The organism is Streptomyces sp. NPDC089915, from assembly GCF_040684675.1.
In the GTDB taxonomy this organism is placed as follows: Bacteria; Actinomycetota; Actinomycetes; order Streptomycetales; family Streptomycetaceae; genus Streptomyces.
In genome coordinates this window covers 1-55,547 of sequence record NZ_JBFBGN010000007.1, presented here as the reverse complement: position 1 = coordinate 55,547, position 55,547 = coordinate 1, and the positions used below count along the sequence as shown (strand labels likewise).

Annotated in this window: 54 protein-coding genes (1 of these 54 running past the window's edge); 22 read left to right on the top strand and 32 right to left on the bottom strand. The window is 73.4% G+C overall.

Annotated elements, in window-relative coordinates:
- From AB0O29_RS04040 to AB0O29_RS04025, 4 genes are all read right to left on the bottom strand, one after another.
- A protein-coding gene (locus AB0O29_RS04040) for a sortase (protein WP_365145677.1) crosses the window boundary here: on the bottom strand, positions 1-92 show its 5' portion. The gene continues 526 nt to the left of window position 1, outside the view; 92 of the gene's 618 nt are visible here — the first part of the coding sequence; the start codon lies at positions 90-92; its stop codon lies off the left edge, out of view.
- 118 nt (positions 93-210) lie between these two features.
- On the bottom strand, positions 211-432 hold the full coding sequence (locus AB0O29_RS04035) for a hypothetical protein (RefSeq protein WP_365145674.1): 222 nt from the start codon (positions 430-432) through the stop codon (positions 211-213).
- Between the two features lie 109 nt (positions 433-541).
- Entirely contained in the window at positions 542-2,284 is a 1,743-nt protein-coding gene (locus tag AB0O29_RS04030; RefSeq protein WP_365145807.1) for an MFS transporter, read from the bottom strand.
- A gap of 198 nt (positions 2,285-2,482) precedes the next feature.
- Positions 2,483-5,326 (bottom strand): hypothetical protein, encoded by a 2,844-nt coding sequence (locus tag AB0O29_RS04025; protein ID WP_365145671.1) that lies wholly within the window; start codon positions 5,324-5,326, stop codon positions 2,483-2,485.
- 279 nt (positions 5,327-5,605) lie between these two features.
- On the opposite strand from AB0O29_RS04025, the gene AB0O29_RS04020 reads away from it, so the two are divergent.
- The 3 genes from AB0O29_RS04020 (at position 5,606) to AB0O29_RS04010 (ending at position 7,887) form a co-directional block, all read left to right on the top strand.
- Positions 5,606-6,346 (top strand): GPP34 family phosphoprotein, encoded by a 741-nt coding sequence (locus AB0O29_RS04020; RefSeq protein WP_079427798.1) that lies wholly within the window; start codon positions 5,606-5,608, stop codon positions 6,344-6,346.
- A gap of 254 nt (positions 6,347-6,600) precedes the next feature.
- Positions 6,601-7,485: a helix-turn-helix transcriptional regulator gene (locus tag AB0O29_RS04015; protein ID WP_365145668.1), complete on the top strand. Its 885-nt coding sequence runs from the start codon at positions 6,601-6,603 to the stop codon at positions 7,483-7,485.
- 198 nt (positions 7,486-7,683) lie between these two features.
- The gene (locus tag AB0O29_RS04010) at positions 7,684-7,887 is read left to right on the top strand and encodes a DUF397 domain-containing protein (RefSeq protein WP_362062718.1); all 204 of its coding nucleotides are present in this window, start codon (positions 7,684-7,686) and stop codon (positions 7,885-7,887) included.
- A 121-nt stretch (positions 7,888-8,008) separates the two neighbouring features.
- Here AB0O29_RS04010 and AB0O29_RS04005 read toward each other — a convergent pair whose 3' ends face one another.
- Complete coding sequence (locus AB0O29_RS04005) at positions 8,009-8,866, bottom strand: hypothetical protein (protein WP_365145665.1); 858 nt, start codon at positions 8,864-8,866, stop codon at positions 8,009-8,011.
- A gap of 127 nt (positions 8,867-8,993) precedes the next feature.
- On the opposite strand from AB0O29_RS04005, the gene AB0O29_RS04000 reads away from it, so the two are divergent.
- The gene (locus AB0O29_RS04000) at positions 8,994-10,193 is read left to right on the top strand and encodes a PLP-dependent aminotransferase family protein (RefSeq protein ID WP_365145662.1); all 1,200 of its coding nucleotides are present in this window, start codon (positions 8,994-8,996) and stop codon (positions 10,191-10,193) included.
- A gap of 67 nt (positions 10,194-10,260) precedes the next feature.
- On the opposite strand, the gene AB0O29_RS03995 is transcribed toward AB0O29_RS04000, so the two are convergent.
- The gene (locus AB0O29_RS03995) at positions 10,261-11,985 is read right to left on the bottom strand and encodes an AMP-dependent synthetase/ligase (protein WP_365145659.1); all 1,725 of its coding nucleotides are present in this window, start codon (positions 11,983-11,985) and stop codon (positions 10,261-10,263) included.
- 116 nt (positions 11,986-12,101) lie between these two features.
- On the opposite strand from AB0O29_RS03995, the gene AB0O29_RS03990 reads away from it, so the two are divergent.
- Positions 12,102-13,112 (top strand): AraC family transcriptional regulator, encoded by a 1,011-nt coding sequence (locus AB0O29_RS03990; protein WP_365145656.1) that lies wholly within the window; start codon positions 12,102-12,104, stop codon positions 13,110-13,112.
- A gap of 243 nt (positions 13,113-13,355) precedes the next feature.
- Positions 13,356-14,519 (top strand): lipase family protein, encoded by a 1,164-nt coding sequence (locus AB0O29_RS03985; RefSeq protein ID WP_365145653.1) that lies wholly within the window; start codon positions 13,356-13,358, stop codon positions 14,517-14,519.
- 23 nt (positions 14,520-14,542) lie between these two features.
- On the opposite strand, the gene AB0O29_RS03980 is transcribed toward AB0O29_RS03985, so the two are convergent.
- Together AB0O29_RS03980 and AB0O29_RS03975 are read right to left on the bottom strand one after the other, a co-directional pair.
- Positions 14,543-16,066, bottom strand: coding sequence for an alpha/beta hydrolase (locus tag AB0O29_RS03980; RefSeq protein WP_365145650.1), 1,524 nt, complete (start codon positions 16,064-16,066; stop codon positions 14,543-14,545).
- Between the two features lie 247 nt (positions 16,067-16,313).
- A complete protein-coding gene (locus AB0O29_RS03975; RefSeq protein WP_365145647.1) occupies positions 16,314-18,182 on the bottom strand; it encodes an AMP-dependent synthetase/ligase in 1,869 nt (622 codons plus the stop codon).
- A 238-nt stretch (positions 18,183-18,420) separates the two neighbouring features.
- Between AB0O29_RS03975 and AB0O29_RS03970 the strand changes: the two genes are divergently transcribed.
- A complete protein-coding gene (locus tag AB0O29_RS03970; protein WP_365145644.1) occupies positions 18,421-19,209 on the top strand; it encodes a hypothetical protein in 789 nt (262 codons plus the stop codon).
- Positions 19,210-19,267: 58 nt separating this feature from the next.
- On the opposite strand, the gene AB0O29_RS03965 is transcribed toward AB0O29_RS03970, so the two are convergent.
- On the bottom strand, positions 19,268-19,753 hold the full coding sequence (locus tag AB0O29_RS03965) for a DUF1648 domain-containing protein (protein ID WP_365145642.1): 486 nt from the start codon (positions 19,751-19,753) through the stop codon (positions 19,268-19,270).
- 230 nt (positions 19,754-19,983) lie between these two features.
- On the opposite strand from AB0O29_RS03965, the gene AB0O29_RS03960 reads away from it, so the two are divergent.
- Positions 19,984-21,906: a serine/threonine-protein kinase gene (locus tag AB0O29_RS03960; RefSeq protein WP_365145639.1), complete on the top strand. Its 1,923-nt coding sequence runs from the start codon at positions 19,984-19,986 to the stop codon at positions 21,904-21,906.
- A 28-nt stretch (positions 21,907-21,934) separates the two neighbouring features.
- Positions 21,935-22,273: a hypothetical protein gene (locus AB0O29_RS03955; protein ID WP_365145636.1), complete on the top strand. Its 339-nt coding sequence runs from the start codon at positions 21,935-21,937 to the stop codon at positions 22,271-22,273.
- Between the two features lie 19 nt (positions 22,274-22,292).
- Here the strand turns inward: AB0O29_RS03955 and AB0O29_RS03950 are convergent, their stop codons facing one another.
- Positions 22,293-22,727: a MarR family transcriptional regulator gene (locus AB0O29_RS03950; protein ID WP_365145633.1), complete on the bottom strand. Its 435-nt coding sequence runs from the start codon at positions 22,725-22,727 to the stop codon at positions 22,293-22,295.
- 114 nt (positions 22,728-22,841) lie between these two features.
- Here AB0O29_RS03950 and AB0O29_RS03945 point away from each other — a divergent pair, with 114 nt between their 5' ends.
- Entirely contained in the window at positions 22,842-23,702 is an 861-nt protein-coding gene (locus AB0O29_RS03945) for an MBL fold metallo-hydrolase (RefSeq protein WP_365145630.1), read from the top strand.
- Between the two features lie 16 nt (positions 23,703-23,718).
- Here the strand turns inward: AB0O29_RS03945 and AB0O29_RS03940 are convergent, their stop codons facing one another.
- Positions 23,719-24,558, bottom strand: a complete 840-nt coding sequence (locus tag AB0O29_RS03940; RefSeq protein WP_365145627.1) for a helix-turn-helix domain-containing protein — start codon at positions 24,556-24,558, stop codon at positions 23,719-23,721.
- Between the two features lie 493 nt (positions 24,559-25,051).
- Between AB0O29_RS03940 and AB0O29_RS03935 the strand changes: the two genes are divergently transcribed.
- Positions 25,052-26,263, top strand: a complete 1,212-nt coding sequence (locus AB0O29_RS03935; protein ID WP_365145624.1) for a hypothetical protein — start codon at positions 25,052-25,054, stop codon at positions 26,261-26,263.
- 15 nt (positions 26,264-26,278) lie between these two features.
- Here AB0O29_RS03935 and AB0O29_RS03930 read toward each other — a convergent pair whose 3' ends face one another.
- The 6 genes from AB0O29_RS03930 to AB0O29_RS03905 form a co-directional block, all read right to left on the bottom strand.
- Positions 26,279-27,247, bottom strand: a complete 969-nt coding sequence (locus tag AB0O29_RS03930; protein ID WP_365145804.1) for a glycosyltransferase family 2 protein — start codon at positions 27,245-27,247, stop codon at positions 26,279-26,281.
- Positions 27,248-27,352: 105 nt separating this feature from the next.
- Positions 27,353-28,681 (bottom strand): dicarboxylate/amino acid:cation symporter, encoded by a 1,329-nt coding sequence (locus tag AB0O29_RS03925; RefSeq protein WP_365145801.1) that lies wholly within the window; start codon positions 28,679-28,681, stop codon positions 27,353-27,355.
- 409 nt (positions 28,682-29,090) lie between these two features.
- The gene (locus AB0O29_RS03920) at positions 29,091-29,396 is read right to left on the bottom strand and encodes a DUF4229 domain-containing protein (protein WP_365145621.1); all 306 of its coding nucleotides are present in this window, start codon (positions 29,394-29,396) and stop codon (positions 29,091-29,093) included.
- 96 nt (positions 29,397-29,492) lie between these two features.
- On the bottom strand, positions 29,493-30,017 hold the full coding sequence (locus AB0O29_RS03915) for a GNAT family N-acetyltransferase (protein ID WP_365145618.1): 525 nt from the start codon (positions 30,015-30,017) through the stop codon (positions 29,493-29,495).
- 115 nt (positions 30,018-30,132) lie between these two features.
- Complete coding sequence (gene mqnE, locus AB0O29_RS03910; protein ID WP_365145615.1) at positions 30,133-31,296, bottom strand: aminofutalosine synthase MqnE; 1,164 nt, start codon at positions 31,294-31,296, stop codon at positions 30,133-30,135.
- Between the two features lie 60 nt (positions 31,297-31,356).
- The gene (locus tag AB0O29_RS03905) at positions 31,357-31,812 is read right to left on the bottom strand and encodes an Lrp/AsnC family transcriptional regulator (RefSeq protein WP_042811055.1); all 456 of its coding nucleotides are present in this window, start codon (positions 31,810-31,812) and stop codon (positions 31,357-31,359) included.
- 121 nt (positions 31,813-31,933) lie between these two features.
- Between AB0O29_RS03905 and AB0O29_RS03900 the strand changes: the two genes are divergently transcribed.
- On the top strand, positions 31,934-32,068 hold the full coding sequence (locus AB0O29_RS03900; protein ID WP_281187172.1) for a hypothetical protein: 135 nt from the start codon (positions 31,934-31,936) through the stop codon (positions 32,066-32,068).
- Here AB0O29_RS03900 and AB0O29_RS03895 read toward each other — a convergent pair.
- On the bottom strand, positions 32,065-32,736 hold the full coding sequence (locus AB0O29_RS03895) for a UbiX family flavin prenyltransferase (RefSeq protein ID WP_365145611.1): 672 nt from the start codon (positions 32,734-32,736) through the stop codon (positions 32,065-32,067). The two genes, AB0O29_RS03900 and AB0O29_RS03895, sit on opposite strands and share 4 nt — an antisense overlap.
- A gap of 82 nt (positions 32,737-32,818) precedes the next feature.
- Between AB0O29_RS03895 and AB0O29_RS03890 the strand changes: the two genes are divergently transcribed.
- The gene (locus tag AB0O29_RS03890) at positions 32,819-33,424 is read left to right on the top strand and encodes a rhomboid family intramembrane serine protease (protein WP_365145608.1); all 606 of its coding nucleotides are present in this window, start codon (positions 32,819-32,821) and stop codon (positions 33,422-33,424) included.
- On the opposite strand, the gene mqnP is transcribed toward AB0O29_RS03890, so the two are convergent.
- From mqnP to AB0O29_RS03875, 3 genes are read right to left on the bottom strand one after another with little or no spacing between them, the layout of a single operon-like run.
- Entirely contained in the window at positions 33,421-34,341 is a 921-nt protein-coding gene (mqnP, locus tag AB0O29_RS03885; protein WP_365145605.1) for a menaquinone biosynthesis prenyltransferase MqnP, read from the bottom strand. The two genes, AB0O29_RS03890 and mqnP, sit on opposite strands and share 4 nt — an antisense overlap.
- On the bottom strand, positions 34,338-34,808 hold the full coding sequence (locus AB0O29_RS03880) for a hypothetical protein (protein WP_365145602.1): 471 nt from the start codon (positions 34,806-34,808) through the stop codon (positions 34,338-34,340). Before AB0O29_RS03880 ends, mqnP begins: the two co-directional genes overlap by 4 nt.
- A complete protein-coding gene (locus AB0O29_RS03875) occupies positions 34,805-36,262 on the bottom strand; it encodes a menaquinone biosynthesis decarboxylase (RefSeq protein ID WP_365145599.1) in 1,458 nt (485 codons plus the stop codon). Before AB0O29_RS03875 ends, AB0O29_RS03880 begins: the two co-directional genes overlap by 4 nt.
- A gap of 90 nt (positions 36,263-36,352) precedes the next feature.
- On the opposite strand from AB0O29_RS03875, the gene AB0O29_RS03870 reads away from it, so the two are divergent.
- On the top strand, positions 36,353-36,685 hold the full coding sequence (locus AB0O29_RS03870; RefSeq protein WP_365145596.1) for a PLD nuclease N-terminal domain-containing protein: 333 nt from the start codon (positions 36,353-36,355) through the stop codon (positions 36,683-36,685).
- Positions 36,686-36,717: 32 nt separating this feature from the next.
- Here the strand turns inward: AB0O29_RS03870 and AB0O29_RS03865 are convergent, their stop codons facing one another.
- From AB0O29_RS03865 to hemL, 7 genes are all read right to left on the bottom strand, one after another.
- On the bottom strand, positions 36,718-37,209 hold the full coding sequence (locus tag AB0O29_RS03865) for an SRPBCC domain-containing protein (protein WP_365145593.1): 492 nt from the start codon (positions 37,207-37,209) through the stop codon (positions 36,718-36,720).
- Between the two features lie 25 nt (positions 37,210-37,234).
- The gene (gene ccsB / locus AB0O29_RS03860) at positions 37,235-38,320 is read right to left on the bottom strand and encodes a c-type cytochrome biogenesis protein CcsB (RefSeq protein ID WP_365145590.1); all 1,086 of its coding nucleotides are present in this window, start codon (positions 38,318-38,320) and stop codon (positions 37,235-37,237) included.
- Positions 38,317-40,017, bottom strand: a complete 1,701-nt coding sequence (locus AB0O29_RS03855; RefSeq protein WP_365145587.1) for a cytochrome c biogenesis protein ResB — start codon at positions 40,015-40,017, stop codon at positions 38,317-38,319. The genes ccsB and AB0O29_RS03855 overlap by 4 nt, the downstream gene beginning before the upstream one ends.
- A 14-nt stretch (positions 40,018-40,031) precedes the next feature.
- Positions 40,032-40,808 carry a cytochrome c biogenesis protein CcdA gene (locus tag AB0O29_RS03850; RefSeq protein WP_365145584.1) on the bottom strand — a complete coding sequence of 259 codons (777 nt, stop codon included), beginning with the start codon at positions 40,806-40,808 and terminating at the stop codon, positions 40,032-40,034.
- 4 nt (positions 40,809-40,812) lie between these two features.
- Positions 40,813-41,442, bottom strand: coding sequence for a TlpA disulfide reductase family protein (locus AB0O29_RS03845; RefSeq protein ID WP_365145581.1), 630 nt, complete (start codon positions 41,440-41,442; stop codon positions 40,813-40,815).
- Positions 41,443-41,542: 100 nt separating this feature from the next.
- Positions 41,543-42,217: a histidine phosphatase family protein gene (locus tag AB0O29_RS03840; RefSeq protein ID WP_365145578.1), complete on the bottom strand. Its 675-nt coding sequence runs from the start codon at positions 42,215-42,217 to the stop codon at positions 41,543-41,545.
- Positions 42,214-43,536 carry a glutamate-1-semialdehyde 2,1-aminomutase gene (gene hemL, locus AB0O29_RS03835; protein ID WP_365145575.1) on the bottom strand — a complete coding sequence of 441 codons (1,323 nt, stop codon included), beginning with the start codon at positions 43,534-43,536 and terminating at the stop codon, positions 42,214-42,216. Before hemL ends, AB0O29_RS03840 begins: the two co-directional genes overlap by 4 nt.
- Before the next feature lie 817 nt (positions 43,537-44,353).
- On the opposite strand from hemL, the gene AB0O29_RS03830 reads away from it, so the two are divergent.
- Positions 44,354-44,791 (top strand): hypothetical protein, encoded by a 438-nt coding sequence (locus AB0O29_RS03830; protein WP_344151394.1) that lies wholly within the window; start codon positions 44,354-44,356, stop codon positions 44,789-44,791.
- 173 nt (positions 44,792-44,964) lie between these two features.
- On the opposite strand, the gene AB0O29_RS03825 is transcribed toward AB0O29_RS03830, so the two are convergent.
- Complete coding sequence (locus AB0O29_RS03825) at positions 44,965-45,864, bottom strand: NADP-dependent oxidoreductase (RefSeq protein WP_365145798.1); 900 nt, start codon at positions 45,862-45,864, stop codon at positions 44,965-44,967.
- Between the two features lie 137 nt (positions 45,865-46,001).
- Between AB0O29_RS03825 and AB0O29_RS03820 the strand changes: the two genes are divergently transcribed.
- The gene (locus tag AB0O29_RS03820) at positions 46,002-46,409 is read left to right on the top strand and encodes a helix-turn-helix domain-containing protein (protein WP_365145572.1); all 408 of its coding nucleotides are present in this window, start codon (positions 46,002-46,004) and stop codon (positions 46,407-46,409) included.
- Positions 46,410-46,450: 41 nt separating this feature from the next.
- Positions 46,451-47,188: a Mut7-C RNAse domain-containing protein gene (locus AB0O29_RS03815; RefSeq protein ID WP_365145569.1), complete on the top strand. Its 738-nt coding sequence runs from the start codon at positions 46,451-46,453 to the stop codon at positions 47,186-47,188.
- A 188-nt stretch (positions 47,189-47,376) separates the two neighbouring features.
- Here AB0O29_RS03815 and AB0O29_RS03810 read toward each other — a convergent pair whose 3' ends face one another.
- Positions 47,377-47,814 (bottom strand): hypothetical protein, encoded by a 438-nt coding sequence (locus tag AB0O29_RS03810; protein ID WP_365145566.1) that lies wholly within the window; start codon positions 47,812-47,814, stop codon positions 47,377-47,379.
- Positions 47,815-48,083: 269 nt separating this feature from the next.
- On the opposite strand from AB0O29_RS03810, the gene AB0O29_RS03805 reads away from it, so the two are divergent.
- Entirely contained in the window at positions 48,084-48,851 is a 768-nt protein-coding gene (locus AB0O29_RS03805; RefSeq protein ID WP_365145563.1) for an SDR family oxidoreductase, read from the top strand.
- Positions 48,852-48,903: 52 nt separating this feature from the next.
- Here AB0O29_RS03805 and AB0O29_RS03800 read toward each other — a convergent pair whose 3' ends face one another.
- A complete protein-coding gene (locus AB0O29_RS03800) occupies positions 48,904-49,476 on the bottom strand; it encodes a polysaccharide deacetylase family protein (protein WP_365145560.1) in 573 nt (190 codons plus the stop codon).
- A 336-nt stretch (positions 49,477-49,812) separates the two neighbouring features.
- On the opposite strand from AB0O29_RS03800, the gene AB0O29_RS03795 reads away from it, so the two are divergent.
- The gene (locus AB0O29_RS03795; RefSeq protein WP_365145557.1) at positions 49,813-50,319 is read left to right on the top strand and encodes a Uma2 family endonuclease; all 507 of its coding nucleotides are present in this window, start codon (positions 49,813-49,815) and stop codon (positions 50,317-50,319) included.
- Between the two features lie 60 nt (positions 50,320-50,379).
- Here the strand turns inward: AB0O29_RS03795 and AB0O29_RS03790 are convergent, their stop codons facing one another.
- The gene (locus AB0O29_RS03790) at positions 50,380-51,573 is read right to left on the bottom strand and encodes an RtcB family protein (RefSeq protein ID WP_365145554.1); all 1,194 of its coding nucleotides are present in this window, start codon (positions 51,571-51,573) and stop codon (positions 50,380-50,382) included.
- Positions 51,574-51,762: 189 nt separating this feature from the next.
- Here AB0O29_RS03790 and AB0O29_RS03785 point away from each other — a divergent pair, with 189 nt between their 5' ends.
- The 3 genes from AB0O29_RS03785 to AB0O29_RS03775 all read left to right on the top strand — a co-directional run bounded on the left by AB0O29_RS03785 (position 51,763) and on the right by AB0O29_RS03775 (position 55,471).
- A complete protein-coding gene (locus AB0O29_RS03785) occupies positions 51,763-52,647 on the top strand; it encodes a DUF3558 domain-containing protein (RefSeq protein WP_365145795.1) in 885 nt (294 codons plus the stop codon).
- 156 nt (positions 52,648-52,803) lie between these two features.
- Positions 52,804-53,607, top strand: coding sequence for a DUF3558 family protein (locus AB0O29_RS03780; protein ID WP_365145551.1), 804 nt, complete (start codon positions 52,804-52,806; stop codon positions 53,605-53,607).
- 76 nt (positions 53,608-53,683) lie between these two features.
- On the top strand, positions 53,684-55,471 hold the full coding sequence (locus AB0O29_RS03775; protein ID WP_365145549.1) for a DUF2637 domain-containing protein: 1,788 nt from the start codon (positions 53,684-53,686) through the stop codon (positions 55,469-55,471).
- The last annotated feature ends 76 nt before the right edge of the window (positions 55,472-55,547 follow it).

Sequence of the window (55,547 nt, the reverse complement as noted above, 5' to 3'; positions counted from 1 at the left end):
GTCGCGGACGCCGTGCCGCAGGCCGTGAGCGTGGCCGTGACGGTGGCGGCCGCGACGGCCAGGGACGTCGCGATGAGGGGGGTGCGGGGCATGGGAGCGACGCTACGGGGGCGATATCAGGGGTTTGCGTAAGAAAGGTAACGGTCGCCCGGAAAGTGGGGCGCGGAGCTGTAAAGAGCCCTCCCGGGGAGCGTGGGAGGGCCGTCCGCGTCAGCTGAGGCCGCGGCTGCGTTCGCCGATGCGGTCGCCCTGCGGGGTGCCGGCCCGCTTGAGGGCCGCCTTGGTGTGGGCGCCGCCCTTCACCTTGCTGTGGAGGGGGCCCTCGAAGCCGTGGCCGGGCCCGTGGCCCTGTGCGCGCCGCGTCTGGAGTTCGAGCCGCTCCACCGCCTTCGCGACCGCGGCCTGCACGTCCTGCTTCTGCTCTTTGCTCATCCCGTCGTCAACTCCTTCGGGAAGCGTCCGATCGAACTACTGGGATCGTATGCAGATATGCGGAGCTATGCACCCGGATGGGACGTAAAGGATCCCCGGCCGGCCGCCGTCAGGGCTTCGGCGCGGGTCCCGTGGTGGCGCGGACCAGCTGCTCCGGGCAGGGCGTGCCGCGCGGGAGCTGGTACTTCGCCGCGATCCGGTACTCCCCCGGCGCCGGGACCAGGAGCTCCGTCCACACGTCCCCCTCACCGTCGGGGGCCGCCTTGAACAGGCACCCGGCGGTGTTCGCGTACTCCTTCGGCGTCCCGGACCCCGCCGCGCCCCGCGCCTTCGAGGCGGGGGTCTCCTGCGGCGGCTGCACGGCCTTCCCCGCGCCGTCCACCAGCCCCAGCCACGGCGAGTGCGGGATCCGCACCAGCACCCGGCCGGGCGCGGAGACGTCGAGGACCAGCTGGTCGGCGCCCGCCCTGACCACCGTCGCCGGCCCGGTCACCAGGCTCGTGGGGGCCTCCACCTGGAAGAGCCGCCAGTTCTCGTCGCCCCAGATCTGCCGCAGGTACGGCAGCCCGCCGCGCAGCAGCTCGGCCTCGTCCTTGCCGCCCGAGTCGGGCTTGTCGGCGGGCAGCACGACGTAGTGCACGGCCCAGCGCTCCAGCCAGCCCCGGTAGTTCTCGGCGTTGAGGGTGTCGTCGTAGAAGAGCGGGTTGCGCTCCAGGTCGGCCTGGCGGTTCCAGCCGCGCGCGAGGTTGACGTACGAGGGGAAGGCCGAGGACTCGCGGTGGCTGCTGGCCGGGACCACCTCGACCCGGCCCCGGTCGGCGCCGGCCTTCTGCAGCTGGTCGACCAGCGGGGCCAGCTCGCGGTTCCAGGCGGCCACCGGGGTGGTGCGGATGATGTCGGTGATGCTGTTGGTGGTGATCCAGACGTTGATGCCGACGAACGCCAGCAGCACGGCGTACCGGCGCCGGGTGCGCGGGATCGTGTGCGGGACGGCCGCGAGGAGGACCGCCCCGCCGAAGAGCATGACCATGCGGGTGGCGTTCGAGCCGATCTGGGAGTCGATCACCCAGGTCAGGAACACCCCGAGGGCGTACACGGCGCCGGAGATCCGGACCGTCTTCCACCCCTTCGGCACGAGGAAGGCTATGGCCAGGCCGAAGACGAACGGCAGCCAGGCCGAACCGATCTTCATCGGCTGGGTCCCGGAGAACGGGAACAGCCAGGCCGACAGCCCGACCACGGCCACCGGGGCCAGCCCCAGGGCGTACGCGCCCGGGCGCCGCCCGCTCAGGAACAGCGCGGCCGCGATCACCCCGAGGAACAGCCCCGCCACCGGGCTCGCGGCGGTCGCCAGCCCGGCCAGGGGCGCGGCGACGGCGGCCTTGGCCCAGCGCCGCTGTGCCCACTTGCGGGGCCAGCAGAAGACGGCGGCGACGGCCCCCAGCGCGAAGAGGGTGCCGAGCCCGAAGGTGACGCGGCCCGAGAGGGCGTTGCAGAACAGCCCGTGGACCCCGGCCAGCGCGGGCCACAGCGGGCGCCGGACGGCGCCCCGGCAGCGGGTCAGGACCAGGGCGAGCAGGGCCGCCGAGGCGGTCCCGGCGATCATCATCGTGGTCCGGACGCCGAGCACGTGCATGACGTACGGGGACACCACGCTGTACGAGACCGGGTGCATCCCCCCGTACCAGGCGAGGTTGTACGCCGTGTCCGGGTGCCGGCCGACGAACTCCGCCCAGGCGTCCTGCGCGGCCAGGTCCCCGCCGCTGTTGGCGAAGCAGAAGAACCAGACGACGTGCAGGACGGCCGCCGCGGCGGCCGCCACCGGCACGGGGTGGCGGTGCGCCCAGCCCAGGACGCCGCCCCCCGGGTCCCCGGCGGACGGGTGCCGCCTCTGTTCGGGTACCCGGGGTCCGGGCTTGTGCTGCTCTGCTGTGGTCACGACCGATGCTCTCTTCCCGGAACGACACGTGCGTCCCGTCCCGGCTCCCTGGACGCACGACGGCGCCCCGGGGTTGTGCCCGGGGCGCCGTCACGCGCCCGCCGACCCGTATCAGCCGATACGGGTCAGCTTGCTGCCGATGCCCGGGGCGGCCAGCTCCGACTGGAGCGCCACCGGCACCTTCACCTGGCTGGCCCCGTCGCCGACGGTCAGCACGCCGACCGCCGTACCGGCCTTCGCCGTCTCGGGGATCTTGGTCCCGCCGTCGCCGAGCTTGATGTCCACGGTCAGCGAGGACCAGCCGACGGCCTGCACGTCGGCGGTGGCGACGACCTTGGTCCGGCCGCCGACCCCGTCGTCCACGTACCCGACGACATCGCCCTTCTTGACGACGGGCGCGCCGTCCAGGGACTTCTGGGTGGCGACGAGCAGGTTCTTGCTCGCGGCGATGACCGTGTCGATGATCGGCGGCTTGTGCTGGCCGAGGACGGCTCCGACGATCAGCTGGTTGGTGTCGCCGACCTTCTTGTAGGCGGCGAAGAGCAGGTTTCCGCCGGCCTTGGTCGTCGTACCGGTCTTGATGCCGAGGGACTCGTTGTACGGGACCAGGCGGTTCCAGTTCGGCCAGTTCTTGCCGGTCTGGTCGGTCCAGGAGGGCTTGCGGGTGATGTCCACCATCGCGTCGATCTCGACGATCTTGAGACCCAGCTTCACCTGGTCCTCGGCGGTGCTGACGGTGGTCGCGTCGAGGCCCGAGGGGTCGGTGTAGGTGGTGTTCGTCATGCCGAGCTGCTTGGCGGTGTCGTTCATCTTCTTGACGAACGCCTCCTGGGAGCCGGCGTCCCAGCGGGCCAGCAGCCGCGCGATGTTGTTGGCCGACGGGATCATGAGGGCGGCGATCGCGTCGTACTCGGAGATCTTGTCGCCCTCCTTGACCGTGTTGAGGGTGGACTCGTTGTCGGACTTGTCCTTCTGGCCCTCGGTCTCGGCGGTCTTGTCGACGTCGATCATCGCGCCCTTCTCACCCTTCTTGAAGGGGTGGTCGCGCATGATGATGTACGCCGTCATCGACTTGGTGACACTGGCGATCGGCACGGGCTTCTGCTCGCCGGACGAGCCGATCGTGCCGAGGCCGGCGGCCGCCATCGAGGCCTGGCCCTCGCTGGGCCAGGGCAGGTCGGGGGCTCCGCCGGGGAAGGTGTACTGGGACTTCGCGGTCAGCACCAGCTTGGGCGCGGGCAGCGGGCGGACCAGCTGCACGACGGCCAGCACGACGAGCAGCAGCGCCACGATCGGCGCGTAGATCTTGACCCGCCGGACGACCGTCCGCATCGGGCTGGGCGGCGGGGGCGGGTTGTTGGTGAGGTCCGCCAGCATGTCGAGCGGCGGCCTGGGCGGCAGCGGCTGCTGGGTGGTGCGCTCGCTGGGGTCCAGCCGCCGCACGGTGGGGGCGGCGGCCGGGTCGGGCTTGGGGGCGGCGGGCTTCGGCGGGGCCGGCTGGTCGTCGGGGCGCAGCGGGACGAACTTGCTGACGCGGGCCTCGGGGGCGGGGGCGGCCTTCGGCGCGCCGGGCTTCCCGTCGGCGTCGGCGTCGGCGTCCGCGGGCTTCCCGGGCGCGGCCGGGGCGGAACCGGAACCCGGCTTGACGGCACGGAACACGGCGGTCCGCTCGGAGTCCCCGGCCGGCTTCCCGTCACCGTCCGCGGCGTCCGGACCGGGCTTGACCTTCCGGAAAACGGCGGTGCGCTCGTCGGCGGGGGCGGCCGGGGCCTTCTCGTCGGCGTCGGCCGGGGCCTGGCCGGGCCTGCCGGAGGCGTCGGCCGGGGCCTTCTTGGCCGTGTCGGGGCCGGACGGCCCGGCCGTACGCGGGTCGCGTGCGGCGGGAGCGGGGGCGTCGGCGTCCGCCGGGGCGGAGCCGGGCTTCACGGCGCGGAAGACGGCCGTGCGCTCGGACTCGGCCGAGGGCGTGGCGGAGTCCCGCTCGGACTCGGCAGGAACCTTCTTCCCCGCGTCCGCCGGGGCGGAGCCGGGCCTGACGGTGCGGAAGACGGCGGTGCGCTCGGACGGCTCGGCGCCGCGCGGGTCCCGCGCGGCGGGCTTCCCGGGCTCGGCGTCCTCGTCCTTCGGAGCGGGGTCGGAGGGGGCGACGCCGAACGCGGTGGTCCGCCGGCCGCCGGAACCGGAACCCGCCTCGGGGTCCGCCGGACGGTCCTCGTCGGCGGCCTTCGCGGAGTCCGCCGGGGCGGAACCCGGCTTGACGGTGCGGAAGACGGCCGTGCGCTCGGAGCCGGCCGGGGACTTCGCGGAGCCCTGGTCGTCACCGCCCGAAGCGGAGTCCGGGGCGGGGTCAGAGGTGACGACCCCGAAGGCGGTGGTGCGCGTGCCCCCGGCGGAACCGGAGCCGGAACCAGAACCGGAATCCGGCTTGGCTTCGGGGGACCGGCCGGCGTCGGGCCTGACGGTGCGGAAGACGGCGGTGCGCTCGGAGCCGGCTGCCCCACCGGCCGGGCCGGAGGTCTCGTCGGCCTTCTCGGAACGCTCGGAAACGGAACCCTGACGGACCACCCCGGACCGCGCCGCTGACGCCGCCGGGTCCACCCGACCGGGGGACCGCTCGGCGGTGTCGCCGTCCTCGTCCGAACCCGGCCGCCCGCCCGCCGGGGCGTCCGAAGCCCGCGCGGACGCCCGATCGGCACCCGCGCCGGAAGCCCCGTCCGAACCCCGGCCCGCGCCCGAACCGGAATCCCGGCCCGAACCGGTGCCCGCACCCGAACCCGCGCCGGAGCCCGCGTCCGTGCCCCGGCCCGGGGCCTCGCCCGGATCCCGGTCCTCGGCCGCGGCCGCTGCGGGGTCCGGGGATGTGGCCGCGTCGCGGCCCGGGGCGTCGTCCTCGGCGCCGCCGGAAACCGGCCGGGCCGGTACGGCGTCCTTCAGGGGGACGCGCGGCTGGAACACCGAGATCCTCGGGTCCTGTTCCCCGGCCCCTGAGGACTTCGCCGCCCCCGACGCTCCTTCACTAACCGACTTGTCGGGGGACTCGCCCGCCACCGTTCCTCCTCGATCGCCGTCCGGTCTACTGTCCGAACCGTCTAACAGTGTCCCGTCTCGGGGTCCTCGCCCACGTGCTAGACGAGAACGACATAGCTACTGGTTCCCCCACAAAGCGTCCAGGCGCTCTCGACAGATGAATGTGAGAGGCGTCACCCTGTCACTCATCCACGCGGGGAGGCATGGATGGGCAGGAGCCGCAGAACAATTCCAGAGGAGCTTTTGCTGCTCGCCCTGGACCCGGCCACGGGTACCACGGCGCAGCCGCAGTCGCTCGACCTCGGCCTGGCCGGGGCACAGCTAGTGGAGCTGGCTCTGGCAGGACGGATAGCCCCTGATGGGGATCGTATCGCCGTGGTGATGCCACGGCCGACAGGAGATCCGACTTTGGACTCCGCACTGGAACTGCTGCGCAGGCGCGGCAGCCCGGTACGGGCGGTCCACTGGATCGGCGGACCCCGGCTGGGGCTCCGCCAGATCTACCTCGCTCACCTGGAGCGCTGCGGCATGGTCCATGCCGTCGCGGGACAGATGTGCGGGGTGCTGCCGACGACTCGCTACCAGGCGACCGACACGGCGATCAGCCGGGAGATCCGTGCCCGGCTCGACAGTGCGATCCGCACCGGCGTACCGCCGGACCCGCGGACCGCGGCGCTCGCCGCACTGGCCCACGCGGTCGGACTCGGCAAGCACCTGTACCCCGGCAACGAGGGGCGCTCGTCCAGGTCCCGGCTGCGGGACCTGATCCGGCACGACCCGATGGGCGGTCTCGTGGCGCACGCCGTCATGGACGTCCAGAACGGCGTGGCGGCGCAGCCGCGCCGCGACCGCGCACCGGCTCCGCAGCCGGCCGCGAGGGCGACGGCGGGCGGCGTGCCGCTCCAGCCGCGCCGGACGGGTGCGATGGCCCGCGCGGCCGCGCACTGACGCACGACCCCGACCCGCGACACCCCTTGGTCCACCAGCGGGTCACCGATCCACACTCCGCTGCCGGGCGTCCCCACGGACCCGGTCCGGGAGCCGCGCGCACGCGGGGTGGCGGAGCCGTTCACCGGCTCCGCCACCCCGCGTGTCCGCTTTTCCGCGCCGTTCCCCAGCGCCGTCACACCCTTCGGTGGCAGTCTGCTGAACATCAGACACGCACAGAGACAGCTACTGAAGAAGGCGGAGGTGCCGATCCCGTGGCGTCCAATGTCAATCCCACCGTCCGACGCCGCCGACTGGGCATGGAGTTGCGCAAGCTCCGCGAGGACAAGGGCATGACGGCCGAGCAGGTCGCCGAGCGCCTCCTCGTCTCCCAGTCGAAGATCAGCCGGCTGGAGAACGGCCGCCGTTCCATCAGCCAGCGCGACGTCCGCGACCTGTGCGAGGTGTACGAGGTGGAGGACCCCCGGCTGGTGGACTCGCTCATGCAGATGGCCAAGGACTCGCGCCAGCAGGGCTGGTGGCACGCCTTCGGCGACATCCCGTACAGCGTCTACATCGGCCTGGAGACCGACGCGGCCAGCCTGCGCACGTACGAGCCCCAGATGGTCCCCGGGCTGCTCCAGACCCCCGAGTACGCCCAGGCGCTGATCCGCGGCGCGCTGCCGGAGACGGCCCCCGCCGACGTGGAGAAGCGCGTCCAGGTCCGGATGCACCGCCAGAAGCGGCTGTCCGAGACGGACAACAACAACGCGGAGGTCGGGCCGCTGCGGCTGTGGGCGGTGATCGACGAGGCGGTGCTGCGCCGGCACGTGGGCGATCCCCAGTTGATGATCCGGCAGCTGCAGTTCCTGATAGAGCAGTCGCAGCAGCCGTACATCACCGTGCAGGTGATGCCGTTCTCGATGGGCGCGCATCCCGGCGTGAACGGGCAGTACGCGATTCTGGAATTCCCGGACGCCTCGGACTCGACGGTGGTCTACATCGAGGGCGTCACGAGCGACTTGTACCTGGAGAAGGCGAACGACGTCCAGAAATACAGCGTGATGTACGAGCACCTGCGCGCCCAGGCCCTCAATGTGGAGCAGACCCGGCAGTTCATCTCCCAGGTCATCGACCACTACGCGGCCCTGGCGAAGTAGGGAGGTGGCAGGGGGTCCGGCACCGTACACCGTCGGTCCCCGGCCACAGAAGGCCTGAATCGAATATGCCACCCGGTCGAGTGAATGCCTCCTTCCCCCATCGGGAGGTGCCGGTAGCGTCGATCACGTCGGCCCGGGAAATGGTGCCGGCACGCAGCCGGGAACTCCCGGAACCACTCTCTGAACCGGAGAAGAACCATGGGTATTCGTCAGGGCGGCACCGAGAACTGGACCAAGTCCTCCTACTCCGGCGGGAACGGCGCCTGCGTCGAGGTCAAGTCCCCCGTCACCGAGGCGATCGCGGTCCGTGACTCCAAGGTGCAGGACGGCCCGTCGATCACCTTCGCCCCCGGCTCCTGGACCTCCTTCGTGACCGACGTCGTCGAGGGTCACCGCGCCTGAACCCCCAGGCGTACGACCCCGACGTGAGCCCTCTCGACCGGCACGCCGTCCTGGCCGAGGGGGCTCGGCCGTGTCCGCGTACGGACGGACGGCCGGCCCCCTCCCCGCCGCGGGCCGGAGGTCAGCGCAGCCGGTCCACGTACCGGTCGGTCCCCGGCACGGTCGGGATGAACGGCGCGACCAGCTCCACCCGCCCCAGCCCCGACTCCGCGACCTCCGCGTCCAGCCCCTGGAAGCGGTCCCAGCAGGTGCGCGGGTCGGCCTCCAGGAACCACAGGAGGGTGAGGCGCTCGTCCACCCCCTCGACCTGCTTGACGTAGGTCATCCGGTCGCCCGGCAGCGGCGTCGGCCGGAAGACGGTCACCATCGCCGCGGGCGAGCCGTGCAGCCGGCGCGGCAGGGCCCGGGAGCGCAGCCACTCCAGCAGCTCCGCCCGCCGCTCGGGACCCTCGGCGTCGACGACCTGGAGGACGAGCCCGGCGTACGGGTGGTCCAGGGCGTGGAAGTCGCGGGGGCCGGCGGCCCCGTCGCGGTAGACGGTGGCCTCGTGGTCCTGGAAGGCCGTGAAGACGTGCGTACGGTCCTGGTAGACCCGGCCGTCGCGATTGAGGCGCTTGTTGATGCCGACGGTCCACTTCATGTGCTCGTCGTAGCGGCCCTCGGTGACCCAGTACGTCGACAGGTAGCAGCCGGCCGTGACCGGCTGGGCCACCGCCGACTTGTCCGGGTAGCGCAGCTCCTGGAGGTCGCGGGTGGCCACCCAGCGGCGGCCCGCGTACATCCAGGGCATGGCCATCGCGCCCGCGTAGTAGTGGTCGTCCTCGTACCAGCGGTTGTACGCGTACTCGTGGCCCGGGTGCGGTTCGACCATGGTGATCAGGGCGTGGCCGGGACGGACCCCGTACGGGCCGACGGCCGCGAGTTCGGCGTAGTCCCCGGCCCGGGTGTCCTCTTCTTCCCGCTCTTGTCTGCTCGTCATGCCACCGGTGTAGCTGATGAGCCGTCAGTTCGCGAGAGGGCGTGGGGTGTTCACCCCTCGAAATGGTAGGTGCCCTCTGCATCCTTCCTGGTTAGGCTGCGTTCACCCGCCACCCGAAGGAGCCCCCATGCCCACTGCCGGTCCCGCTCCCCTGCCCGCCTTCGCCGCCCGCGCCGCCGCGGTGGGCGGTTCGCCCGTACGGGAGATCCTGGCGCTCACCGAGCGCCCCGGGGTGATCTCCTTCGCCGGCGGGCTGCCCGCCCCCGAGCTCTTCGACACGGCCGGGATCCGCGCCGCCTACGACAGCGCCCTCGCCGGGGCCGCCTCCGCCGCCCGCGCCCTCCAGTACTCCACCACCGAGGGCGCCCCGGAGCTCCGCGAGGCCGTCGCCGCGCGGGCCGGACGGCGCGGGCTGCCCACCACCGCCGACGACGTGCTCGTCACCACCGGCTCCCAGCAGGCCCTGACCCTGGTCACCACCACCCTCGTGGAGCCCGGGGACACCGTCCTCGTCGAGAACCCCACCTATCTCGCGGCGCTCCAGTGCTTCGGGATGGCCGGGGCCCGCGTCATACCCGTCCCCTGCGACGAGCAGGGCCTGCTGCCCGACGCCCTCGCCGAGATCACCGCCCGGGAGCGCCCCAAGCTCCTCTACACCGTCCCCACCTTCCAGAACCCCACCGGCCGCACCCTGCCCGGGGAGCGCCGCGCGGAGGTGGCGCGGACCGCCGCCCGCCTCGGACTGTGGCTGGTGGAGGACGACCCGTACGGGGACCTGCGCTACGAGGGCGCCCACGAGCCCTGGCTCGCCGCCCACCCGGGAGCCGAGGACCGCACCGCCCTCATCGGCAGCTTCTCCAAGGTGATGGCCCCCGGGCTGCGCCTGGGCTGGCTGCGCGCCCCGGCCGCCCTGCGCCGGGCGGCGGTGGTCGCCAAGCAGGCGGCCGACCTGCACACCTCGACGGTGGACCAGCTGGCCGCCGCCCACTACCTCGCCGCCCACGACCTCGACGCGCACGTCGGCCGGGTCCGCGAGGCCTACCGGGCGCGCCGCGACGCCCTCCTCGCGGGCCTCGGCGCGGCCCTCCCGGAGGGCTCGGAGTGGAACCGCCCGCAGGGCGGCATGTTCGTCTGGGCCCGGCTCCCGGAGGAGTACGACGCGACCCCCCTGCTGAAGTCGGCCGTCGCGCACGACGTGGCGTACGTGCCCGGGGCGCCCTTCTTCACCGGCGCCCCGGACCCGCGCACCCTGCGGCTGTCCTTCACCACCCACACCCCCGACGAGATCGCCGAGGGCCTGGACCGGCTCCGCCGCGCCCTGGCCTGACGGGGCCCCGCCGTACGGGGGCCCGGCCGTCCGGGGCTCGGCCGTCCCGGGCTCGGCCGTCCCGGGCTCAGCCGTACAGCGCCGCTATCTCGGCCGCGTACCGCTCGGCCACCGCCGCACGGCGCAGTTTGAGGGTCGGGGTCAGGGTGCCGGCCTCTACGGAGAGCTCCTCGGCGAGCACGTGGAAGGCACGGATCCGGGACGGGCGGGAGACGGTGGCGTTGGCGGCGGCCACGGCGCGTTCGAGGTGGGCGCGCAGGGCCGGGTGGGCGGCCGGGGCGGGGCCGAGGTCCAGGGACTCGCGGGCCGCCCAGGCGGCGAGTTCCGCCGTGTCCAGGGCGATCAGCGCCACCGGGTGCGGGCGCCGGTCCCCGATCAGCACCGCCCGCCCGACCAGCGGCGAGGCGTGCTGGACGGCGAACTCCACCTCGGTCGGGGTGATGTTCTTCCCGGCCGAGGTGATGATCAGCTCCTTCTTGCGGCCGGTGATGGACAGGAACCCGTCGCCGTCGAGGGCGCCGAGGTCCCCGGTGTGCAGCCAGCCGTCGGGGTCCAGCGCCTCCGCCGTCGCGGCGGGGTTCGCGTGGTAGCCGGGGAAGACCATCGGGCCCCGGGCCAGCACCTCCCCGTCCGGGGCGATCCGCACCTCGCAGCCGGCGAGGGGGCGGCCCACCGTGCCGGGGCGGACGGCGCCGGGGTGGTTGAGGCTGATCGCCCCGCCGGACTCCGTCATCCCGTAGCCCTCGAACACGCGGATCCCGCAGGCCCGCAGGAAGTCCAGGGTGGCCGGGGCGATGGGGGCGCCGCCGGTCAGGGCCCACCGGAGCCGGCCGCCGAAGGCCTCCCGGACCGGGGCGTACAGGGAGCGCTCCGCCGCCTCGTACGCCGGCCGGTCCTCCGGCGGGAGCCGGTCCTCGGCCGCGAGGACGCCCAGCCGCACGGCCTCCTCGAACCGCTCCCGCCCGCCCTCACTCCCCTCGGCCAGCGCCAGCACCACCGCGTGGACCTTCTCGAACAGCCGGGGCACGGACGGCAGGTGCGTGGGCCGGGCCCGCCCCAGCTCGGCGAGCACGTCCTCGACCCGGCCGCCGAAGTAGCACAGCTCCCCGCCCTCCAGCAGGGTGGTGAACTGGATGAGCTGCGCCAGCAGATGGGCCAGCGGCAGGTACAGGTAGGTGGAGTCCCCCGGCCCGCCCGCCACCAGCGGGAGGGTGGCGTCCTGGACGGCCCCGAGGTTGCCGTGGGTGAGCCGGCAGCCCTTCGGCGGGCCGGTCGTGCCGGAGGTGTAGACGATCGCGGCGTCGTCCGAGGGGGTCACGGCGGCGGCCCGCGCGGCGAGTTCGGCCCCGGGCGCCCGCACCCGCACCGGCTCGTCCATCCGTACGACCTCCCGCAGCGCGGGCAGCCCCGGCCGCAGCGCCTCCACCCGGGCGGCCTGCGCGGCGTCCTCGCAGACGGCCGCGACCGCCCCGGAGTCGGCCAGCACCCAGGCCAGTTCCTCCTCGCCCGCCGTCGGGTACACGGGCACCGGTACCGCGCCCGCCGCCAGCACCCCGAAGTGCGTGTACGTCCACTCGGGCCGGGTCTCGGCGAGCACCGCCACCCGCTCCCCGGGCCCGACGCCCAGCCCCAGCAGCCCGCGCCCGACCTCGCTCGCGGAGGCGGCCAGTTCGGCGTAGGTACGGGTCTGCCAGCCGCCGTCGGGGGCGCGGAACCTGAGGGCCGTCAGCGGCCCGTACCGCTCCCCCGTCCACTGGGTGAACACCGCCAGAGTGCCCGGCCGACCGTCCATCGCACGCCCTCCCCGGATAGGTGACCCCCCGATGGTGGGCGCGGGAGGGCCCGGACGGCATGACCGGAAGCGTCAGCCCCGCTGACCCCGGCGCTCACCCGGGCTACCGTCGGGGCATGGGGAGGCGGACGGTCAGCGTGCACCACGTGCGCGCCGTGCTCGCGGGGGCGCGGCACGGCGGCGTGGACCTCGTCCCGCTGCTGCAGGAGGCGCAGATCCCGCCGCTGCTGCTCGGCGACGACCGGGCGCGGGTCACCCCGGCGCAGTTCGCCCGGCTGTTCCGGGCGCTGTACCGGACCACGCGGGACGAGTTCCTCGGGCTGTCGGCCGTGCCCAGCCGGCCGGGGACCTTCGCGATGATGTGCTACGCCTGCGTGGGCTGCCGGGACCTGGGCGCGGCCGTGGAGCGGGCGGCCGCCTTCTACGGGCTCTTCCCCGGCGGGCCGGAGCTGGCCCTCGAAGTGGAGGGCGGCGAGGCGTGGTTCACGGTGCGCGGGGAGCTGGGGCGGGACGGGGAGCGGTTCCTGTCGGAGTGCGTGCTGGCGATCTGGCACCGGCTCAGCAGCTGGATGGTGGGGCGCCGCATCCCCCTCTCCGGGGCCTCGTTCGCGTACCCGGCGCCGCCGCACCGGGGCGAGTACGACGTGCTGTTCGACTGCCCGGTGCGGTTCGGGGCAGAGCGGACGGCCGCCGTGTTCGACGCGCGCTGGCTGACCGCGCCGCTGGTGCGCGACGAGCCCGCGCTGGACGCGATGCTGCGGCGGGCCCCCTTCGACCTGCTGTCGCGCCCCGAGTACGGGACGACGGTCGCCGAGCAGGTGCGCCGTTCCCTGGCCCGGGGGCTGCGCGGGGCGCCGGGGCTGCCGGAGCTCGGTGAGGTCGCGGCCCGGCTGGCGGTGTCCCCGGCGACCCTGCGCAGGCGGCTCCAGCGGGAGGGGACCTCCTTCCAGCGGCTGAAGGACCAGGTGCGGCGGGACGCGGCGATCGCGGGGCTGGCCGAGAGCGGCGAGCCGATCGCGGAACTCGCGGCCCGGCTGGGCTTCTCGGAGGACACCGCCTTCCACCGCGCGTTCCGCCGCTGGACGGGGACGACCCCGGGCGCGTACCGGATCGCCTCGGGCGGCTGACGGGGGCCGGCGGGCGGGCCGGAGCGAGGGCCGGCGGGCGGGCCGGAGCGGGGGGCGGGGGTGGCGCGCGGCGGCCGGCGGGCGGTCCCGAGCGGGTGGCGGGGCGGGCGGAGCCGGGCCTCCGCCGGTCGGGTGGTGGCGGGCGGGGCCAGGGAAAGTGAGCTGCGCGGTCAGCGACATGCCGAGCGGTCGGTCACTAGCTTCGAGCTACCTACCCCCACACGGACGTTGGGAGTTCCGCCCATGCGTGTCCGCAGCACCTCCCTGGCCGCCGCCGTCGCCGCCCTGGTCCTCGCGGCCTGGGCCCCGGCCGCCGCCGCCCAGGGCGCCGAGGAGGGCCCCGCCGCCGCCCGGCCCGGCGACGTCGTCGCCAGCGCCCCCTCCGCCTTCCACCCGCTGCCCGGGCAGCCGACCGGCACCCGGGCCTGGAAGGTCCACTACCGCTCGACCACCGCCGACGGCGCGCCGAACGTGGTCTCCGGGACGGTCATCGTCCCGCAGGACGGCCGCACCGGCCCCCGCCCGCTGATCACCTACGCCGTCGGGACGGTCGGGCTCGGCGACTCCTGCGCGCCGAGCGCCAACCTGCCCGACGGCACCTCCGCCGAGGCCAATCTGATCCAGCAGCTGACCCTGCGCGGCTGGGCGGTGGTCGTCACCGACTACGAGGGGCTCGGCACCCCGGGCCTGCACACCTACACCGTCGGCCCCTCGGCCGGGCACGCCGTCCTGGACGCCGCCCGGGCCGCGATCCGGCTGCCGGAGGCGGGGCTGGGGGCGGACACCCCGGTCGGGATCATGGGGTACTCGCAGGGCGGCCAGGCCAGCGGCTGGGCGGCCGAGCTCCAGGGCTCGTACGCGCCGGAGCTGAAGGTCAAGGGCACGGCGACGGGCGGGGTCCCGGCGGACCTGATGAAGGTGGCCGCGTTCAACAACGGCTCCTACGGCTCGGGGCTGATCTTCATGGCGGCCGCCGGGCAGGACGCGGCCTTCCCCGAGCTGAGGCTGGACTCCTACCTCAACCCGGCGGGCCGGGCCCTGGTCGAGGGCATGAAGGAGAACTGCGTGGCGATCGACGCGATCGCCGGCTCCTTCAAGCGGATCTCCGACCTGACCACCCGCGACCCGCTCGCGCAGCCCGACTGGCAGGCCCGCCTGGGCCAGAGCCGGCTCGGCCGGACGGCCCCGGCCGCGCCGGTGCTCCAGTACCACGCGGTCGGCGACGAGCTCATCCCGTACGCGGTGGGCCGGCAGCTGCGGTCGGACTGGTGCGCGCGCGGCGCGGACCTCCAGTTCGACACGATCCTGCTGGGCGAGCACGTCACCGGGGCCATCACGCACGCCCCGGCGGCCGCGGCCTGGCTGGCCGACCGCTTCGCGGGCCGGGCCACCCATCCCGACTGCTGAAGTCCCCTCTCCGCCCCGCCGGTTCACTCGCCGGCGGGGCAGGCGCGCGTCCCGGCGGGGAGCCGGCCGTCGGTCAGGAAGCCGTCGGCGTAGCCGCGTACGCAGGCGGACGAGGAGTAGCCGGTGTGCCCGTCGCCCTTGTAGTCCACGATCACGGCCGAGCCGAGGCGGCGGGCCGTCTCCTCCGTCCACTCGTACGGGGTCGCCGGGTCGCCCCGGGTGCCGACGAGCAGCATGCGCGGGGCGCCGGGGTGGTCGATGCGGCGCGTGAAGTCGCTGCCGGCGGGGCGTCCGTAGCAGGACAGGACGGTCATCAGCTGGCGCGGCCCGAAGATCTCCGAGGCCTGGCGGAACTGCTCGCCCAGGCCGTCGATCTCCCTGGCGATGCTCGCCGGGTCGGCCTTCTCCTCGCTCCGGTCGGGGTCGTCGGCGCAGTTCACGGCGGTGAGGGCGGCCTCGGCGTTGTCGGCGGGGACCTTGGAGGGGGTGCCCGCGGGGGCCGTGGCGGGGGGTTCGAGGAGCCCCTCCAGGCCGGCGGGGTCCGCGTCCCGCTCGGCGCGGGCGAGGGCGGCGGCCAGATCGGGCCAGGACGTCTTGGCGTAGAGGGCGGAGCCGATGGCGAGGACGGCGTCGTCACCGGTGAAGGGGGCGCCGCCGGTGCCGGTCAGGGGGTGCTCGTCGAGGCGGGCGACGAGGGCGGTCACCTTCTCCCTGGCGGTGCGGGTGTTGGTGCCGTAGACGCAGTGCTCCTGGTGGGCGCACCAGGTCAGGAAGTTGTCCAGGGCGCGCTGCTGGCCGCGCGCCGAGGCGAGGGCCTGCTCGGTGAGGGGTTCGGTGAGGGTGTCGACCCCGTCGAGGACCATCCGGCCGGTGTGCTGCGGGAACAGGGCGGCGTACACGGCTCCGAGCCGGGTCCCGTAGGAGAAGCCGAGGTAGTTCAGCTTCCGGTCGCCGAGGGCCTGCCGGACGAGGTCCAGGTCGCGGGCGACGTGGACGGTGCCGATGTACGGGAGCACGCGCCCGGAGTGCCGCTCGCACTGGCGGACCTCGGCGCGGAGGGCCGCCAGCTGGGCGGCGGGATCGCCGGGCGCGGTGCCCGGGTCGGCCTCCTGGACGCCGCCGCAGGAGACGGGCTCGCTGAGGCCGACCCCGCGCGGGTCGAAGGCGACCAGGTCGTAGCGTTCGCCGAGCTTCGCGAAGAGGACCGGGTCGGCGGCGAGGGAGGCGATGCCGGGGGCGCCGGGGCCGCCGTAGTTCAGCAGCAGCGACCCGAGGCGGCCGCGGGCGGGGCCGGTGGCGGGGATCCTGGCGAGGGCCACGCGGGTGGTGCCCTTGCCGGGGTGCTCGTGGTCGAGGGGAACGCTGAGGGTGGCACACCGCATCCCTGCCGGGACGGGCTTCTGGGGGCAGTCGCCCCACCGGATCCGCGGGGCGGTGGGGGTGGGGGTCGGGCCGGTGCCGGTGCCGGCGGCGGGGGCGGTGGCCGCGAGGGCGGCGGCGGTCAGGGCGGTGACGCAGGCGGCGGTACGTATCCGGGCACGGCGCACGGGACGCTCCTCGGGTGGCCCCCCGTCCGGTCAGCCCACGATAAGCGGGCCGCGCCTTACCCGCACGCCGCTGCGCGGGGCGGTCCCCTACCCGCCCTTCCACCGTTCCCAGGGGCTCCGCCCCTGACCCCGATACCGAGCGCTCCGCGCCCGGTGCGCTCAAACGCCGCGCGGGCTATCTATAGCCCCGCCGGCGTTTGAGGCGCGGGGGTCCGGGGGCGGAGCCCCCGCAACGGCCCGCGCCGGGTCACGCCCCGCGCGGCGCCCGGTACAGGGCCTCGATCTCCTCCGAGTAATCCCGCTCGACGACACCCCGCCTCAGCTTCAGGGACGGCGTGAGCTGCCCCCCGGCCTCGCTGAACTCCCCCGCCAGGACCGCGAACCGCCGGATCGACTCCGCCCGCGACACCAGCTTGTTCGCCTCGTCCACCGCCCGCTGCAGCTCCTCCCGCAGCGCCGGGTCCGTGACCAGCTCCCGCACCGGCACTCCCTGCTTCTTGTGCATCTGCCGCCAGTGCGCGAGCCCCTCCGGCTCCAGGGTGATGAGCGCGGCGACGTAGGGCCGGTTGTCGCCGATCACCATGCACTGGCCGACCAGCGGGTGGGCTCGCAGCCAGTCCTCCAGGGGCGCGGGGGCCACGTTCTTGCCGCCGGAGGTGATGATCATGTCCTTCTTGCGGCCGGTGATGGTGAGGTAGCCGTCGGCGTCGAGCTCGCCGATGTCCCCGGTGGCCAGCCAGCCGCCGGCCGGCTGCGCGGAGACGTTCCAGTACCCGGCGAAGACGTGCCCGCCGCGCAGCAGCACCTCGCCGTCGTCGGCGATGCGCACCGCCGTGCCGGGCAGCGGCCAGCCGACCGTGCCCAGGCGGGGCCGCAGGGGCGGGGTGACGGTGGCGGCGGCCGTCGTCTCGGTGAGCCCGTACCCCTCGAAGACCTCGACGCCCGCGCCCGTGTAGAAGGCGGCGAGGCGCCGGCCGAGGGGGGAGCCGCCGCTGAGGACGTAGCGGACCCGGCCGCCGAGCGCGGCGCGGATGCGCCGGTAGACCAGCGGGTCGTAGACGGCGTGGGCGGCCCGCAGCATCAGACCGGGCGGGTCGCCCCCCTCGGCGGCCTCGCCGACGCGCTGGGCGATGCGGGCGGCCCGGTCGAAGGAGGCGGCGCGGCCCATCCGTTCGGCGGTGGCGCGGGCGGTGTTGTAGACCTTCTCCAGGACGTAGGGGATGGCCAGCAGGAACGTGGGCCGGAAGCCGGCGAGGTCGGCGAGCAGGTCCTCGGTCGCGATGCTGGGCGCGTGCCCGAGCTTCACGCGGGCGCGCATGCAGCCGACGGCGACCATCCGGCCGAAGACGTGGGACAGCGGCAGGAAGAGCAGGGTGGAGGCGGGGTCCTCGCTGACGGAGGTGAAGACCGGGTGCAGGAGGGCCACCGCGTTGTCGACCTCGGCGAAGAAGTTGCCGTGGGTCAGGGTGCAGCCCTTGGGCTGGCCGGTGGTGCCTGAGGTGTAGACGAGGGTGGCGTAGGAGTCGGGCGTACGGGCGGCCCGGCGCGCCTGCACGATGGCGTCGGGGAGGTGTTCCCCGGCCTTGACGAGGCGGGCGACGGCGCCGGTGTCGATCTCCCACAGGTGCGCGAGGCCGGGGAGGTGGGCGCGTTCGGCGCTGATGAGCCGGGCCTGGACGGTGTCCTCGACGGCGCAGGCGACGGCGCCGGAGTCGTGGATGATCCAGCGGGCCTGGAGGGCGGAGGAGGTCGGGTAGATCGGTACGGTGACCAGTCCGGCGGCCCAGCCGGCGAAGTCCAGCAGGGTCCACTCGTAGGTGGTCCGGGCCATGATCGCGAGCCGGTCGCCCTCCGCGAGCCCCTCGGCGATCAGCCCCTTGGCGACGGCGAGCACCTCGGCCGCGAACTCGGCGGCGGTGACGTCCCGCCAGGTCCCGTCGCGTTCCTTGCGGGCGAGCACCGGCTCGTCCGGGGCCTCGCGGGCGTTGAGGAAGGGCAGGTCCCCGAGCGATCCGCCGGCCGGCATCCCGGCGAGGGCGGGCACCGCCGCCTCCCGCACGACTCCCGCGACGATCGTCTTGACGGGTTCGACCAGCGTCGGCTCGGCAGCGTCCACGGCTCGTTCTCCTCGGTCGATCGGGGGTTACCGCCGGTAATCTACGCAGGCCCCTCCCCGCTCGAACACCCCTCGGACCAGCCCTCCTCCACAGCTCCACACCCCGCGAACGATCTCCACCCCAGGTCCGCACACCTCACGGACCCGTCCCGACCTGCCGGAACGGCTGCGTCAGCCGGGGAGGAGGGGGAAGAATCCCCCAAGTCCGCCAGGGCGCCGCCACTTTGAGGAGCAGCCGGTGTCGTCAGAGGAAATCCAGTTGACGCTCAGCCCCGCCCAGGCCGCCGCCGGAGCGACCGTCGACGTCCCGCTCGCGTCCGGAACCGCGCGGCTGCGCATACCGCCGACCCGCGACGGCGACCTCGTACGGGCCCGCGTAGGCGACCAGGAGGTGCGGGTGCGGATACGGGTGGCCCGGCCCGCCGCGCACGGCCCCACCGTGCCGGGCCCCTTCGGCCCCGTCACGGTGCAGCAGCCCTCGTCGCCGCCCTCCGGGAAGTCGGGCGCCCTGGGCTGCCTGCTGGGCCTCGGCGTGGCCGCCGCCGTGATCATCGGCGTGGTGGTGGCGAGCAGCGGCGACGACCACTCCCGCCCCACCGCCTCCGCCACCCCCTCGTCGACGTACAGCCCGTACAGCCCTCCGCCGTACACCCCGCCCGCGTACAGCCCCCCGGCGTACACCCCCGACCCGGGGACGGCTCCGGCCGCCGTCCCCGGCTACGGCCTCCCCTCCCCCTCGCCGACCACCGAGGCCCCCCGCCCCTTCGAGGAGGGGACCTGCCTCAACGGACAGCTGCCGGACTCGACGACGGCGACCCGCGTCACGGGCGTGCACGAGGTCTCCTGCAAGGCCGACGACGCCCACTACCGGGTGGTCCAGCGCTTCCCCGGCACCTCGGACATGAGCCGCTGCGACGAGAACTCCGATACGGAGTACGGGTTCTCGTACCGGTACACGATCAACGGCAGCGTCATCAACGAGTACGTGTACTGCCTGGTGGGCCTCGGCTCGTACGCCCGCCGCTGACCCTTCCTCACGGTCGATGGGTCGAGCGGGGCGGCGCCGCGCGCGGCGCCGTCCACGCTCACCGCTCCGGGACCTCCGCCCCGGGCCCGGCCCCGGCCGGCGGCTCCGCGACGGCCTCCCGGCGGCCGAGCGCCGCCGCGCCGAACCCGGCGAGCAGGGCCACGGCGATCACCACCGCGACCAGCCACCCGCTCACGGACCCGGCCTGCCGCCACTCGGCGGCGTCCAGGTTGGCCCGCACGATCGACGCCTGCGCCCCCGCGAGCATCACCCCGCCGAAGCCCAGCGCCCCCAGGGCCCAGCCGCGCAGCTGCGCCCGTCCGATCCCGAACGCCACGCCGGCCACCACGACCGCCCACACCAGCGCCGGGAACAGCACCGCCGCCCACAGCCCCATCGACCCGTCGGGCGCGCCGGAGTCCCCGCTCCAGTGCGTGGCCACCGGATCCGGCAACCTCCCCGCGGCCGCGAGCGGCAGCCCCACCAGCAGGACCAGCACCCCGGCCCCCCACCCCGCGACTCCCCACACCGCACGGCTCTTCACGTCATCCCCCAGTCGTCTCGACGGATCCGGTCCCGCGCGCCCCGTTGGTCACCGGGGCGCGCACGTGTTCCAGCATCTCCCATGTGTCCGTTTCGCGGAGGGGCGGGGCCGGGTCCCCACGGGAGCGTGAACCGGTACGCCGTCCCCCGCCCGCCGTCGGACCGGTGTTGCACAATGACCCCTGCCACGGCGGCGGTTGACCGTGGTTCGGGCGGCGGGCAGGGGGAGCGATGCGGGCGGGAGAGGAGCTGGCCGGGCGGTACCGGCTCGACGCCGAGCTGGGGCACGGCGGGTCCGGCGAGGTGTGGCGGGCCCATGACCGCACGCTCGGGCGGGACGTCGCGGTGAAGGTGCTGCTGGAGTTCGACGCCTCCGAGGAACTGCTGGGCCGGTTCCGCCGGGAGGCCGAGATCGGGGCGCGGCTGCGGCATCCGGGCCTCACCGTCGTCCACGACACCGGGCGGCACGGGAAGCGGCTGTTCATCGTGATGGAGCTGCTGGAGGGCGAGGACCTGTCCCGCCGCATCCGCGCGCACCCCGCCGGGCTGCCGCTGCCGGAGGTGCTGGACCTCGGGCTCCAGGCGGCGCGGGCCCTCGCCGCGGCGCACGCGCAGGGGGTGGTGCACCGGGACCTGAAGCCCGCCAACCTCTTCCTGCTCACCGAAGGCCGCCTGAAGATCTGCGACTTCGGCATCGCCCGCACCTCCGACGCCACCGCCGCCCTGACCGCCACCGGCCGGGTCTTCGGCACGCCCGTCTACATGGCGCCCGAGCAGTGGCGCGGCGAACAGGTCGGGGCGAGCTGCGACATGTACGCGCTCGGCGGCACCCTGCACGCGCTGCTGACCGGCGAGCCGCCGTTCCCGCCCGGCGAGAACGCGTGGGCGCTGATGCGCCGCCACCTGGACGAGACCCCGCCCGCGACGGACGCCGTACGGGCGGACGTGCCGGCCCCGCTGGCGGAACTGGTGGACGAGCTGCTGGCCAAGGAGCCCGGGGACCGCCCGGACGCCCCCGCCGTCGCGGACCGGCTGCGCGCCCTCCTGGACCCGGGAGCGCCCCTGCCGCCGCCCCGGCCGCGGACCGGGCGCACCGGCGCCCTCGGGGGACGGCGGCCCGGCGGGCCCGGGAGCCGCACCCGGCTCACCGGCCGGCCCGGGCCCACGCGCCGCAACCTGCTCCTCGGCGGCCTGGCGGCCGCGGCCGGGGTGGGGGGCGGGACGTACGCGGTGTGGCGGCTGACCGGGGGCGGGGGCGGTGCGGCCGACGGCCGCTCGGGAGGGGTCGTCACGAAGCACGGCGACGCCGTCCAGTCGGTGGCCTTCAGCCCGGACGGCAGGTTCCTCGCGAGCGGCGGCGGCGACCGGGTGATCCGGATGTGGGACATGACCGCGGGCTCCGCCGCCGCCCCCTTCCCCGCCGGCTCGTGGGCCGTGACGTGCCTGGCGTTCAGCCCCGACGGCACGGTCCTGGCGAGCGGCGGCCCGGACCGTTCGATCACCCTGGCGGACGTGGGCCGTCGCAGCGCCAAGGACCGGCTGAGTACGGCCGCCGAGGTGGCGTCGATGGCCTTCAGCCCGGACAGGACGCTCCTCGCGGACGCCGACGGGCGCGACGTCCGCCTCTGGAGCCTGGCCGCCGGCACGGGCGTCGCCCTCCCGCGCGCCCATACCGCCGCCGTGCGCTCGGTGGCGTTCAGCCCCGACGGCGGGACGCTCGCCAGCGGGGGCGAGGACGGCACCGTCCGCCTCTGGGACGTCGCCGCCCGCACTTCCGTCGCCACGTTCACCGGCCATACCGCGCACGTGGCGTCGGTGGCGTTCAGCCCGGACGGGAAGACCCTCGCCAGCGGCAGCGGCGACACCACCATCCGGCTGTGGGACGCCGGCACGCGCGCCAACGCCTCCAAGGCCGCCGCCGTCCTCGCCGGCAGCAACAGCGCGGTCCGGTCGGTGGCCTTCAGCACCGACGGCCGGACCCTTGCCAGCGGCGGCGGCCGGACCGTCCGGCTGTGGAACGTGGCCGACGGCACCGGAATGGACCGGCTCAACGGGCATACCGGCGCCGTCTCCGCCGTCGCGTTCAGCCCGGACGGGGCGCACCTGGCCAGCGGCAGCGAGGACGCCACCGTCCGGGTGTGGCGCTTCCCCTGACGGCCCGCACGGCAGTGATGATGTGGCCATGACGATCCAGCACAGCCGTCCCCGTCGCCGCGAGGGCGTCGACCTGCCGGCGGACCGGGGCTGCCTGCGGTGGGTGCTGGGCGCTCCGCTGGCCGTTTTCCTCTACCTGCCGGCCGCCTGGCTCTGCTTCGTCTCGTTCGGCCTGCGCCCCGAGGGCGGCCCCTACGACCCGGTCCGCGACGACGCCCGCTTCACCGCGCAGATGTGCGTGGCGCTGTGCTTCGCGGGGCTGCTGCTCACCGCGGTCCCCCTCTTCCACCGAACTCTGGGCCGCTGGTGGTACGCGGCGCCCTTCGCGCTGGCCTCGCTCGCCTTCCTGCGCGTCCAGACGCTCTGAGGCCTCGGCCCCCCGGCCCTCAGGAGCCGGTGACGGCCCGCTCCAGCAGCTCGCGCAGCACCCGCTGCTCGTCGGGCGCGAGGCAGGCCACGGGCGAGTCGACGTGGAGCAGGTCGAGCAGCCGCGTCCGCAGCGCGGCGCCCTCGCCGGTCAGCACGAGGTGCCTGGCACGCCGGTCGGTGGGGTGCGGCCGCCGCTCGACGAGGCCGTTCCCCTCCAGCCTGTCCACGACGAAGGTGGCGTTGGAGGGCTCGCAGTTCATCCGCTCGGCGAGTTCCCGCATGGTCATCGGCCCGCTCATCTCCCGCAGCGCGGTCGCCTGGGCGGCGGTCAGCCCGAGGGCCGCGGCCCGCGCCCGCACGTGCTCGGAGATCCGCTGGGCGAGCCCGTCGACCAGCCCGCAGAGCTGCCGTTCGGCGACGGCCTGGGACTGCGGTTCGGGGGACTTCGTCATGGCGTCCACCCTAACAACCCCATCAAGCCGAAACATTTACAGCTTGAATGATTCAAGCTTGATGCTTATGGTGATCACCGTCTCCGTCGACCCGCACCTCAACAGGGAGCAGCCATGCCCGACTTGACCGCACCCGTCCACCCGGACGCCACCCGCCTGAACCGCCCCTCGGGCCTGCGCTCCCTCCACCTGGGCGAGACCAAGGTGACCTACCTCCCGGACGGCGTCGCCCGCCTGCGCCCCCTGGCCGTGCTCCCGGACAGCACCGACGCGACCTGGGCCGCGCACCCGGAGTACCTGGACGAGACGGGCAGCCTGGCGGCCGGAGTCGGCTCCCTCCTCGTCGAACACGGCGGCCGCGCCCTCCTGATCGACGCGGGCTTCGGCCCGCACGCCTTCGCACTCCCGGAGGGCCCCCTGCACTCGGGCCGGGGCGGCGACCTCCCCGCCAGCCTGGCCGCGGCGGGCCGGCGCCCCGAGGACATCGAGGCGGTGGCCTTCACCCACCTCCACTCCGACCACCTCGGCTGGGCCCGCGAACCCCTCCTGGACCACGCGGAGTTCCTGATCTCCGAGCCGGAGTGGGCGGGCCGCGACACCCTGGAGGACGAGGTGGCGGCGGCCCTCGCGAAGAACGTCCGCACCCTCACCCACGACGAGGAGGTCTTCCCGGGCGTCCGCGTCCGCGTCGCCCCGGGCCACACCGTCGGCCACACCGAGTACGTCATCACGGGCGGCGGCCGCCGCCTGATCGCCTTCGGCGACGCGATGCACTCCCCGATCCAGACCGCCCACCCGTCCTGGTCCTCGGCCTTCGACCACGACCTCCCCGCCACGGCCACCCACCGCCACCGCCTGCTGGCGGAACTCTCCGAACCGGACACCCTCGGCTTCGGCGTCCACTTCGCGGACGTGGTCTTCGGCCGGGTCACCCGGACCTCCGCCGGTACGTCCTGGCACCCGGTCGACGCCTGACGCCCCGCCGGCGGCCTCACGCGGCGGTATCGATCCCCTCGGGCGGGCAGTCGTCGCACCGGCCCGGCACGGGGGCGCGGAAGGCGCGTTCGCAGCCGTCGCAGGTCTGGAAGGGGTCGGGCCGGTACCGCCCCGGCCGGGGCGGCGGCGCCTCGCGGGGCAGCTCCGGCGGGAGCCCGGCCCGCAGCCGGTAGCCGAGCACGGCGGCCGGGCTGCGCATGTCGGCCGGGAGCCCGGCGGCGAGCACCCGCCGGACGGCCTCGGGCTCGGCGCCCCGCTCCAGCCAGGTGCTCAGGTCGGGCGCGAGCCGCCGTACGTCCCGCTCGCTCAGCAGCAGCCGCGGATCGTCCGTGCGCAGCCGGGCGAGCAGCTCCAGCGCCTCCCGCCGTACGGGTCCGCTCGGCCCGGGCGCCTCGGGCAGCCGCACGACGCCGCCCACGGCGACGGGTTCGCGGTCCGGCGCGGGCGCTTCCGCCACGGGCGAGGGCACCGGCACCGGCACCGGCTCGGGGAGGGGTGCGCGGTCCGCCGGCGGTGGGGGCGGCGGGGGCGGGGGCGGACCGTCCGGTGGCGGGACCGCCGCCGGGCGGCTGTAGAACACCGTGCGGGTGACCACGCGCCCGCCCCCGGTCCGCACCCGCCTGCGCTCCAGGTACCCGGCCGCCTCCAGCTCCCGCAGCCCGCCGGCGATCCGCACCTCCCCCTCGGGGAACCGCTCGGCCAGCGACTTGATGCCGACCGGGCTGCCGTCGGGGAGGGACCGGATGTGCACCGCGAGCCCGATCGCCAGCAGGGACAGTTCGGGGTGCCGGGAGAGGTGGTCGCCCACCTCGACGGAGGGGCCGTCGTCCGCCACGTTGACGTGGATGACACCTGAACGGACGGTCCCGGCCAGAACACGGGACGAGGCGCGCGTGGGCGCGTTAGGCTGCGCAGGAGCCATTGGGAAGGTGGTCTCTTCCTAGTTGGTCAGGCCCTCGCCCGGGATGCCAGTCCCGACGGGGGCCGTCTCATGTCTGGGGTTGTCGCGGCGAGCATATGCCAGCCAACCTCCCCCAAATCCAGCCGAGTTGCCACAGTTCACCCATGTGAGTGAGCGGAGCCGAAACGGGGGGTCAGGGGGGTGGGTCGGTTGGTTTTACCCACCCACCAACCTTGGTTGGTTGGCGTCGCCCGCCTCCGCATCCCGGCCCTCCGCGTCACGGCCGGACCACCGGGCCGGTGCCCGTAGGGGGACCCGCCGAATGCCCGCCACCCCGACCACGACCCCGACCACCACGACCCGGCTGAGCCGTCCGGCGGTGCTCCGGGTGCGGGGTGGCCGGGAGCGTGCCCAGACTGGCGGGGAGATGATCCGATCCCTCCGGCCCGGCCGGCTCCGTGCCGCGCTGCCGGCGGCCGTCGCCTGGCTGGTCTCCAACCTGGTCACCTGGGCGGTGGCCCGCGCCTCCGTCGCCGGTGACGGCTCCCGCGTGGCCTACTGGTCCACGGCCGCCCGCCGCCGCTGGGACTCCGAGCACTACCTGTCCATCGCCCGGGGCGGCTACGAGATGTTCCGCTGCCGGGACCGCTACCCGGACTTCCCCGACGTCACCTGCGGGAACGTGGCCTGGTTCCCCGGCTACCCCATGACCGTGCGGGCGGTGTCCGCCGCCGGGCCGTCCTACGAGCTGTCCGCCCTCCTCGTCACCGAGGCCGCGCTGCTCGGCATGTTCGCGGTGCTGTGGTGGCTGCTCGGCGCCGTCCTGACCCGGGCCACCGGCCTCACCCTGGCCGTCGCCGCCGTGTTCCCGGGCGGAATCTACTTCCACGCCCTCTTCCCGCTCTCCCTCGCCACCCTGGCCCTGCTCGTCTGCGTCGCCGGGCTCGGGCGCGGGTCCTGGCGGACGGCCGCGGCGGGCGGGTTCGCGGCGGTCGCCTGCCACCCGGTCGGCGCCGTCGCCGTCGTCGTCCTGCTGGCCTCCGCCCTCTTCGCGTGGCCCGGGGACACCCGGCCGCGCCGGTGCGCGAAGGCGCTGGCGTCGGCGGCGGTCGCCGGCTGCGGGATGCTGTGGGCCAAATGGCTGATGTGGCAGGCGACCGGGCACTGGGACGCGTACGAGACCATCCAGCGGTCCAGCTACGGGCAGGGGGACCTGCGCCAGCCCTTCGCGGAGATGGCCCGGGCCTACGCCGTCCCCTTCCGCGACTGGTACACCCCCAAGGCGCCCGGCGGACGCCTGCCCTGGCTGGTGGAGCACTCCCTCGCCGCGCACCGGCCGGAGTTCTGGCTGAACACCGCCTTCGTGGTGCTGGTGGCGGCGACGGCGGCGGTCCTGCTGCTGCGCCACCGCCGGCTCTCCGTCGTGGAGTGGGCCGCGCTGGTGGCGACGGTGGCGGTGTTCCTGGTGCCGTTCGTCGCCGGGGCGCAGATGTCCTGGTACCGCAACCACGCCCAGATGTTCGTCGGGCTGGTCCTCGTCGCCCGCATGTCCCCGTGGGCGCAGGTCCCGCTGCTGGCCGCCTGCGCGGTCCAGTACGCCCTCCTGGGGGCGATGTTCTTCTCCGGGGTGCTGGTGTGAGGGCCACCCGGGCCGCTACCGCCGGTCCTCCTCCGCCGTGTCGCGGGCGACGACGTAGGTCGGCCGGGCCTGGACCGCCGTGTGGATCCGGGCCACGTACTCGCCGAGCATGCCCAGGCAGAAGAGCTGGACTGCGCCGAAGAACAGCATGGTGATGATCAGGGAGCTCCAGCCGGGCAGCGGGCTGCCGGTGGCGTAGACGGTGACCGCCCAGACGAGGAAGCCGAGGCAGACCAGGGAGCTCAGGGCGCCGATCGCCGTGGCGAGGCGCAGCGGGAGGGCGGAGAAGCCGGTGACGCTGTCGAAGGCCAGCAGCACCATCTTGTGCAGGGGGTACTTGGAGGTCCCCGCGGCCCGCTCGGCGCGCTGGTAGGCGACCTGTCCGCTGGGGAAGCCGAGCCACGGGATGAGCAGGCGGTAGATCTGCTGCTGGTCGGGGAGGGACTTGAGGGCGTCGACGACGGCGCGGGACAGCAGCCGGAAGTCACCCGCCTGGGCGGGGACGTGGGCGCCGGCCAGGCGGCGCATCAGCCGGTAGTAGGCGCCGGCCGTGCGGCGTTTGAAGACGCTGTCGGTGGAGCGGTCGCTCCGTACGCCGTAGACGATGTCCAGGCCCTCCGCCCGGGCCAGGGCGAGCATCTCGGGGATGGCCTCGGGCGGGTCCTGGAGGTCCGCGTCGATGCTGACCACGTAGGCGCCCCTGGCCCGGCGCAGGCCGGCGGTGAGGGCGGCCTGGTGGCCGCTGTTGCGGCGCAGGGTCACCACGCGCAGCTGCGGCCAGACGGTGCGCAGCTCCTCCAGCAGGAGGGGGGTGCGGTCGGTGGAGCCGTCGTCGACGGCGAGGACCTCGTACGCCTCCCCGCACCCGTCCAGGACCGGCCGGAGCCGCGCCGCCAGGACGGGCAGCACCTCCTCCTCGTTGAAGACGGGCACCGCGACCGACAGGACGGGCCCGCCCCCGGGGATGTCGTGCACAGCCCTCATCATGCGCGAACCCCCACCACCCGGCACGCGGAGGAACGCGCCGCGGCCCCCGCCCGGACGGGGGCGGGGGCCGCGGTGTGAGGCGGTGCGGTGCGCGGCGCCGCGTCAGGCGGCGACGGCGACCGGGGCCGGCTGGGCGGCGGGGGCCTCGTCCAGCGGGGAGGACGAGGCGGCGGCGTAGGCCTCCTTGTCGAGGATCCCCTCACGGGCGGAGACGAGGACCGGGACGACGGCCTGGCCCGCCACATTGGTGGCCGTGCGCATCATGTCCAGGATCGGGTCGATCGCCATCAGCAGGCCGACGCCGGCCAGCGGCAGGCCCAGGGTGGAGAGGGTCAGGGTGAGCATGACCGTCGCGCCGGTCAGGCCGGCCGTGGCGGCGGAGCCGACCACCGAGACGAACGCGATGAGCAGGTACTCCTTGATGCCCAGCTGCACGTCGAAGATGTTGGCGATGAAGATCGCGGCGAGGGCCGGGTAGATCGCGGCGCAGCCGTCCATCTTGGTGGTGGCGCCGAACGGGACGGCGAAGGAGGCGTACTCCTTCGGGACGCCGAGGCGCTCGGTGACCTTCTGGGTGACCGGCATGGTGCCGACCGAGGAGCGGGAGACGAAGGCCAGCTGGATGGCGGGCCAGGCGCCCTTGAAGAACTGGACCGGGTTGACCTTGGCGACCGTGGCGAGGAGCAGCGGGTAGACGCCGAACATGACCAGGGCGCAGCCGATGTAGATGTCGGCGGTGAAGGTGGCGTACTTGCCGATCAGGTCCCAGCCGTAGCTGGCGATGGCGGTGCCGATGAGGCCGACGGTGCCGATCGGGGCGAGGCGGATGACCCACCACAGGGCCTTCTGGAGGAGCTCCAGGACCGACTCGGCGATGGTGAGGACGGGCTGGGCCTTGGCGCCGAGCTGGAGGGCGGCGATGCCGGCGACGGCGGCGAGGAAGACGATCTGCAGGACGTTCAGCTCGGTGAACGGGGTGATGATGTCCTTCGGCACGATGCCGGTCAGGAAGTCGATCCAGGAGCCGTGCCGCTTGGGCTCCTTGCCGTCGGCCGGGGTGAGGCCGGTGCCTGCGCCCGGGTCGGTCAGCAGGCCGATCGCGAGGCCGATGCCCACCGCGATCAGCGAGGTGATCATGAACCAGAGCAGCGTGCGGGTGGCGAGGCGGGCGGCGTTGTTCACCTTCCGCAGGTTGGTGATGGACACCAGGATCGCGAAGAACACGAGCGGGGCGACGGCCAGCTTCAGCAGCTGGATGAAGATGTCACCGACCTGTTCGAGGGTGGTCTTCAGCCAGCTGACGTCCTGGCTGCGGGCGATCCAGCCGAAGAGGACGCCGAGCGCGAGGCCGGCGACTATCTGGGCCCAGAAGGGGAACTTGAACGAGGCCTTGGCGGGAGCCTGGGCCTGGGAGGACGCGGACACGGCAATCTCCGGGGGACGCACGGACGTACGGCGGAAGGTTTCTGCGGGGGATGCGGTACGGCGGCAGCCGGAAAGGGGCCGGGCCGGCCGGCGACCGCTGCTGCGGGCGCTCAGCGACAGCGGCAACAGGCCGCTGACACGCGGCGGCAGAGGTCGACGTGCAGGCGCGCCACGAGCGGGAGGCCCGGGGTCATCGAGTGCGCTGCGGAGGTCAACATGTTGAACACGCTAACACTTCCGCTTTGAGAAACCCAAAGAGATGCTTTGAGCAATGATCGCGAAGGGGTGGATCCGCGGGTCCCGGGCAACCCCGGGAACGCCGAAGCCCCAGCGTGGCGGGGGGGTGTTCCCGTCGCTGGGGCTCGCGGAAGGGGCGTGCGCGTGGGGCCGGACGCGTCAGGCGCGTCCGGGGGCGTCAGGCGCGGGCGGCGTCGTCCGCCTCGTCCTCCTGGCTGCGGTTCGCGGCGAGCTTCTGCTTCGCATCCGCGACGCGTCCGGAGATCTGCTCGGACATCGCGTCGCGCTGCTTGCGCAGCAGCACGAAGGAGAGCGGCGCGGAGAGCACGAGCGCGAGGAGCACGACCCAGGCGGGGTTGGCGGCACCCAGACCCTTGGGCACGACGCCGAAGTGGACCAGGAGGGCGACGAGGACCAGGCATCCGACGAAGATGACCAGGCGCATCGCGGTGTAGCGGATCGCCGCACTCGGCTTGAGGGACACGATGACCCCTTCTTTCTCATCGGAAACGTCGGACACGTCGGGAGGTACCGGTCCAGTGAAGCACGCCGGGCCTGCGCGCACGGGCGTCGGGGGGCCTCAGTGCAGGGGCAGCAGCATCGTGATGCCGTCGCGGTCGTCGCCGGGGGCCACGCGGATGGCGCCGGGGATGCGGCCGACCTCCTTGTAGCCGCAGGCCGCGTAGAAGTGCTCCAGCCCCATGCCGCCCCGGCACTCCAGGACGACGGCCTCGACGCCCTCCAGCGTGCGGGCGGCGTCGGCGAGGGCGGCCATCAGGGCGCGGCCGGCGCCGCGGCCCTGGAGGGCGGGGCCGACCATGACCGTGTACGCGTACACCCAGTGCTTCATGAGGCGGTGCGGGTTGAGGGCGAGGAAGGCCGCGGCGGCCACGTTCCCGTCCGCGTCGCGCCCGACCAGCAGCCGGTGGCGGCCCTCGGCCATCGCGACGAGGTGCTTGACGAGGGCGGGCCGGATGTCGTCGAGAGTGACGGGCGGGACGAAGCCGACCGCGCCGCCGGCGTTGGAGACCTCGGTCCACATCTCCGCGATGCCGTCGCGGAGGGCGGGGTCGACGACGGGATCGAAGGTAAAAGTAAGGGTCACAGAGGAAAGCTATCCATTACCCAGCTGCCGGGCAACGGGTTTCGGGCGGCTTCCGGCACGCGAGAGGCCCCGGTCCGCCGTGGACCGGGGCCTCTCGGGGCCGTGCGGGGCGGCGTCAGACGCGCATCGCCTGCGGGGTCTCGCGCAGCGACGCGTCCGGGCCGGGGTACTCGCGGATGATCTCGTAGCGCGTGTTGCGCTCGACGGGGCGGAAGCCCGCCTCGCGGATCAGTTCGAGGAGGTCGTCGCGGGTCAGCTTGTTCGGGGTGCCGTAGTTGTCCGCGTCGTGCGTGATCTTGTACTCGACCACCGAGCCGTCCATGTCGTCCGCGCCGTGCTGGAGCGCGAGCTGGGCGGTCTGCACGCCGTGCATCACCCAGAAGACCTTGACGTGCGGCACGTTGTCGAAGAGGAGGCGGGAGACCGCGAAGGTCTTCAGCGCCTCGGCGCCGGTCGCCATCGTCGTGCGCGCCTGGAGCTTGTTGCGGACCTTGCCGTCCTTCATGTCCACGAAGTCGTGCTGGTAGCGCAGCGGGATGAAGACCTGGAAGCCGCCGGTCTCGTCCTGGAGCTCGCGCAGCCGCAGCACGTGGTCCACGCGGTGGCGCGGCTCCTCGATGTGCCCGTAGAGCATGGTGCTCGGGGTCTTGAGCCCCTTCTCGTGCGCCAGGCGGTGGATGCGCGACCAGTCCTCCCAGTGGGTGCGGTGGTCGACGATGTGCTGGCGGACCTCCCAGTCGAAGATCTCCGCGCCGCCGCCGGTCAGGGACTCCAGTCCGGCGTCGATCAGCTCGTCGAGGATCTCGGAGGCCGACAGGCCCGAGATGGTCTCGAAGTGGTGGATCTCCGTCGCCGTGAACGCCTTCAGCGAGACGCTCGGCAGCGCCTCCTTGAGGGCCGACAGCGAGCGCGGGTAGTAGCGCCAGGGCAGGGAGGGGTGCAGGCCGTTGACGATGTGCAGCTCGGTGAGGTTCTCGTTCTCCATGGCCTTGGCCAGGCGGACGGCCTCCTCGATGCGCATCGTGTACGCGTCCTTCTCGCCCGGCTTGCGCTGGAACGAGCAGTACGCGCAGGAGGCGGTGCACACGTTCGTCATGTTGAGGTGGCGGTTGACGTTGAAGTGGACGACGTCACCGTTCTTGCGGGTGCGCACCTCGTGGGCGAGCCCGCCCAGCCACGCCAGGTCGTCCGACTCGTAGAGGGCGATGCCGTCCTCACGCGTCAGCCGCTCGCCGGAGCGGACCTTCTCCTCCAGCTCGCGCTTGAGCCCAGCGTCCATGCCGGTGTCTCCCTGTCTCTGCCTGTCCCTGCCTGCGTGCAACCGCCACCCACCGTACTCTCAGGCGTCCTCGGGCAGCTCGCCGACCCGGTTCTCCCACTTGGTGGAGAGCACGATCGTGGTGCGGGTGCGCGAGACGCCCTTGGTGCCGGAGAGCTTCCGGATGATCTTCTCCAGGCCGTCGACGTCGCTGGCGCGGACCTTGAGCATGAAGGAGTCGTCGCCGGCGATGAACCAGCAGTCCTCGATCTCCGCGAGGTCGCGCAGCCGGCGGGCCACGTCCTCGTGGTCGGCGGCGTCGGAGAGGGAGATGCCGATCAGCGCGGTGACGCCGAGGCCGAGCTCGGCGGCGGCCACGGTCGCGCGGTAGCCGGTGATGACGCCGGCCGTTTCGAGACGGTTGATGCGGTCGGTGACGCTGGGGCCGGAGAGGCCCACGAGACGGCCCAGCTCCGCGTACGAGGCACGACCGTTCTCCCGGAGTGCCTGGATGAGCTGCCTGTCCACCGTGTCCATTACGTGGAGCCTTCCATTATTCGGCGATCCTGCAAGTTTAGGTATAGAATCAAAGGCGCACAGGGTCAACACCCTGTGAATCTTTCAACAGATCAATGACGATCTTCAGGAGTGGTTCACCGTGTACACGATCGAGATGGCCTACGCGCACATGCGACAGCTCCAGGAGCTGGCCAACCGATCCCGCACCGACCAGCCCGCAGCCGCCTACCGGAACGACAAGACCCGCAGGCCGCTCCGCGCCAAGAAGCGCTAAGCACGGGGGCGGGCGCTGCCAAGCTCCCCCTCCCACCGGCGGTACAGCCCGTGCGGCACCCCTGCCGCGTCGAGCACCCGCCCCGCGACGAAGTCCACGAGGTCCTGGATGTGCGTCGCACCCGCGTAGAACGCCGGAGAGGCGGGCAGCACGATCGCGCCCGCCTCGTCCAGCGCCACCAGATGCTTCAGCGTCTGTCCGTTCAGCGGGGTCTCCCGCACCGCGACCACCAGCCTGCGCCGCTCCTTGAGCGTCACGCTCGCGACGCGCTGGAGCAGGTCCTTCGACAGCCCGAGCGCCACGCCGGCCACACAGGCCGTGGACGCGGGCACGATCAGCATCCCCTTCACCGGGTACGAACCCGAACTCGGCCCGGCGGCCAGGTCCCCGGCCCCCCAGTACCGCACGTCCGACAGGTCCCCGGCCGCGAAGGTCCCCGGCTTGCCGTCGGCGCCGCGCGCCAGCCACTCGGCCAGGTCGTCCCGCCAGTGCGCGTCCCGGAAGGCGATCCCGGTCTCGTCCAGCAGAGTGAGCCGCGAGGCCCGGCTGACCACCAGGTCCACCGGCTCCCCCGCCGCCAGCAGCCCTCGGATCACCGAAGCCGCGTACGGCGTCCCGGACGCCCCGGAAACCCCCACCACCCAGGGGGTGCGCTTGCGCTCAGTCATACCTCCGAGACTATCCGGCCACACCTGCGAGCCACTCGTTAAGGTGTGCCGGACGCACGACACGCCCCGGGGGACATGGCACATGAGTACGAACACGACGGGCACGACCGTCCCGGAATGGAGCCGCGGGGAGCGCGCGCTCGCCGCCGCCAAGCTGATGCTGGGCTGGGTGGCACTGCTGTGGGCCCTGGAGGCGGTCGACTACGCGACGGGGCACGCGCTCGACCAGTACGGGCTCAGGCCGCGCGACACCGGCCATCTGATCGGAATCGTCGCGTGCCCGTTCCTGCACTTCGGCTTCGACCACGTGGCGTCCAACAGCGTCCCGCTGCTGGTCTTCGGCTTCATCGCCGCCCTCGGCGGCATCCGCCGGTTCCTCGCGGTCAGCGCCCTGATCATGCTGGCGGACGGGATCGGCTCCTGGCTCGTCGCCCCGCCGAACACCCTCGGGGCGGGCGCCTCCGGTCTGGTCTACGGCCTCTTCGGCTACGTGGTCGTCCGGGGCTTCGTCGAACGCAAGCCGCTGAACGTGGCGGTGGGGCTCGTGGTCGCCGCCTGGTGGGGCGGGTCGATGTTCCTCGGCATCCTGCCGACCGACTCCGGCGTCGCCTGGTACGCCCACCTCATCGGCCTCGCCGCAGGCGTGGCGACGGCCCTCTGCCACCGCCGCCCGGCCCGCGCCGCCTAGAGCTCCAGGCCCCGGATCAGCAGGTCCGCCAGGGCGCACACGAAGAGTGCGATCCCGATGAAGCCGTTCACCGTGAAGAACGCCCGGTTCAGCCGGGACAGGTCGTGCGGCTTCACGATCGTGTGCTCGTACAGGAACGCCGACGCGACGACCAGCAGGCCCAGCCAGAGGAAGGCTCCGCCGTCCGTCAGGACCGCGTAGGCCGCCAGCAGGGCCGTGGTGAGGACGTGGCAGGCGCGGGCGCCCCACAGGGCCCCCGGGATCCCGAAGCGGGCCGGGACCGACTTCACGCCCTCCGCACGGTCCGACTCCACGTCCTGGCAGGCGTAGATCAGGTCGAAGCCGCCGATCCAGAAGCCGATCGCCAGACCGAGGACGACGGCCTCCCAGGACCACTCCCCCGTGACCGCCAGCCAGGCGCCCACCGGGCCCATCGCCTGGGCCAGGCCCAGGATGGCCTGCGGGAAGTTCGTGAACCGCTTGCCGTACGGGTAGACCACCATCGGGATCACCGCGACCGGCGCCAGCGCCAGGCACAGCGGGTTCAGGAGGGCGGCCGCGCCGAGGAAGACGACGAGCGCCATCCCCGCGCCCGTCCACGCCGACCGCACCGACACCGCGCCGGTGACCAGCTCGCGGCCGGCCGTGCGCGGGTTGCGGGCGTCGAGCTCGCGGTCGATGATCCGGTTCGCGGCCATAGCGAAGGTCCGCAGCCCCACCATGCACACGGTGACCAGCAGCAGCTCCCGCCAGTGCATCCGCCCGTCCAGCCGGAACATGGCGGTGAGCGCGGCGATGTACGCGAACGGCAGCGCGAAGACCGAGTGCTCGATCATCACCAGCCGCAGAAAGGCCTTGACCTTGCCGGGTGCCTGCGGCGCGGGTCCGGGGCCGATGAGGCCGTCGGCGGTGCTCATGCCAGGCTCCTGCGGAAGTCTTCGAGGTCGGCGCGGAGCGCGTCGGCGTCCACCGCCGGGATCTCCAGGGTGACCGGGGCCAGCTCCTCGCCCTCCGGCGGGGTGACGACGGCCGTGAACCGGCAGCCCTCACCGGCCGGGTGGGCCCGCAGGTCCAGCACCTCGCCCGCCCCGACGGTGAACGGGCCGCTCTCGAAGGACAGCTCCGCCAGCAGCCGGTCGGCGAAGTCCTCGGCCTCGGCGTCGCGCAGACCCGCCAGCTCGAAGCCGCCGCCGTCCACCCCGTCCTGCTCCCACATCAGCGCCCAGACCGTGCCGGGGCCCGCGAACTCCTCCGGGCTCACGCCCGCCTGCTCCGCGGCCTCCCGGACCTCCGGGTCGGCCGGGTCCAGGCGCGGGCGCACCAGCGCCACGTAGGTGGTGTCGGTGCCGATGAAGAGGGCGGGGCCGCCCATCGCCGTGCTCACAGGCCGTACTCCTTCCAGCGGCGGTCCACCAGGGCCGCCGTCGCCGGGTCGGACTCGACCATGTCGGGCCAGCCGCCGTCGCGGGTGTAGCCCTCCTCCGGCAGCTTCTTGGTCGCGTCGATGCCCGCCTTGCCGCCCCAGAACTGCTGGTACGAGGCGTGGTCCAGGTGGTCCACCGGTCCCTCGACCACCGTGAGGTCGCGGGAGTAGTCGGTGTTGCCGAGGGCCCGCCAGGACACCTCGTGCAGGTCGTGGACGTCGCAGTCCTTGTCCACCACGATGATCAGCTTGGTCAGCGACATCATGTGCGCGCCCCAGATGGCGTGCATCACCTTCTGGGCGTGCTTGGGGTACTTCTTGTCGATCGAGACGATCGCGCAGTTGTGGAAGCCGCCGGACTCGGGCAGGTGGTAGTCCACGATGTCCGGGACGATGATCTTCAGCAGCGGCAGGAAGAAGCGTTCCGTCGCGCGGCCCAGCGGGCCGTCCTCCGTCGGCGGCCGGCCGACGACGATCGACTGGAGCAGCGGGCGCTTGCGCATCGTCACGCAGTCGATCTTCAGCGCGGGGAACGGCTCCTGCGGGGTGTAGAAGCCGGTGTGGTCGCCGAAGGGGCCCTCGGGCAGCATCTCGCCGGGCTCCAGCCAGCCCTCGATCACGACCTCCGCGTTGGCCGGGACCTGGAGCGGGACCGTCTTGCAGTCGACCATCTCGATCCGCTTGCCCGCGACGAACCCGGCGAACAGGTACTCGTCGATGTCCCCGGGCAGCGGCGCCGTCGAGGCGTAGGTGACGGCCGGCGGGCAGCCGAAGGCGATCGCGACCGGCAGCCGCTCACCGCGCGCCGCGGCCACGGCGTAGTGGTTGCGGCTGTCCTTGTGGATCTGCCAGTGCATGCCGATGGTGCGCTTGTCGTGCCGCTGGAGGCGGTAGAGCCCGAGGTTGCGCACGCCCGTCTCGGGGTGCTTGGTGTGGGTCAGGCCCAGGTTGAAGAAGTCGCCGCCGTCCTTCGGCCAGGTGAACAGGGCCGGCAGCAGGTCCAGGTCCACGTCGTCGCCGGTGAGGACGACCTCCTGGACGGGCGCTGACTCGCCCTTCACCTTCTTCGGCGGCACGTGCACCATCGAGCCGAGCTTGCCGAAGGCCTCGCGGACGCCGATGAAGCCCTGCGGCAGCTCGGGCTTGAGGAGGCCGCCGATCTTCTCGCTGATCTCGCCGTACGACTTGAGGCCGAGGGCCTTCAGGAGGCGGCGGTCGGTGCCGAAGACGTTCATGGCCAGCGGCATCGCCGAGCCGCGGACGTTCTCGAAGAGCAGCGCGGGGCCGCCCGCCTTGTTCACTCTGTCGACGATCTCCCCGACCTCGAGGTACGGGTCGACTTCGGCCTTGATGCGCTTGAGGTCGCCCTCCCGCTCCAGGGCCCGGAGCAGCGAGCGGAGATCGTCGTAAGCCATGGGCCCCAGTATCCGTCACCGAATACCCTGGGAGCGTCACCGGGGCCCCGTGCGGGCCCGCCGCCACTGCCCGGGAGTCGGTCCCACACCGTGCTGCGCTATCTGCCGTTCCTGCTGATCCTCGCGCTGACCATCTACGCCTTCATCGACTGCCTGAACACCCCGGAGGAGGAGGTCAAGAGCCTCCCGAAGGGGGTGTGGGTGCTGATCATCCTGCTGTTCTCGATCGTCGGCCCGGCGGTGTGGCTCCTCGCGGGCAAGAAGCGGACGGCCGCCGGCGGCGCGGGCGGCGGATTCGGCGGGGGCGGCCGGGCGCGCCGTACGCAGTGGGTGGCGCCCGACGACAATCCGGAGTTCCTGCGCTCGCTGCGCAAGGACGAGGACGAGGACGGGGACAAGAAGAAGGACAAGGACAAGGACTAAGGACTAAGGACTAAGGACGAGGACGGCCAGGGCTAGGCCGCGTACGCGGCCCGCAGCTCCGCGCGGCGGGTGCCGGTCCAGGAGGGCCAGTGCGCCGGGTGCCCGGAGAGGGCGGCCTCCAGCAGTTCGAAGTGGTCGTGCCAGCCGGCCAGGGCGTCGAGCCGCTCGGCGTCGTCGCCGCCGCGCTCGTCCAGGAAGCGGATCACCGTCGAGTCGGTGCCGACGGGCTCCAGGTGGAAGCGGATCCGGCCCTGCCCGGAGAGGGTGTACTCCACGACCCGCTCGGTGTCCCAGGCCGTGATCTCCCCGGACTCGGTGGCGCCCGAGTCGGGCCAGTGCAGGGTGACGGCCCCGCCGAGGCGGCGTTCGAGGACGCGGGCCTCCGCCAGCCAGGTCCACAGCCCGTCACCCGTGGTCAGGACCGGCCACAGGGCCTCGTAGGCGTAGGGGACGTGCAGCTCGAAGCGGAGCAGCCAGCGGCCGGGGCCGCGCGGCTCGCTGGTGGCATGGCTCACGGCAGACATACCACCAGCGTCGCACCGTCCGGCGTCAGACGCCCGCGTAGGAGTGCTTGCCGCTGAGCAGGATGTTCACGCCGTAGTAGTTCCAGATCCAGCAGGCGAAGGCGAAGAGCGCCAGGTAGGCGGCCTTGCGGCCCTTCCAGCCGGCGGTGGCGCGCGCGTGCAGGTAGCAGGCGTACGCCACCCACGTCACGAACGACCAGACCTCCTTGGGGTCCCAGCCCCAGTAGCGGCCCCAGGCGTCGCCGGCCCAGATCGCGCCCGCGACGATGGTGAACGTCCACAGCGGGAAGACGGCCGCGTTGATCCGGTACGAGAACTTGTCGAGGGTGGCCGCCGACGGCATCCGCTCCAGCACCGAGGTGCGGAAGCGGCCCGGGGTCTTCCCGGCCTCCAGGTGGCTCTCGTAACTGTCGCGGAAGAGGTAGAGGACCGCGCCGGCCGCGCCGATGTAGAAGACCGCGCCGCAGAAGATGGCGGTGGAGACGTGGATCCACAGCCAGTACGAGTGCAGGGCCGGGACCAGCTGGTCACTGGCGGTGTACAGCCAGGTGGTGGCGATGCCCAGGTCCAGCAGGACGGAGGTCACCAGGATCAGGCCGAGCCAGCGGACGTTCTTCTTCAGCGCCAGCAGCGCCAGGTAGGCGCCGACGGCGACCGTGGAGAACGTCAGGTTGAACTCGTACATGTTGCCCCAGGGGGCACGCTCCACCGACAGGGCGCGGGAGACCACGCCGGAGGCCTCGATGAGGAAGCCGAGGACGGTCAGCGAGACCGCGATCCGCCCGTACAGGTCGCCCTTCTCGGTGCCGCCGGCCGCGCCGGGGCCGTCCGGGACGTCACGGACGCCGGACGCCGAGCGGGTGACCACCTTCGGCTTGTCGAGGACGGCCGTGCCGCCGCCCTGGGTCCGCACCTGGACGGCGGGCCCCGAGGCGGCCGCGGCGGCCGGGGTCAGCGCGGCGGCCGTACGGCCGACCTTGCTGCGGCCGCCGAAGACCCATTCGGTGATGTGCGCGAAGAAGGCGAGCATGTAGACCGCCATCGACGCGTAGACCAGCTTGTTGCTGAGATCGGCGAGGCTCTCGTTCGTCGCCGCCGCGAGCAGCGTCATGCGCGCTCCCCTTCTTCTTCTGTTGTGGTGTCGGCTTCCGCCGGCCCGGTCTGTGCCGGGCTCGGCGCCGTCTCGTAGAGGGCGGCGGAGAGCGCCGAGAGCTCCTCGGGGAGCTTCGCGGACTCACTGCGGCCCAGGCCCGCCATCTCGACGACGGTCACGCCGTCCTCTCCGCGCACCGCGCGGACCCAGACCCGGCGGCGCTGGATGAACAGGGAGGCGGCCAGACCGCCGATGGCGATCACCGCGCCCCCGAGGGCCAGCCCGGAGGCGGGCTGGTGGGTGACGGAGAAGGTGGCCCAGCGCTCGATGCCCTCGAACTTCACCGTGCCGGCGCCGTCCGGGAGGGTCATCGTCTCCCCGGGCAGCAGCCGCTGCTTGAACAGCTGCCCCTCGGGGTCCTTGAACTCCTGCATCTTGGAGGTGTTCAGCTGGTACACGTTCTGCGGCAGACCCGAGTCCACGCCGAGGCTGCCGTGGTAGGCGCTGAGGGCGAGGACCGGGAAGTTCAGGTCCGGGAACTGGGAGAGCATCGTGCCCTTGCCCGCGCCCGCGAACGTCGGCACGAACATGGCGTTGAAGCCCAGCTGCTCCTTGTCGCCGTTCTTGTTGCGGTAGCCGTCCGGGACCTTCACGGCGCCCGAGGAGCTGAGGTTGGCGTCGAAGGGCAGCATCGGGACGGCGTCCCGGTAGACGACCTTGCCGGTCGGGTCGGTCACCGAGATGACCGGGGCGTAGCCGTGGCCCAGCAGGTAGATCTTCGAGCCGTCGATCTCCAGCGGCTTGTTGACCTCGATCTCGGCCTTCTTCGGCGAGCCCTCGGCGCCCTCGCTGTAGGTGACGTACGCCTTGAAGTCGCGGGCGGTGCCCTTCTGCGGGCCGGCCTTCTCGTAGCTGGCGTCGAACTTGTCCAGGGTGAACGAGAACGGCACCAGGTCGTCGGCGGAGAAGAGGCTGCCGGACTTGAAGTCGTCGTACTGGGTGAGCGTGTTCGAGAAGCCCTTGCCGCGCAGGACGAGCTTGCCGCCCTCGGACTTGAACAGCTGCCCGCAGGCGAAGGCCACGAGCATCACGATCAGGGCGATGTGGAAGGCCAGGTTCCCGGCCTCGCGCAGGTAGCCCTTCTCGGCGGCGACGGCGCTGCCGGCGGCCTCGGTGCGGAAGCGGCGCCCGCCCAGCAGGCCCTTCGCGGAGGCGAGGACCTCCTCCGGGGCCTTGTCCGTGCGCCAGGTCGTGTAGGCCGGCAGCCGGTCCAGGCGGCGCGGCGCCCCCGGCGGGCGGCCGGTGAGCTGGCCGACGAACTGCCAGGTGCGCGGGACGATGCAGCCGATCAGCGAGACGAACAGCAGGATGTAGATCGCGGAGAACCACACCGAGCTGTACACGTCGAAGAGCTGGAGCTTCTCGGCGAGCGGCACCCAGAACTCATGGGTCTTCTTCCACTCCGCGACCTTCATCGCGTCGACCTGGGTCTGCGGGATGAGGGAGCCGGGGATGGAGCCGAGGGAGAGCAGGAACAGCAGGATCAGCGCCACCCGCATGGAGGTGAGCTGGCGCCAGAACCAGCGGGCCCAGCCGATCACCCCGATGCCGACGGGGGCGGCCGAGCTCTCCTCGACGGGGGCCGTGGACAGCTGCGCGCGGGCGGCCTCGTCCTCGTTCGGCGCCTCGGCGGGCGCCTTGTCGGTCGTACTCATGTGCCTGTAGTCCCTCAGATCCCCACCGTGAACCGGTTGGTCCAGCTCTGCATCTCATTGACGATGCTGAACCACATTCCTGTGACGAGCAGCAGACCGGTCACGATCAGCATGCCGCCACCGATGCGCATCACCCACGCGTAGTGCTTCTTCACCCATCCGAACGCGCCCAGCGCCTTGCGGAAGGCGACGGCCGCGAGGATGAACGGCACCCCGAGGCCGAGGCAGTACACGGCGGTCAGCAGGGCGCCCCGGCCGGCGGTGGCCTCGTTGATGGAGAGGGTCCCGACGGCCGCGAGGGTCGGCCCCATGCAGGGGGTCCAGCCGATGCCGAAGAGGACGCCGAGCACGGGAGCCCCGAGCAGACCCGCCGTCGGCTTCTTGTGGAAGCGGAACTCGCGCATCGTCAGGCCCGGGATCCAGCCCATGAAGAAGAGGCCAAGCAGGATCACCAGGCCGCCCATGACCCGGGTGATGATCTCCTTGTTCTCGCCCTGGAAGACCTGGCCGAACTGGCCGAAGAGCGCGCCGGTGGAGACGAAGACCGCGGTGAACCCGAGGACGAACAGACCCGCGCCCGCCACCATCCGGCCCCGGCGCGCCTCCGCGAGGTCGGCGCCGCTGACGCCGGTCACGTACGACAGGTAGCCGGGGACCAGCGGCAGGACGCAGGGGGAGAAGAAGGAGATCAGCCCGGCGAACAGGGCGATCGGCAGCGCGACCAGCAGCCCGCCCGTCAGCACGGTGGTGTTCACGCCGGTCGCCTCGGCGGCGAGGAGGTGCTCGACCACGAGGTCACTGCTCCGCGAGGAGCGGGTCGATCATCGAGCGCAGCTGCTCCTCGTTGACCGCGGCCAGCGTACGGGCCGCGATCTTGCCCTCCTTGTCGAGGACGACGGTGGAGGGGATCGCCGAGGGGTTCAGGGTGCCCTTGGGGAAGCGCAGGATCAGCTTTCCGTCCGGGTCGTACAGGCTCGGGTAGGTGATCCCGAAGTTCTGCTCGAAGGCGGCGGCGTTCTCCGTGCTGTTGTCGCGGGTGTTGATCCCGACGAACGCGACGTCCTTGCCGGCGTCGCCCAGCTCCTTGGACACCTTCGCGAAGTAGGGGGCCTCGGCCCGGCAGGGCGGGCACCAGGAGCCCCACACGTTGAGGACGACGACCTTGCCCTTGAGGGCGGTGGTGTCCAGCGTCTTGCCGTCGACGGTCGCGCCGTCGAGCTTGGGGGCGTCGGTCCGCCCGCCCTTGGCGACGGTGGAGATACCGCTGGGACCCGTCACGTAGTTGCCGCCGGCGGACCCGCCCGACTTGCCGCCGCTGTCGCCGCACGCCGTCAGGGTCAGGGCGCTCGCGAGGGTCACTGCGGTCAGCAGGATGGCGCGGCCGCTGGTCGAGCGGCTGCGGCGGGTGGCGCGGCTAAGGCTCATGTGAAAAGTTTCGCATGAGCGATTTGCCGATCTTCGGCACCCCCCGCCGCCCTGCGGGGCGCCAGGGCCCGGGACACCGCCCCGGACCCCCGACCAGCCACTACGCCCCGAAGGCCTTCGACTTGCCCTTGACCGGCTTGGCGCCCGCCAGGAGGTGCGCCGGGACCAGGTCACGCGCCGGCTCGCTGTAGCCCACCGACACCAGCTTGTCGTCCTGGTAGGTGAACGACGTCAGCGAGGCCAGCGTGCACTGCCGGCGCCGCGGGTCGTGCCACAGCCGCCGCTTCTCCGCGAAGCTCCGCACGATCCAGATCGGCAGCTGGTGGCTGACCGCCACCGCCTCGTGCCCGCGCGCCGCGTCCCGCGCCGCCTCGATCGCGCTCATCATCCGCACGACCTGCTCGACGTACGGCTCGCCCCACGAGGGCTTGAACGGGTTCGTCAGGTGCTTCCAGTTCCCGGGCTTGCGCAGCGCCCCGTCACCGACGCCGAAGGTCTTGCCCTCGAAGACGTTGCCCGCCTCGATCAGCCGCCCGTCGGTGGCCAGCTCCAGGCCGTGCGTCTTCGCGACCGGCGCGGCCGTCTCCTGCGCGCGCTCCAGCGGGGAGGCCACCACGTAGGTGACGTCCCGGTCCTGGAGGTGCTCGGCGACCCGGTCGGCCATCTGCCGGCCCAGCTCGGACAGGTGGTAGCCGGCCCGGCGCCCGTACAGGACCCCGTCGGGGTTGTGGACCTCGCCGTGCCGCATCACGTGGACGACGGTGATGTCGCTCATGCGGTCGCCTCCGCGGCGGCTCGGGCGGCGGCGGGCAGCGCGGCCGCGACGCGCTCGATCGCGCGCTCGTCGTGGGCGGTGGACACGAACCAGGACTCGAACGCCGACGGCGGCAGGTAGACGCCCTGCGACAGCATCGAGTGGAAGAACGCGTTGAAGCGGAAGCCCTCCTGCTTCTTCGCGTCGTCGTAGTCGCGGACCTCGTCCGGGGTGAAGAAGACGGAGAACATGTTGGAGGCCGTCTGCAGCCGGTGCGCCACGCCCTCCTTGGCCAGCGCGCCCGTCACCAGGCCCTGGATCTCCTTCGACACCGCGTCGACCTTCGCGTACGCCGCGTCGTCCAGCAGCCGCAGCTGCGCGAGGCCGGCGGCGGTGGCGACCGGGTTACCGGAGAGCGTGCCCGCCTGGTAGACCGGACCGGCCGGGGCCAGGTGGCCCATGACGTCGGCGCGGCCGCCGAACGCCGCCGCCGGGAAGCCGCCGCCCATGACCTTGCCGAAGGTCATCAGGTCGGGCTTGACGCCGTCGACCCCGTACCAGCCGGCCCGCGAGGTGCGGAATCCGGTCATCACCTCGTCGGAGATGTACAGGGCGCCGTTCTCGCGGCAGACGTCGGCGAGACCCTGGTTGAAGCCCTCCAGGGGGGTGACCACGCCCATGTTGCCGGGGGCGGCCTCGGTGATCACACAGGCGATCTCACCGGGGTGCGCGGCGAAGGCCGCCCGCACCGCGTCGAGGTCGTTGTAGGGGAGCACGATCGTGTCCCCGGCCTGCGCGCCCGTCACACCGGGGGTGTCGGGCAGGGCGAAGGTGGCCAGGCCGGAACCGGCGGCGGCCAGCAGCGCGTCGACGTGACCGTGGTAGCAGCCGGCGAACTTGACGACCTTGGCGCGACCGGTGAAGCCGCGGGCCAGCCGGATCGCCGACATGGTCGCCTCGGTGCCGGAGGACACCAGGCGCACCTGCTCGACGGGCTCGATACGGGCGACGATCTCCTCGGCGAGCGCGACCTCGCCCTCGCCGGGCGTGCCGAAGGAGGTGCCGCGGGCGACCGCGGCCTGGACGGCCTCGATCACCTCGGGGTGGGAGTGGCCGAGGATCATCGGTCCCCACGAGCAGACCAGGTCGACGTACTCACGCCCGTCGGCATCGGTCAGATAGGGACCGGTACCGGACACCATGAACCGGGGCGTACCGCCCACGGCACGGAAGGCGCGGACGGGAGAGTTCACGCCGCCGGGGGTCACGAGGGACGCGCGCTCGAAGAGCGTCTGCGAAACTGGGGCTTCATACGGGTACGGGTAGCTCACACCAGCCATGGTCTCAGAGGCCGCGACAGACTTGCGGAGGGGCGTTTCACCGCGCCGCCTCGGGGGAGGTCACTGCCATGATGATCAGGCTGCGTGGCGGGGGCCGCGAAGCCGGGGCAGGCAATACCAGTCGGGTGGAGATATGCAACGCGGTGGTGGACCGGGCGAGGGTACGGACGGCCTGGACCCGCAGCGCGCCCGCGAGGCCCGCCGCCGAGGCAAGCACCGCCGCACCGCGGAAGCCGCGGAGGCCGCCAACCCCGGCCACACCCCGGAGGACCCGGACCACCACCACGACACCCCACCCGACCGGGACGCCGCGGAGCGGCCGGGCGCAGCGGAGCGGCCGGGTGGCGCGGAGCGCCTCGGCGGGCCGGAGCGCACGGGTGGCGCGGACCGGCGCGACGGCGTGCACCGCGCGGGCGGGCCTGAGCGCACCGGCGGCACGGACCGGCTCGGCGGACCGGAGCGCCTCGGCGGCACGGACCGGCGCGACGGCGTGCACCGCGCGGGTGGGCCTGAGCGCACGGGTGGCGCGGAGCACCTGGGCGGGCCGGAGCGCACGGGCGGCACGGACCGGCGGGACGGTGCGCAGCGGGCCGGCGGGTCGGAGCGGCGGGACGTGACGGGGCCTGCGGGCGGGTCGGACCCGGACGGCACGGAGCGGCCGGACCGGCGCGACGGCGCGCCTCACCGCCGGGACGGGGCCGAGCGCCCGGAGGGCCGGTCGCGCAAGGACGGCCGGGGCCGCCCCGAGCGCACCGCCGGCGCCGCTGGCTCCCCCGACGCCGAGGACCCGGACGGCACCCCCAAGGGCGGCCGCGGCATGGGCGTGACCTACAAGTACTTCGGCGCGCCCGACGGCGCGACGGCCGCGCGGGTACCGGTGACCATGCGCCCGGAGGAGCTGGGCGGCGACGAGCTCGGCATGGGCGGCATGTTCACCAAGATCAAGCCGGAGACCATGGCCGCGATGGTCCTGACCGGCATCGAGGGCATACCGCTGCACAAGGTGCCGCCGCTGGAACTGGTCGTCCTGCACCCGGACTACGCGGTCGTCAAGCTGCCGATGACGGTGGTCGACCCGCTGCGCGGGGTGGGCGAGGAGTCGGTCGGCGCGGCCGCCTTCATCTGGTCGACGGTCCCCGACCGCGGCGGGCCCCGGGACGCCTTCAACGTCTACCAGCTGCTCCACGAGTGGCAGGACTTCTCCCACCGCCTCCACGAGAACGGCCACCAGGCGTACTGCCTCGTCTGGCCGTGACGGGGCCGGCCGCCCATAGCCCCTATAGCCCCGCCAGGGGGCACCTCCCAGCGGTAGCTGGGGGAGTTTGAGGCGCGGGGTCCGGGGCAGAGCCCCGGGGAACGGTGGAAGGGCGGGGCGGGGAGACGGCTCCGCGCAGCGGCCACCCCCACCCCCGGCCCCGCCGGCCCCGGTCAGCCGACCGTGAGGACCACGCGCCCCCGGCCACCCCCCGCGGCAAGCACCGCATGCGCCTCGGCCGCCTCCGCGAGGCCGAACGTCCGCCCGACCCGCAGCGTCAGCTCACCCGCGTCCACCAGCGCGGCCAGCTCCCCGAGACGGACCCCGTCCGCCGCCACCTCCTGCTCGACCACCCGCACCCCCCGCTCCGCGGCCGGCGCCGCCCCCGGGATCAGCCCCACGTACGCCCCGCCGTCCCGGACGAATCCCAGCGCGGCCGCCCCCAGCACCGCCGCGTCGAGCACCCCGTCGACCGGCTCCGCCGGCGCCGACCCGCGCGGTACGAACTCCTTCGCGCCCAGGGACCGTACGAGCTCCTCGTCGCCCTCCCCCGCCAGCGCCGTCACCGTCAGCCCGGCCCGCGCGGCCAGCTGGACCGCGATCCCGCCGACCGACCCGGCCGCGCCGGTGATCAGCACCGAGTCGCCCGCGGCCAGCCCCAGCAGGTCCAGCGCCCGCGCGGCCGTCAGCCCGCTCAGCGGGAGCACGGCGGCGGCGGCCGCGTCGACCGACTCGGGCGCCGCCGCCACCGCGGAGGCGTCGAGCACCGCGTACTCGGCGTGCGTGCCGAGCGGCTTGACCGCGCCGTAGTGCAGCCCGACCACCCGGCGGCCCGGGGTCCACTCCGCCACCCCCGGCCCGACCTCGTCGATCTCCCCCGCCACGTCCCAGCCGAGCCCGATCCGCTGCCCGGCCCCGCCGAAGACGCCCGCGCGCACCGCCCCGTCCACCGGGTTCACCCCGGCGGCCCGCACCCGTACCCGTACCTGCCCGGCCGCCGGGCGCGGTACCTCCACCTCGGCCACCCGCACCTGCTCCGGCCCGCCGAAGCCGTCCACCAGCACGGCCCGCATGGTCTGGATCCCCGTCATCGTCTCTCCCCGTTCACTCGTTCGTCCGTCCGTTCCGATGACCACTAACCTACGGAGAGGTACTCTCTTTTCGTAAGTACGCACTTCGGAGTGCGTACCCGACCCGGAAGTGGGCACCCATGGCCACCCAGACCGCCGCCGCCCGCCGCGAGGACGCCCGCGCCGCCTACGACGCCTTCGTCAAGGACTGCCCCACCTCCCAGCTCCTGGCCCGCATCAGCGACAAGTGGGTCGGCCTCGTCCTCAGCGCCCTCGGCGAGGCCGAACAGGGCTCCCTGCGCTACAGCGAACTCGGCCGCAGGATCCCCGGCGTCAGCCAGAAGATGCTCACCCAGACCCTGCGCTCCCTCGAACGCGACGGCATCGTCACCCGCTCCGTCACCGCCACCGTCCCCGTCCGCGTCGACTACCGCCTCACCGAACTCGGCGGCAGCCTCGGCGGCCTCCTGTCCTCCGTCAAGCGCTGGGCGGAGAACCACTTCGACGAGGTCAGCGCCCACCGCCTCGCCTACGACGAAGGTCGATAATTCAGCCGCGCCGCCCCCGGCCCCGATGGCATGCTGGGACCGTGAACGGTCCCGGCATTGAGCTCACCCTCGCCCCTGAACTGCGCCTCTTCGCCCCGCCCAGCCGGCGCGTCGACCGCGTACCGACCGCCACCGACGGCGCCTCCAGCCTCGGCCACGTCGTCGAATCCGCGGGCGTCCCCCTCACCGAGGTCGGCCGGCTCCTCGCCGACGGCCAGGAGGTGCCCGTCTCGTACGTGCCCAGGGCCGGGCAGTCCGTCGAGGTGTTCGGCGTCGACCGGCCCCAGCGGGTGCCCGGCGCCCCGCTGCGCTTCCTCCTCGACGTCCACCTCGGCACCCTCGCCCGCCGCCTGCGCCTGCTCGGCGTCGACGCCGCCTACGACAACGAGGACCCGGGCGACCCCGCCCTCGCCACCCGCTCCGCCGCCGAGAGCCGCGTCCTGCTCTCCCGCGACCGGGGCCTGCTGCGCCGCCGCGAGCTCTTCGCCGGCGCCTACGTCTACAGCGACAACCCCGACGACCAACTCCGCGACGTCCTCGGCCGGTTCGCCCCCGCCCTCGCCCCCTGGACCCGCTGCACCGCCTGCAACGGCCCCCTCCGGGAGGCCGACAAGGACAGCGTCGGCGACCGGCTGGAGCACGGCACGCAGCGCTCGTACGACGTCTTCGCCCAGTGCGCCGACTGCGAGCGCGTCTACTGGCGCGGCGCCCACCACTCCCGCCTGGAGCGGATCGTCGACGAGGCCCTGGCCGAATTCGGCGACGGCGCAACCGTCTGACACCGCCGGAACCCCTGCCGGGGCCCCTGCCGGGGAGCCTGCCGGGGACCGCACTGGGGACACCGCCGGGGCCTCTGCCGGGGGCCGCACTACGGACACCGCCGGGGACCGCACTGGGGACGCCGCCGGGACACCGCCGGGGACGGCACCGGAGCCGCCGCCGGGAACACCACCCGGGACGCCGCCGCTCAGAACGCGTAGGCGTCCCCGGTGTCCAGCGCCAGCACCACGTGCTCGTCGTTGCCGTGGTTGCGGTCGGCCGCCCCACCGTTCCACCAGGTGTCGATCCGCACCGCCACCTCCGCCGGCCGCTCCCGCAGCGCCAGTACCAGCCCGATGTGCCGGCCCCGCCCGTGCTCCGGCAGCGGCCCCGTCTCGCACACCACCTCGCGCGCCCCCGCCCGCGCGCACCCCGCCGCCAGCTCCTGCGCGTCCGCCAGGTCCGCCGACAGCCGCACCCGGACCGTCGCGTTCGCCAGCCCCGACGGCCCCTCGTTCTGCGGCACCATCCACACCTTCAGCCGCCCCTTCACCAGGGACACCCGCCCGTGGTAGGCCACGTCCGCCTCCGGCCCGGCCCACGCACCCGCGGGCCCCGCCCCGGCCAGCACCAGCAAGCCCGCCACCACCACACTCCGCACGGCACCACGGCGCACCGCCACCACCTCCTCGCGCGGACGGTAACCACCCCGACGAACGGCCGATCGGACCATCACACGAACGAGGGCGAGCCCACCCCCCATTCGCCACCGCTCCCGCACGCGCCCCGTCAGCGCCCCGGCCTATGCTGGCGAGCGTTCGCACGGCACCCGTACGAACGACCGAGCACGCCCGGCGCCCCACACCGCGCCCGGCCCCGCGACCGCACATCGCGACCGAACGAGGAGCCCCGCCCATGAGCACGCGCACGGCCACCCGAACCGCCGTAGTCACCGGCGCGAGCAGCGGAATCGGCGCGGCCACCGCCCGTCAGCTCGCCGCCGCCGGCTACCACGTCGTCCTCACCGCCCGCCGCAAGGACCGCATCGAGGCCCTCGCCGCCGAGCTCACCGCCGCCGGGCACGAGGCCACCGCCCACGCCCTCGACGTCACCGACCGCCCCGCCGTGGACGCCTTCGCCGCCTCCCTGACCCGCTGCGACGTACTCGTCAACAACGCCGGCGGCGCCATCGGCGCCGAGCCCGTCGCCACCGGCGACCCGGCCGACTGGCGCACGATGTACGAGGTCAACGTCATCGGCACGCTCAACGTCACCCAGGCGCTCCTGCCCGCCCTCACCGAGAGCGGCGACGGCACGGTCGTCGTCCTCTCCTCCACGGCCGGCCACGCCACCTACGAGGGCGGTGCGGGCTACGTCGCCGCCAAGAACGGCGCCCGCGTCCTCGCCGAGACCCTCCGCCTGGAGATCGTCGGCCAGCCGGTCCGCGTCATCGAGATCGCCCCCGGCATGGTCAAGACCGAGGAGTTCGCCACCACCCGCTTCCGCGGCGACGCGGAGAAGGCGGAGAAGGTGTACGCGGGCGTCGCGCACCCCCTCTCCGCCGACGACGTGGCCGACACCATCACCTGGGCGGTGACCCGCCCCAGCCACGTCAACATCGACCTCCTCGTGGTCCGCCCCCGCGCCCAGGCCTCGAACACGAAGGTCCACCGCGAGCTGTAGCCCGCCCCGGCGGACCGGGCCCGGTCAACCGGACCCGGTCGGACCGGCCCGGCTAGACCAGCCCGGCCGCCTTCAGGTGCGGCATCAGGGGCGCGGGCTTGAGCCCCGCGGCCCGTGCCGCGCCCAGCGCCCGGTCCAGGTCCGCCGCCAGCGTCGGCGTGAAGTGCAGCAGCACGATGTCCCCGGCCTTCAGCTGCGGGGTCGGGGGCGTCTGGCTCCAGGTGGTGAAGTCGTACGTCCAGGTGACGAGCGCCTTCACCCCGCAGGCCTTGGCCGCGAGCCGCACGTCGTCGTTGACCGCCCCGTAGGGCGGCCGCAGCAGCTTGGGCGTCTTCCCGAACGTCTCCGCCAGCCGCTCCCCGGCCCCGCACACCTCGGCGTCCTTGCCGGCCGCGTCCAGCGTGGTCAGGTCGGGATGGTTGACGGTGTGGTTCTCCACCGTGACCCGGCCCCCGTCGACGAGATCGGTGAAGTACCCGGTGTCATAGGCGGTGGCCCCGGGCAACAGGAACAGGGACGCGGGCACCCGCTTCTCCACGAGCACGCGCGCGGCTTCGGCGTCATGCGTCCACCCGTCGTCGATGGTGATGAACACGACCTTCTCCGAGGTCGGCACATGCGCCACGACGGGCGGCAACCCCACGGCGGCCTGAGCCGCCCCAGCGCCCCCGACCCCCAGCGACAACGCCGCGAGAGCGGCGAGGAACACACGAGTTCTCCACATGCCGCACACCCTGGTCTAGACCAACTCCGACCGTCAACCCCCGCGCCACAAGTGGAAGTTGCACCCCGCACAAGCCCGAAGGGCCCGTCCGGGTGAATCCACACGAATCGTCGGCGGGCACCGCTACGCTCCGAAAGCGTGAGCCACGAAAGGGAGGAAGCTATGGCCGTGATGCAGCACGAGACCACGATCGCGGAAGCCGCCGGTCGACTCTCCAGGGAGCTTCCCAGGCACCGAGTGGAGATTCTCCAGGGGAGGCTCACCGTGACACCACCACCCGCCGACGGGCGTCACGCCCGCACACTGAGCAGGCTCACCGTGGCCTTTCACGAGGCCGGGGCGATGAAAGCGGGACTGGAGTTCCTTCAGGGAATCGGCATCTGGCTGCCCACCGGACCCGACGACTACGCCATCCCGGACTTCGCGCTCGTCAGCAAGGACTTCCTGGACTTCAAGGGCCGGAACAACTGCTACTCGCCCGAGGTGTTCCGCCTCATCGTCGAGGTGACCTCCTCGAACTGGTCAGATGACCTCGGCTCCAAGGTCGACTCCTACGCGAAGGCCGACGTGCCCTTCTACATCATCGCCGACCGCCGCCACGACGAGGTCGTCGTCTGCCGTGACCCGCGCAACGGCACCTACCGCATGCGAACGTCCCACAAGCGGGGCACCTCCGTCACCGTCCCGGAGCACGTCGGCGTGACCCTGGACCTCCCGGTGGACCTCCTCCTCGACGGCGAGTAAGGGCCGCGCGCACGCGAAGGGGACCGGACCGCAGTCGGTCCGGGCCCCCGCGCACCCCCGTCAGCCCTTGACGCAGATGACCTGCTTCAGCTTCGCCACGACCTTCACCAGGTCCGTCTGCTGGTCGATGACCTGCTCGATCGACTTGTAGGCGCCCGGGATCTCGTCCACGACGCCCGAGTCCTTGCGGCACTCCACGCCCCGGGTCTGCTCCGCCAGGTCCCGCGCGGAGAACCGCTTCTTCGCCGCCGTGCGGCTCATCTTGCGGCCCGCGCCGTGCGAGGCGGAGTTGAAGGACTTCTCGTTCCCGAGGCCCTTCACGATGTACGAGCCCGTACCCATCGAGCCCGGGATGATCCCGTACTCGCCACTGCCGGCGCGGATCGCGCCCTTGCGGGTGACCAGCAGGTCCATGCCGTCGTACCGCTCCTCCGCCACGTAGTTGTGGTGGCAGCTGATCTCCTGCTCGAAGGAGACCTTCGCCTTGCGGAACTCCTTCCGGATGACCTCCTTGAACAGGCTCATCATCGCGGCACGGTTGTACTTGGCATACTCCTGCGCCCAGAAGAGGTCGTTGCGGTACGCCTCCATCTCCGGGGTCGCGGCGAGGAAGACGGCCAGGTCCCGGTCGACCAGGTTCTGGTTGTGGGCCAGACCTCGGGCCACCCCGATGTGGTGCGCGGCGAGCTCGTTGCCGATGCCGCGGGAGCCGGAGTGCAGCATCAGCCAGACCGAGCCCGACTCATCGAGACAGAACTCGATGAAGTGGTTCCCGGATCCGAGCGTTCCGACCTGCCTGACCGCACGGTCCTGACGGAACTTGACCTCATCGGCGATGTAGTCGAAGCGCTGCCAGAGGTCCGCGTACCCCGTCTCCGAGAACCCGTACAGCCTCCCCGGATCCACCGCCTCCCTGTGCATCCCCGCCCCCACGGGAATCGCCTGCTCGATGCGCGACCTCAGCTTCGACAGGTCCCCCGGGAGGTCGTTCGCCGTGAGGGAGGTCTTCACCGCCGACATGCCGCAGCCGATGTCCACCCCCACCGCCGCCGGGCACACCGCGTCCTTCATCGCGATCACCGAGCCGACCGTCGCGCCCTTGCCGTAGTGGACGTCCGGCATCACGGCCAGGCCCTTGATCCACGGGAGCCCGGCGGTGTTCTGCAACTGCCGCATCGCGCTGTCCTCGACCGACGCGGGATCCGTCCACATCCTGATCGGGACTTTCGCCCCGGGCACCTCTACATACGACATAACAGAACAATCCCCCGAAAACATAAGAAAGGTAGGAGTACGCGAAAAGCCGCGCTCATACCCCCAAACCAGACAGGGAACCGGCGCCGGCACCAGCGTGTGCGATAGACATTGTGTCCATCCGTGCCCAACTCGCGGCAACGGATTTTCCCGAGGACGCCAAGGAAGCCAGAGGAGCGAGTGAAGCCGATGGACCTGGAGCGCACGCGCGTACGCCGTCGCCGAATCCTGCCGGGCATCGCGATGCTCACCGTGCTCGCGGCCGGCGCGACCGCGTGCACCGGCGGCAGCGGGATCGGGATCAGCAGCGACCAGAAGAACGGCGGCGGAACCGCCGCCCCGGCCCAGCCCGGCAAGTACCGCAGCCTCCCGCAGCCCTGCAAGGCCGTCGACGGCAAGCGGCTGCGGGCCATGCTCCCGGCCACCGACTCCCTCACCACCGAGCAGCGCGAACAGCTCTACGCCGGGACCGCCGAGCCCTCCTACGACGCCGACCGGCACGTCGGCTGCCGCTGGAACGCGCAGACCCCCGAGGCGAACCTGCTGCTGTCGGTCACCTTCGAGCGGGTCGTCTCCTACGACCGCGCCGCCGCGAGCGACGACGAGAAGGCCCGGCAGGTGTACGTGCGCCGGCTGACGGACGCCCACCTGCCCTTCCCCGGACCGGCCACCAGCCCCGGCCCCACCCCCGGCACCGGCACGGCTCCGAGCGGCGCTCCGAGCACCGCTCCGAGCACCGGTACGAGTCCCGCCCCCGGCGCGCCCGAGGCCCCGCCGTCCGTCGCCCCCGTCCCGGCTTCCCCCTCCCCCTCCCCCACCGGCTCCCCCGAGCTGGGCTCGCGCGTGCTGGAGGGGCTGGGGAGCGAGGGGTTCCTCGACGACAAGCTGAGCGCGGCCGGCGCCACCGCCGCGCAGGCCCGCACGGTGCGGATCGTGTTCCGCACCTCGAACGTCATCGTCACGGTCGAGTACAGCGTCCAGCCCACCGCCCCGGGCAAGGTCCCGCCCGCCGGGGAAACGCAGGACAAGGCGCGCCAGTTGGCCGAGGCCCTCGCGGAGCGGTTCAGCGAGTGAGCGCGCCGCCCCAGGGGGGCGCGCACGGCCCGCGTGACGGCGCGCACAGCAGCCGGACGCCGGGTCGGGCTACCGTTGCGGGGGTCCCACACCCCTGGAGCACGACCCCGAGCACGACCCCGAAGCACCGAGATGTCCCCAACGTCTGAAGGAACCATGCACCGATCAGCCTCGCGCCTCACCCGCGTTCTCGCCTGCGCAGCCGTCCCGGTGATCCTCACCGTCGCCGGCTGCTCCTCCGACTCGGGGAAGTCCTCCTCCGGCTCGGACTCCGGCAAGAAGTCCTCGTCGTCCTCCTCGTCCGCCAAGCCGAGCGCGAAGGGCTCGACCGAGCTGGAGAAGGTGGCGTTCGCGAAGCTGCCGGACCCCTGCAAGGCGGTGCCCGCCAAGACCATCGAGTCCCTCGTCCACGACGCGAAGGACAAGAACGGTACGGCCGCCAAGTCGAACGACCTCGCCAACCGCGCCAGCTGCTCCTGGAACGGCCTGGACACGGACGGCACGAAGGGCTCGCAGTACCGGTGGCTCTCCGTGTCCCTGGTGCGCTACGACTCGCACGCCTCCCTCGGCAGCGGCAACAAGCGCGCGGAGGAGCAGTACAACAAGCAGATCGAGCTGGCGAAGACCACCAAGGACGCGCACGACGTCAAGGCCGAGCAGGCCGACGGGGTCGGCGACCAGGGCACGTCCGTGATCTACGGGATCAAGAAGGACGTCGACTTCTTCAACACGACCGTCGTCGCCCGCACCCAGAACGTCGTGATCACGCTCGACTTCAACGGTGCCGCCTACGAGGGCGCCGGCGCTCCCGACCAGGGCAAGATGCTCCAGGACGCGATCGCCGCGGCCAAGGAGGTCGTGACCTCGGTCGCCAACGGCGGCAACGACCAGGCGCCTTCCGGCTCCGAGTCCCCGTCGGGCTCCGCCGCCCCGTCGGCTTCGGCCTCGCCCAAGCAGTAGGGGCCTACGGAGCGGGTGACACAGGGTCACCCGTACGCTGTGCCTGCCTGTAGCTCTGCAAGGGGAGGGATCGCGAGTGGCCGCGATGCAGCTGACTCGTACGCACCGGATTCTCGTCGGTGTCGTGGTCGCCGGAGCCGTCGTCATCGCGGGTATCGGTTTCGCGGGCTCGTACGCCGCGGTCCGGGCGCTGGCGCTGAAGAAAGGCTTCGGCAGCTTCTCGCTGGTGTTCCCGATCGGGATCGACGCGGGCATCTGCGTGCTGCTCGCGCTGGACCTGCTGCTGACCTGGATCCGGATCCCGTTCCCCCTGCTGCGGCAGACGGCCTGGCTGCTGACGGCGGCGACGATCGCGTTCAACGGCGCGGCGGCCTGGCCGGATCCGCTGGGCGTGGGCATGCACGCGGTGATCCCGGTGCTGTTCGTGGTCACGGTGGAGGCGGCGCGGCACGCCGTCGGCCGGATCGCGGACATCACCGCGGACCGGCACATGGAGGGCGTGCGGATCACCCGCTGGCTGCTCTCCCCCTTTCCGACGTTCAAGCTGTGGCGCCGGATGAAGCTGTGGGAGCTGCGCTCGTACGAGCAGGCGGTCGGGATGGAGCAGGACCGGCTGATCTACCAGGCGCGGCTCCAGGCCCGGTTCGGCCGGGCGTGGCGGCGCAAGGCGCCGGTGGAGGCCCTGATGCCGCTGCGGCTGGCCCGGATCGGCGTCCCCCTGTCGCGGACGGCCCCGGAGGGGCTGGCGGCGGCGGGCATCGACCCGGTGCTGTTGCCTCCGGCGGTCATGGCGGGTCCGGCCCTCGCGGCGGGCCAGACCGTCCCGGCCGGCCCCGCCCTCGCGGCGGGCCAGGCGGGTGCGGCGTTCGCCGCGGGCGCGGCGGGCCTCGCGGGTCAGGCCGTCCCGGCCGGTCAGGCGCTTGAGGCGGGCGTCCCGGGTGCGGGCGTCGGCAACGGCCTCCCGGCGGCCCAGACGGCAGCGGCGGGGTCGGCGCTTGCCGCAGACGCGGCCGGCGTCGCGGGCACGGGGGCCGGTACCGGCCCCGCCCTCCCCGCCGGCCAGGCCGCAGCGGCCGGTCAGCCGGGCATCGCGGGTGCGGCGGGCGTCGGCAACGGTCCCGCCTTCCCGGCGGGCCAAGCGGCAGCGGCGGGGTCGGCGCTTGCCGCAGACGCCGGTCAGGCCGCCACGGCCGGTCCGGCCCTCGCCGCAGGCGCGGCGGGCGCGGCCGGTGCCGTGGCCGGTCCGGCCGGCGGTGCGGGTCCCGAGGGGGCCGGCGGGCCGGCGGGTGCCCCCGTGGCCGTGCCTGCCCAGGCGGCGAACGCGCACTCCGACGGGTACGACGCCCAGGCCGAGGTGCCCGAGCAGTGGGAGGGGCTGGACCGGGCCGCCGCGCGGCAGGCGCAGGCGCGGCTCGCGCACGCTCCGGCGCCCTTCGCGGTGGCCCCCGAGGCCATGCCCGCCGCCCACGACAGCGCCTGGTTCGCCGGGCCGAGGGCCCCGCAGGCGGAGTACGAGGGCGGCTACGACCGGCAGTACGCCGAGGCTCCCCACGCCGACCACCCGGAGGCGCCCGGCACGCCCGACGCGCCCCAGCCGCCCCAGGCGGCCGACGCCGACGCCGACGCCGACGCCGACGAGGCGCACGACGCCCTCGACCAGGAGAAGTTCGAGGAAGCGGCGTACGAGGCCTACCACGCCCACGTGGAGGCGAACCGAGCCCACCCGACCGCCCAGCAGCTGGACCAGGAACTCACCGCGAGCTACGGGTTGTCCCGCCCGGACAGCGTCTCGGTCATCGACGCCATGCTGCCGGCGCTGAAGCAGCGCTACCAGCGCCACCTGGAGAACAAGTTCATCTCCTGATCCGGCCGGCCAGGCCAGGCCATGCCGAGGGAACGCGGTCTGGCCACCTTCGCCCGGCCGCGACTGGCCGGAGCCG

Coding starts and splice junctions, on each gene's coding strand:
- AB0O29_RS04035 (WP_365145674.1), bottom strand. CDS start 432: ATGAGCAAAGAGCAGAAGCAGGACGTGCAGGCCGCGGTCGCGAAGGCG.
- AB0O29_RS04020 (WP_079427798.1), top strand. CDS start 5,606: ATGGGCAGGAGCCGCAGAACAATTCCAGAGGAGCTTTTGCTGCTCGCC.
- AB0O29_RS04010 (WP_362062718.1), top strand. CDS start 7,684: ATGGGTATTCGTCAGGGCGGCACCGAGAACTGGACCAAGTCCTCCTAC.
- AB0O29_RS04005 (WP_365145665.1), bottom strand. CDS start 8,866: ATGACGAGCAGACAAGAGCGGGAAGAAGAGGACACCCGGGCCGGGGAC.
- AB0O29_RS04000 (WP_365145662.1), top strand. CDS start 8,994: ATGCCCACTGCCGGTCCCGCTCCCCTGCCCGCCTTCGCCGCCCGCGCC.
- AB0O29_RS03995 (WP_365145659.1), bottom strand. CDS start 11,985: ATGGACGGTCGGCCGGGCACTCTGGCGGTGTTCACCCAGTGGACGGGG.
- AB0O29_RS03990 (WP_365145656.1), top strand. CDS start 12,102: ATGGGGAGGCGGACGGTCAGCGTGCACCACGTGCGCGCCGTGCTCGCG.
- AB0O29_RS03985 (WP_365145653.1), top strand. CDS start 13,356: ATGCGTGTCCGCAGCACCTCCCTGGCCGCCGCCGTCGCCGCCCTGGTC.
- AB0O29_RS03960 (WP_365145639.1), top strand. CDS start 19,984: ATGCGGGCGGGAGAGGAGCTGGCCGGGCGGTACCGGCTCGACGCCGAG.
- AB0O29_RS03955 (WP_365145636.1), top strand. CDS start 21,935: ATGACGATCCAGCACAGCCGTCCCCGTCGCCGCGAGGGCGTCGACCTG.
- AB0O29_RS03950 (WP_365145633.1), bottom strand. CDS start 22,727: ATGACGAAGTCCCCCGAACCGCAGTCCCAGGCCGTCGCCGAACGGCAG.
- AB0O29_RS03945 (WP_365145630.1), top strand. CDS start 22,842: ATGCCCGACTTGACCGCACCCGTCCACCCGGACGCCACCCGCCTGAAC.
- AB0O29_RS03935 (WP_365145624.1), top strand. CDS start 25,052: ATGATCCGATCCCTCCGGCCCGGCCGGCTCCGTGCCGCGCTGCCGGCG.
- AB0O29_RS03930 (WP_365145804.1), bottom strand. CDS start 27,247: ATGAGGGCTGTGCACGACATCCCCGGGGGCGGGCCCGTCCTGTCGGTC.
- mqnE (WP_365145615.1), bottom strand. CDS start 31,296: ATGGACGCTGGGCTCAAGCGCGAGCTGGAGGAGAAGGTCCGCTCCGGC.
- AB0O29_RS03905 (WP_042811055.1), bottom strand. CDS start 31,812: ATGGACACGGTGGACAGGCAGCTCATCCAGGCACTCCGGGAGAACGGT.
- AB0O29_RS03895 (WP_365145611.1), bottom strand. CDS start 32,736: ATGACTGAGCGCAAGCGCACCCCCTGGGTGGTGGGGGTTTCCGGGGCG.
- AB0O29_RS03890 (WP_365145608.1), top strand. CDS start 32,819: ATGAGTACGAACACGACGGGCACGACCGTCCCGGAATGGAGCCGCGGG.
- mqnP (WP_365145605.1), bottom strand. CDS start 34,341: ATGAGCACCGCCGACGGCCTCATCGGCCCCGGACCCGCGCCGCAGGCA.
- AB0O29_RS03875 (WP_365145599.1), bottom strand. CDS start 36,262: ATGGCTTACGACGATCTCCGCTCGCTGCTCCGGGCCCTGGAGCGGGAG.
- AB0O29_RS03865 (WP_365145593.1), bottom strand. CDS start 37,209: ATGTCTGCCGTGAGCCATGCCACCAGCGAGCCGCGCGGCCCCGGCCGC.
- ccsB (WP_365145590.1), bottom strand. CDS start 38,320: ATGACGCTGCTCGCGGCGGCGACGAACGAGAGCCTCGCCGATCTCAGC.
- AB0O29_RS03855 (WP_365145587.1), bottom strand. CDS start 40,017: ATGAGTACGACCGACAAGGCGCCCGCCGAGGCGCCGAACGAGGACGAG.
- AB0O29_RS03845 (WP_365145581.1), bottom strand. CDS start 41,442: ATGAGCCTTAGCCGCGCCACCCGCCGCAGCCGCTCGACCAGCGGCCGC.
- AB0O29_RS03840 (WP_365145578.1), bottom strand. CDS start 42,217: ATGAGCGACATCACCGTCGTCCACGTGATGCGGCACGGCGAGGTCCAC.
- hemL (WP_365145575.1), bottom strand. CDS start 43,536: ATGGCTGGTGTGAGCTACCCGTACCCGTATGAAGCCCCAGTTTCGCAG.
- AB0O29_RS03830 (WP_344151394.1), top strand. CDS start 44,354: ATGGGCGTGACCTACAAGTACTTCGGCGCGCCCGACGGCGCGACGGCC.
- AB0O29_RS03825 (WP_365145798.1), bottom strand. CDS start 45,864: ATGCGGGCCGTGCTGGTGGACGGCTTCGGCGGGCCGGAGCAGGTGCGG.
- AB0O29_RS03820 (WP_365145572.1), top strand. CDS start 46,002: ATGGCCACCCAGACCGCCGCCGCCCGCCGCGAGGACGCCCGCGCCGCC.
- AB0O29_RS03805 (WP_365145563.1), top strand. CDS start 48,084: ATGAGCACGCGCACGGCCACCCGAACCGCCGTAGTCACCGGCGCGAGC.
- AB0O29_RS03790 (WP_365145554.1), bottom strand. CDS start 51,573: ATGTCGTATGTAGAGGTGCCCGGGGCGAAAGTCCCGATCAGGATGTGG.
- AB0O29_RS03785 (WP_365145795.1), top strand. CDS start 51,763: ATGGACCTGGAGCGCACGCGCGTACGCCGTCGCCGAATCCTGCCGGGC.
- AB0O29_RS03780 (WP_365145551.1), top strand. CDS start 52,804: ATGCACCGATCAGCCTCGCGCCTCACCCGCGTTCTCGCCTGCGCAGCC.